The sequence below is a fragment of the Kitasatospora sp. NPDC005748 genome (assembly GCF_040630735.1).
In the GTDB taxonomy this organism is placed as follows: Bacteria; Actinomycetota; Actinomycetes; order Streptomycetales; family Streptomycetaceae; genus Kitasatospora.
The window spans coordinates 57672-111699 of the sequence record NZ_JBEXYD010000021.1; the positions used below are offsets into that span (position 1 = coordinate 57672).

The window sequence follows — 54028 nt, forward strand, 5'->3', positions numbered from 1 at the left end:
GTACGGCCCGTCCGGGACAGCCCTCCTCCGGCGGCGCCGAGCCGGGGTCGCTGCCCGTGATCGGGCAGAGCCGGAGCGCGGGCCGCGCGGACGGCTGCGTGAAGCCCTCCGACAAGGACACCGACCGGATGCCGTGGGCGCAGGCCTTCCTGCGTCCCGAGACCGCCTGGCAGCTCGGCCGCGGCGCCGGGGTGACCGTCGCCGTCGTCGGCTCCGGAGTGGATCCGGCCTCCGGCGTCCTGGGCGGGCGCCTGGTGCCGGGGCCGCGCGAGTACGGCGAGGGCGCCTCCACCCGCGACTGCGTCGGCCACGGCACGTTCCTCGCCGGACTGATCGCGGCCGGCCGGCGCGACGGCGTCGGCTTCGCGGGCATCGCCCCCGAGGCGCGCGTCCTGGCCGTGGCCGTGACCGATGACGCTGGGAACACCACCGCCGCCCTGCTGGCCAAGGGCATCCGCGACGCGGCCGACGGCGGCGCCCGGGTGATCGCGCTGGCCCTGCCCGTCGCGGCGGGCGACGAGGACCTCGCCGGCGCGGTCCGCTACGCAGGCGGCAAGGGGGCTCTGGTGGTCGCCCCGGCCGGGCCCGACCAGGGCAGCGGGTCCGGGTCCGCCCCGGCCCCCGCGGAGGTCCTGACGGTGTCCGACCTGGCCCCGAACGGCGCCCCGAACGGCGGCGGTACGGACTCCGGCGGGTCGGGCGGGGTCGGCTCGGGCACCTCCGGCACTTCCGGCACTTCCGGTGCCCCGGGCGGCGGGGCCGGGCGGATCGACCTGGTGGCGCCGGGGGGCGCCATGATGAGCGTCGGGCCCGGCGGCAAGGGCTACTTCACCGGCTCGGGGCCCAGCTTCGCCGCCGCCGTGGTGGCCGGCACCGCCGCCCTGGTCCTCGGCTACCGGCCCGACCTCGGGCCGGCCGGGCTGAAGGACCGTCTGACGTCCACCGCCTACCACCCGGGCACCGCCCTGCCGGACCCCCGCGTGGGCTACGGCACAGTCGACCCGGCGGCCGCCGTCGGCGCCCCGGCGCCGGCCGCCGTCCCGCCGTCGCCCCGCCCGGCCCTGACCGTCGCCGCACTCCGGCCGCCGTCGCCGGACACCGCCGGGCACCGGGCGGTGGTGACGGCGGGCGCCGTCCTCGCCGGCGTCGCCCTGGTCACCGGCACCGCACTGGTCTGCGCGGCCGGCCGCCGCCGCGCCTGGCGCCCCGGGCGCTGGCAGGCCTGACGGGCCCTCCCAGGCCCTAGCCGGCGGGAAGGGCGGCGCCCGGGTGGCTCATCCCCTCGGCGACCGCGGCGGCGAGTTCGAGGTGGGCGCGGCGGGTCCGGTGGCGGAGCTTCGCGGGCTCGAACGTCCCGCCGAGGGCCAGGTGCTCGTCGAAGGGCAGGACGACGGCGGCCCGGCAGAGGCTCTCGAAATGCGCCACCAGGTGCTCCGCCTTCACCACCCGGCCCGTGCCGCGGACGCCGGAGACCACGGTCACGCTGCGCCGCGCCAGCGGCCCGTAACCGTTCGCGTGCAGCCACTCCAGGGTGGCGTCGGCGCCGCTCGCGCCGTCGAGGCTGGCGGTGGCGGCGATGACCAACTGGTCGGCGAGGTCGAGCACGGCGCGCGTGGCGCCGTGCAGCAGGCCGGTGCCGCAGTCACTGAGGACGATCGGGTACTGGCGGGCGAGCAGGTCGACCAGCCGTTGGTAGTCCTCGCCGCCGAAGGCGGTGGCGACCGCCGGGTCCGGGTCGTTGCCCAGCACCTCCAGACCGCTGGGGGTCAGCGAGGTGAAGCGGCGGATGTCCATGTAGCCGGTGATCGAGGGAGCGGCGACCAGCAGGTCCTGGACGGTGGCCGTGGTCTCCCGGTGAACCCGCCCGCTCAGGGTGCCGGTATCCGGATTGGCGTCGACGGCGATCACCTTGTCGGACCGCGTCTCGGCGAGCACGGAGCCGAGCGCCAGCGTCACGGAGGTCTTGCCCACACCGCCCTTGAGGCCGACGACCGCGATCCGGTAGGAGCGGTGCAGCGGGGTGCGGACGACGGCCTCCAGCCGTTCCCGATCGACCCGGCCCAGGCCGAGCCCGGCGCCGAGGCCGATCCCGCGCAGGCTCCGCCGGGCGACGGGCGCGGCGACCCCCGGCACGGCTTGGGCCGGCTGTGCCGCCGGCTGGGGCGGGGCGGCGAGGGGAGCGGCCTCCGGGAGCACGGGCACCGTGCCCGTGGCGTCCAGCGGCCGGTGCCGCTCGGGCTCCTGTGGCGGCGGGACGGGCCCGTACACCGGGGCGAGGTCCCAGTCCGCCTCCCGTTCCAGCCGCCGCACCCGTTCGATGACCGTGTGGTCGCCCGTCACGCCATTGCCTCCTGTCACCGCATCGCCCCCGCCGTCCGCGTCGACTCAACGGCCCGGGGCGGCGCGCCGGTTCAACGCCGCCTCCCGCCCCGGATCGACGGGGCGAACACCCGACGGTGCGCGTCGGATCAGTTGCGGCAGCGGCCGGACGCCGAGCAGCCGTCCCCGGGCAGCCCCCGCGTCCCGGGCCTTCGCGACCAGGACGCTCGACCACCGCCGGACCGCACCGCCGGCACTCGGGCGCACCGGGCCGCCGTTTCGACAGCTGTCCCGTCGCCTGCCATGAGTAGGGTGGCGGCGTGAATCGTCTCGCCGGTGCGACCTCGCCCTATCTGCTGCAGCACGCCGACAACCCGGTCGACTGGTGGCCCTGGGGCCCCGAGGCGTTCGCGGAGGCGGAGCGGCGCGGCGTGCCGGTGCTGCTGTCGGTCGGGTACGCGGCCTGCCACTGGTGCCAATGACTTAACACAACCAGGTAGTCCTGACCTGGGGCGTTGTCAGGGGGTAATCGCATGGACACGTACGATGAGGAACTGGGTGAAGCCATAGACGCTTGGGTGGAGTCCGAACTGGACGCCTCGCCCGAGTGGGGGCCCGAGAAGTACGCCAGCATCCGCCGGCGCTTGGAGGACAGCCCGCCCGCTGTCGCCGTTTGAGGAGCAAGGAGCGCGGGGCCGCAAACCGCGGCCCACTCCGGCGCTCATCGGCAGCACCGTCAAGGTGATGACACCCTGCGGGGCGGTGGCGGTGTGCAGGGAGCTCTCGGCCTCGGTGAACCGGAACGACCCGCCGAGGCTCAGGCCGGCCAGCCACAGGACCAGGTTGGCCACCAGGGCCATGGCGACCGCCCCGGCGATGACCGCCGCCGGGTGCCGGGCCGCGGCCCGGCGGAGAAGGAGGCCCATCCTGGGCACGCGCACGGACAACTGGGAGCTCCGGTCCGGGAAGGTGTCGACGCGGTCGCCGGGCCTGCTCAGCTCGCCGACACGCGAAGGGGAAGGGACGGGGACGAGCGAGGGTGCCTACCGGTCCCGCTTCGCGCCCGGGGCGCCGATCGTCAGCAGGTCGCCGGACTTCCCGCAGCCGCACCCGGCTTGCCCGTCGGCCTTCGGCCCGCAGGAGCAGGAGGCGCGGCGCCTGCCCAGCCACCAGGCGCCTACCGCGAGGACGGCCAAGACAAGCGCGATGGCGGGCAGCCACTCGACCACCGCGCCGACGCCTGCGCCGACGACCCCGGCGGTGATCAGGACGGGCAGTGCGCAGCAGGCCACGCAGGCCAGGGCGGCGAGTGCGCCCAGGGTCTTGGGGGTGCGGTGGGTGGGCTGGTCAGCAGCAGGGTCCGGCATGGCGTGTCTCCTGGGCGAGGTCGGTGAAGGGGATGGGGCAGCACGCGCTTCCGGCGCACCGGGTGAGGTCGTCGCAGCCGGCGTCGAGGGCGGTGGTGAGGGCTTCGCGGATGGTGGTGAGGTCGGCGATCTTCTGCTCGACCTCGGCGAGCTTGGCGCGGGCGCGTTCCCGGAGTCCGGGGACGGGGCGGCCGTGGCGGTGGCGGCCGGTCTCCAGTAGCTCGGCGACCTCCTCCAGGGTGAAGCCCAGGCGTTGGGCGGCTTTGATCACCCGCAGCACGGTGACGGCCTGCTCGTCGTAGAGGCGGTGGCCGCCCGGGGAGCGGTCCGGCTCCGCCAGCAGGCCGCGCCGCTCGTAGTAGCGCAGGGTCTGGACGTTCACCCCGGCCGCGTCGGCGACCTGCCCCGAGCGCAGGCCCTCACCGGTCACGGCCGGCCGCCGGTGGCGGTGATCCGCTCGTGCAGGGCGGCCAGCACCTTCTCGTGTGCCGGGTCGACCTCGACCTCCAAGTGCACCTCGCCGTCGGTGGCCGGGGTGACGGTGAAGGTGAAGAACGAGCAGCATCCGCTCTCGCGGTCGGCCAGGTCTCGTACCTTCTCGTCGGTGCCCTCGGCGGCGTCGAGCAGCAGGTGCAACCGGAGCCGGTCCGGCCGGGTCACGGCCGTCAGGTGGTCGGTGAACAGCCCGTCCCATTCGGCCACCCGCAGCGGCTGCTGCTCGGTGGGCAGAGTGCACGACGTCGGCACCCAGCTCAGCTCCGTCATGGTCTGCTCCTCGCATCCACCCCGCGTGCGGTATGGCGGGGATGTCTACGACGGTAAACCTGTACTTAGATACCGGTTGCAAGTCTCAGTCATGCCGTCCTGCCTCGGTGTGTTTGGCGCATCGGTCCCCGCGACGGGGCAGGCGGCTGGGATACTGCCGGGCATGGTGAATCGACTGGTCCATGCCCAGTCGCCCTGTCTCCAGCAGCACGCCATCAATCCTGTGGACTGGTGGGAGTGGGGGAGAGGAGGCGATGTCAGAAGCAGCAAGGCGGGACGTACCCATCCTCTCTCGGTGGGGTACGCATCCTGCCATTGGTTAGTTTCTGACGTATCGTCAACTAGTGCCAGTGAACTTACGCAACCAGGTAGTCCACCCCTGGGGTGTTGCCAGAAGGTAGCCGCATGGACACATACGATGAGCAGCTGGACGCAAGCATCGACGCTTGGGTGGAGGCCGAGCTGGCCGCCTCACCAGAGTGGGGGCCCGAGAGGTATGCCACCATCCGCCAGTGCCTCGAGGGCAGCGGACTCGCAGACATCGCTGAGGAGTAGGGGCACGGAGCCATAAGAGCTCGTAACACGATCACGGCATTGGCTTGTTGAGTCTTCGCCAGCAGACGAGGGCGGACGCGAGTGAGTCGTGGAGGTCGAGGCGATGTCCCCAGCGGGTGCAGGTGCTTGAACTGGTGTAGCAGGGCGAAGGTCTGCTAGACCACGTAGCGGAGCTCGCCGAGGCCGCGGATGTCCGGCTCGCCACGTCGGGAGATGACCGGCAGGATCCGACGCCGGGTCAGCTGCCGCCTCACGTGCCGGCTGTCGTAACCCTTGTCGCCGAGCAGGGACTTGGGCCTCTTCCTGGGCCAACCCGGTCGCCCGGCGATCGGTGGGACGCCGTCGACCAGGGCGAGGGCCTGGGTGATGTCGGGGACGTTCCCGCCGGTGGTGATGACCTTGAGAGGGGTGCCGTTGCCGTCGCAGGTCAGGTGGTGCTTGCTGCCCGACTTGCCGCGGTCGACCGGCGACGGGCCAACCCCGGCACCCCCTTTTTGGCCCGCGCGTGGAAGGCGTCCACACAAGCCCTCGTCCAGTCGATCCGCCGGGCCGCGTTCAACTCGGCGAGCCGTATCCGGTGGACCTGGTCGAAGACCCCGGCCTCGGTCCACCGGCACAGCCGGCGCCAGCACGTCTGCCCCGAGCCGAAGCTCAACTCCGGCGGCAACTGCTGCCAGGGGATGCCCGTGAACAGCACCAACAGGATTCCCTGCAGGCACAGCCGGTCGTCCACTGGCCGAGGCCCCGGCGACCGCCCCGGCCGGACCGGCTCGATCAGCGCCCACAACTCGTCGTCGATCATCCACGGTGCACTCACACCTCAGCCAACGGACGAATCGTCACACCGGACACGGCCCACCAGCTCGCATCCACAAGATCCTGTTACGGGCTATTGCGGCAACTGGCCTTCATGTAACTGAGATTGGCGATCACCTCGGTGTTGCAGTGAACACCGTCCACGTCCATCTCCACCGCACCCGCGCCCGCCTGCAGAAGGTGCTTGATGCTGAGGGCGGGTGACTTGATTTTCGTTCGCCCGAAATGAACTTGCCTGTCGGAGACGGCGGAGATTCCCTCAATCAGTCGTAGCTCCCAACGGCTTAACACCTCCCTTTCCAGGGTGCTTTACTGAGCTAATTGTTGGCTTCGCGTAGCTGAAGGCGATCTCGGCATACTCCTTTCGGTATGCCGTTGGCAGAGCGTGGTCGGCAACGATTATCTGAACTCGTCCGGAGTTTTCCTCGGCCAGGGTCACCAACCTCCGATAGAGACCGAAAGTGAGATCCTGTTCCTCGTTCAGGGCAAGGCGAGGGCTGTCGAGAAGCAGGAAAGTCGGGTAAGGGACGCCCCTCTCCCGAAGGGCGACCGCGAGCAGGGCAGTCCAATAGGCAACCTGTGTGGCAGTTACGATGCCGCCACCCCGGGAGAACTGCTTGAAGGGTTTCCCGTTAAGCAGTGGCAGGTAGTTGGTTTCGTGAATGCTTGCTTCTTTAACTCCAGGAATTTGCAGGTCTGATACAACGCGATTGAACTCCTTGGAGATCTCGCCAACGATGTACCTTCGCCGCTCCTGGAGTTGCGAATCTTTCTGCTCGATTTCCCGGACGGTTTGCTCGTACTTTTTCCGGAGTTCGTCTTCCGCGTTTGCCAGATCTGCAACCCGGTCCCATTGTTGCAGGACATTCTCGAAGTGCTTCTGTGCGACCCGCGAGGCTGCGATTTTCTCGGAGATGTCGCTGTACGCTTGAAGCCGCGGGCTTACGCGGTTGGCTGTTCGTGTGTCGATCGCGGCCTCAAGGTGTCGAACAAGCTTTTGGCGATCCAGGATCAACTGCCGCGCATTCTCTGTCTGCTGGCCAACGAAGGCCAGCTGCTTTTCCATTTCTTCCATCTGATCCATGAGTTGCGCGGTTTCGTACTGATCTAGCTCATCCGTCGATGCTGCTTCATCCGGAAGCAAGCACAGTCGGCAGTGCCCATGGGGCACCTCACGGGTTTTCAGTGCCTGCATACAGCGGGGACAGGTGGTGAACTCGATCTGTGCCAACCTCTCGCCCGCGTCGCGCATTCGGTTCAGGCGAGCCAGGTCAGCATTTACCCGACGGCGTTCGCCGGAGAGTTCCTCTGCTTGTCGGCCGAGGAAAACCGCCGTGCTATGTGCATCAGCGAGACTTCGCTCGGCCTCGCTGAGCAGGTCTCGGAGCGCCTGCGTTTCGCGATCGGTGACGGGATCGATATCGTCCCTGAGCTGTGTCCTCTGCTCCTCTGCCTCTCGCTGAGAATCGAGGGCTTTCTCGCGTTCCTGCTCCGCCTCTTCCTTGGTTTGCGTGTTGCTATCCCGCAAGAATTGGAGAATCTTCTTGTGGTGATCTGAGGCTTCTTCGACCATCCCCTTGAGGGTGTTCGCCTCCGAGCGCTTGTCGAAGAGCTCCGGATCGGCGAGCGCAAAAATCAGCTCAAATACCGCCTTGCGTTTCGGCTCGAGATACGAGTCTTGGCTTCTCGCGATGTCTCGGTTTATTTCCGATTGGGGGACGTACATGTACGTGAAGATGTCTGCGAATGTAATCCGCGACCCAGCCTTCGTGCTGCGGCCAGTCTGTGCAGCGGCACGCATGTCAGTCGGAAGCCCTAGGCTCGTCATGAGAAGAGCGTTAAGGCTGCCATCCTCGCCCGACTTAACCTGATGATCTCGAAGTCGCTCGCCGGTCACGAGATCTGTGACGCGAACGGTTTTCCTTTTTTGCGGGTCAAGACTTCGAGAGAGACGGAACCTGTTTTCACCGACCGAGACTTGAAGCGAGAGGTCTAGAACGTTTTCCGTTACGACGGGGGCTAGCTGGCCGTCGCCTCCTAGACCCCACTTGATCAGTTCGAGAAGCGTGGTCTTGCCAACACCCGTGGGGCCGGCCAGGACTGTCAGATCTGACGGGAACTGATACTGCACAGGCCCCTCAGTAGACTGGATCTCTACCTTCTCGAGGCGAAACTTAGTAGTCACTGAATGGCCTCCCTGTGTGGGCGGTTCATGAGATCGGCCAGCCGCTCATAGATGAGGTCCTTCAAGGTGTTTCCGGTCATGTCTGCAGAGGCTTCCGCGACGGCGTCGCTGCGTTCCTTAATAACCGCCCAAGCTTCTGTGGCAGCCAAATCTGCCACAAGTCGCTTACCCGACGGCGTCGGAACCAACGCCACGCTCCCTCTGCGGCCCTTTGTGTAGCGAAGAAGGCCGCGTCCTACCAGTGCGCCAATGACTGCGTAGTAGCGGTCATCCCAAGGGCCGTACTTGTATCGAGTCATCGGTGCCTCAACCTCGGTTGGTGCCGCTAGTTCCTCAGGGGCCAGAGCCAGACGTCGATCTCGCGGATCAAGCAGGTCGAGCACCGTGGAGGCCAAGGCGGGGTAGCGCAACAGGAAGTCGAGCTTCGCCAGTTTTGTTAGGCCATCGAGCTTGCCGCTGTGGCCAGTGGTGCCGGCCACGGAGGTCACGAGGATAAGGACCCGTGTTTGGTGATAGGCGAGGTCCTCGCGCAGCAGGGCGCGGTCCAGGGCATCGTTCATGAGATCTGCCCCTGTCCGCGCTGGATGGCCTCGATGGCTTGGTCTACGTCGAAACGGTCACTGAACCACACCTTGCACTGGCTGCTCAGATCGCAGATTCCCCCGAGCAGCAGCTCGCTGTCTATCCCGTTTGGCAGCTCGGCTGGCGATGAGGCCGCGAGAAGGTGTTGTACGGCCTTCCAGAACGCTGGCCCTCGAGGTACTTCTGAGAGTGTGGTTTGGGTTGCTTCGTCGCTGATGCGCAAGAGGTAGCGATCGAGGCGTGCTTGAGCCACTCGGGCGGTGGGGTTGCCGCTGCGCTCATCACGCCAGAAGTCCCTGTACTCCTGAGCTAGGTGCTCAGCTCGTTCGATGCTGTTGTCCGGACACTGGCCTGCCTGCATCTTCACGGCGAGCTTGGTGGTTCGCTGAAGACGGGGAAGTGGCCGATAGCCGTGAGGCTGGGAGATGGCAGTCCTGACCGCCAGGTCGATGTCGTCAAGTGTGACGATTCGGTTTAGGAGGGAGCGCTCCAACTGGGCCGTGTTCGGTGATGTGGCGCCAATCCGGTAGGCGAGTACGGCGGGCAGCTTGCCTGTCGGGATGGGTCCTGCCTTGCGCATGCGTGCGTAGAAGATGTCATGCACAGCTGCCCAAATCGACTCAGGGTCGATCGGCAGTCCCAAGCGGTTACATAGCGGGCGTGCATACATGTTTGCGGCGGCGAACTCGAGCTGGCTGCGGAGAGGCTTCTCGGCCTCGACATCAAGCACAGCCATAAATCGGATAACCTGCGCGATCTCCGCATCGGTAGGAGGCGGCATAGGTTTTGCGGCTGGTGCCCAACTTGAAGGCAATTCCTTGCAGTACGACCGCAGGGCTTGGCAGAGGTCCGCAACGGATGTGCGGTGATCGTCGGGCACGTCCAGGGGCTGACGCGCCATGCGAAGCTCTCTCAGCTTCACCCAGGCCTTTTCGAGCTTCTGCGCGTCGGACGACAAGCCAAATGTCGTCACGAGTCGACAAGTGACGGTCTCGTGCAGTGCGTTCCAACGGCCGAAGAGGTGAGCCACGCCGCCGGCGTCGGCAAGGGCGTTGACCGTCGTGAAGGGACCTGTGGTTACGTCTCGGTGCTTGGCCGAGACCAGTTCAACTGCGTCACCGTCGACCGCTGCCCAGTCTTCCTGCAACTCGCAGACGATGCGACTGTCGATGTCCTTGGGCGGGCGTCCATCGCCGTCGAGCGAGTCCAAGTACAGACGAAGGCCATCGGCTGCTGCCATCGATGCCTGCCAGTTGTACCGGTCGAAGGTGTCTGCACCCGAGTCATCGAGCTGAGGCTCGGAGAACAAGCGCTGCCGCGCACTCGGCACCCCCACCAGCGACTCCACTGTCACCCCCCACGCGTGCGCTAACTCTGCGTACTCGTGGCGGATCAGTCAAGACCGCTGAATGTGCACAGATGTACCCATGCGGCGACGCTGCTGGTCAGGCAGCAAACCGACGCAGAAAACGAGTTTAGCTAACTGAAGAGAGATGCCACCAAAGCGACATGGCCTGTACGGGACACGCGGAATGCCGTAGCAACACCGGTCCAGGCCGAGCTGGGGCCGATGCCCAGAGGCCCCCGGTTGCGGACATGTCTCAGCCCACAGGGCGTCGGAGGTGCCGAGGACGGGGACGATTCCTCGTCGCTCACAGGGCCCCAAGGTCGACCGTGACAGGGAACGGCGCGGTGGCCTTCACGGTACCGGTGAACACCTCGCCGTCCCGGTAGGCCCTGTTGGCCGGGTCGAGGACGTAGGTGTAGACGACCGGACCGCCGATGGGGGACTGCTCGATGCGCCAGTAGAAGGGGATGCCGGCCTTGGCGTATTGGTCCACCTTCACGATCCGGTCGGTGGTCTCTGACCCCGGGGATACGACCTCGACGACCAGCAGCACGTGCTCGGGGCGGGTGGGTGTGAAGTCGATGGTCTCCGCCCGGTACACGGTGATATCCGGGCGGCGGTTGGTGAGCGGCACGTCCTGCAAGCGGACGTCGAAGTCCGTGTCGGCGTTCCAGTCTGGGCCCGCGGCGGTGTCCAGGGCATTGGCCAGGACCCGAGCCAGCCGGTTGTGCCGCTTGGAGGCGCTCGGGCTCACGACGACCATCCCGTCCACGATCTCGATGCCGGCGCATTGCTCCTCGGTCCAGGAGTCGTACTGCTCCGCGCTGATCTGCGTGTGCATCCACGCGGGCGCCACCATCTCGGCGGTCATGAAGTACCTCCTTCGAGGATGCGGTGCTGCTCGACTCAGCGTACTGCCCGCTTCCAGTCGGGCACCGGCTCTGAGTCGGGGCAGAACCTCCAGCGTCCGCAGGGCGACCTGGGTGCAAAAGGGGCGATCCGCCTTCACCACGTGATGGCGCATGAGTGTAAATCGGCCAAGTAGGACGGGGGCTTGCGGGCCGAACCGGCAGGGCCGTGGCGGCGTGAGAGGCTGGGTCTCATGAACCGGTTGGCTGGTGTGACCTCGCCTTATCTGCTTCAGCACGCGGACAATCCGGTCGACTGGTGGCCGTGGGGATCCGAGGCGTTCGAGGAAGCGAAACGGCGCAATGTACCCGTTCTGCTATCGGTTGGTTACGCTGCGTGCCACTGGTGCCACGTGATGGCCCACGAATCCTTCGAGGACGAGGCGCTGGCCGCGTACGCCAACGAGCGGTTCGTCGCGGTGAAGGTCGACCGCGAGGAGCGGCCGGACGTCGACGCGGTCTACATGGAGGCGGTGCAGGCGGCCACCGGGCAGGGCGGCTGGCCGATGACGGTCTTCCTCACGCCCGACAAGGACCCGTTCTACTTCGGGACGTACTTCCCGCCGGAGCCCCGGCACGGGATGCCGTCCTTCCGGCAGGTCCTGGAGGGCGTCGACGCGGCCTGGCGGGACCGGCGCGAGGAGGTCGGCGAGGTCGCCGCCCGGATCCGGTCCGACCTGGCCGAGCGGGCCTCGGTGTACGGGGTCGGCAGCGGGGTCCACCGGCCGCCGGGGGAGGCCGAGCTGCACGAGGCGCTGGTCGCGCTCGGCCGGGACTTCGACGCCCGGCGCGGCGGCTTCGGCGGGGCGCCCAAGTTCCCGCCGGCCATGGTGATCGAGTTCCTGCTGCGCCACCACGCCCGGACCGGCTCGGCGGCCGCGCTGGAGATGGCCGTCCGGACCGCCGCGGTGATGGCCCGCGGCGGCATCCACGACCAGCTCGGCGGCGGCTTCGCCCGGTACGCGGTGGACGCCGACTGGGTCGTCCCGCACTTCGAGAAGATGCTGTACGACAACGCGCTGCTGCTCCGCGCGTACCTGCACCTGTGGCGGGCCACCGGCTCCCCGCTCGCCCGCCGGGTGGCGCTCTCCACGGCCGACTTCCTGCTGCGTGAACTGCGCACCCCCGAAGGGGCGTTCGCCTCGGCGCTGGACGCCGACAGCCTGGACGGGAGCGGCGCCTCGGTCGAGGGCGCGTACTACGCCTGGACGCCGGGGCAGCTCGCCGAGGTGCTGGGGGAGGCGGACGCGGCCCTCGCGGCGGAGCTCTACGAGGTGACCGCGACGGGGACGTTCGAGCACGGCTCCTCGGTGCTGCAGCTGCCGGCCGACCCGCCGGACGCCGAGGCGGCCGAGCGGATCCGGGCGAGGCTCTTCGCGGCGCGGGCCGAGCGGCCGGCGCCCGCCCGGGACGACAAGGTGGTCGCCGCCTGGAACGGGCTGGCCGTCGCCGCGCTCGCCGAGACCGGCGCGCTGCTGGAGCGGCCCGACCTGGTCGAGGCCGCCGAACGCGCCGCCGACCTGCTGCTGGCGGTCCACCTCACGCCGGACGGCCGGCTGCTGCGCACCTCCCGGGACGGCCGGGCCGGTGCCCACGCGGGCGTCCTGGAGGACTACGCGGACACCGCCGAGGGCTTCCTCGCGCTGTACGCCGTCACCGGCGAGGCCGAGTGGCTGGAGCTGGCCGGCGGGCTGCTGGACACCGTGCTCAAGCACTTCGCCGACGAGGCGTCCGGCGCGCTGTACGACACCGCCGACGACGCCGAGGAGCTGATCCGGCGGCCCCAGGACCCGACGGACAACGCCACCCCGTCCGGCTGGACGGCCGCGGCCGGCGCGCTGCTGACCTACGCCGCCTACACCGGGTCGGCGCGCCACCGCACGGCCGCCGAGCGGGCGCTCGGCATCGTCGGGGCACTGGCCGGCCGGGCGCCCCGGTTCATCGGCTGGGGCCTGGCGGTGGCCGAAGCGCTGGTGGACGGCCCGCGCGAGGTGGCCGTGGTCGGATCGGCCGGGGATCCGGCGACGGCCGCGCTGCACCGGGCGGCGCTGCTGGGCACCGCGCCCGGCGCGGTGGTCGCGGTCGGCGCGCCGGACGCCGACGAGGTGCCGCTGCTGGCGGACCGGCCGCTGGTGGGTGGCGCACCCGCCGCGTACATCTGCCGGCACTTCGCCTGCGACGCACCGACCACCGACCCGGCGGTGCTGGCCGAACGATTGGGCGTCCTGGTGGAGTTGGACGACCCGGCGAGCTGAATCCAGCTGTGCCCGGCCGCGCGGCCGGGCGAGAATCGCCCATGACCTGGACCCTGACCACGTCCCTGGACGACTTCCTCGCGCGGGCGGGCGGCTTCCTCCGCGCCCGCCCGGCCGAGAACACCGTCCTGCTCACCGTGAGCGACCGGCTGGTCGGGCGCGGGCCGCACGCCTTCGGCCCGCAGACGCCGGTCTTCGGGTGGTGGAGCCGTGAGCCGCGCGGCCCGGTCGAGGGCGCGTTCCTGCGGACCCCGCCGTTCGAGCCGCGCCTCGGCGTGATGCCGGACCGGGCGGCGGCCGAGCTCGCCGTCGAACTGGCCGCGGCGGGGCCGGACTTCACCGAGGTCACGGCGGTCTCCGGTGGCGAGTCGGCGGTCCACGCGTTCGCCGCCGCCTGGCAGGCCGCGACCGGCGCCACCGCGTGCGCGCGCTCCCGTCAGCGGCTCTACCGGCTCGACGGGCTGACCGGCCCGCCGCGCCCGCCGGCCGCCCCCGGGTCTGCGCTCCGGCCGACCGCGAGCTGCTGGTCGACTGGTACGGGGCCTTCGGGGCCGAGGTCGCCATCGAACTCCCCAACGCCCGGGACACGGTGGACGACCGGATCGCCGCCGGGCTGCTCCACGTCTGGGAGGACGGCGGCGCCCCGGTCGCGATGGCCGGGAACAGCCCGGTGATCGCCGGCATGTCGCGGATCGGGCCGGTCTACACCCCGCCCGAGCGGCGCGGCCGCGGCTACGCGAGCGGCGTCACCGCGGCGGCCTCGGCGCACGCGCTCGCGCAGGGGGCGGCCGAGGTGCTGCTGTTCACCGATCTGGCCAACCCGACCAGCAACTCGATCTACCGGCAGCTCGGTTACCGCCCCGTGGAGGACTGCCTGACGGTCGGCTTCCGCGGTTGAGCGGCGGGCGTCCCCGTCCGACGCTTCGGCGTCCGGGCGTGACCGGCGGGCGGCCCGTCCACGGCGCGGGGGCGGGCTACTCCCAGTCCCACCGGACGCCGAGCAGGCAGGGCTGGAGAGCCGTCGCCACCAGGTGCACGCAGTGGTGGCCGTCGAGGGTCAACTCCTCCGTATCGTAAGGCTTCTCGCCGGGGGAGCGGAGGGCGAAGCGGTGGCAGCGGACGGGCAGGGCGGCGGGGTGGAAGGTGACCTGAAGGACGTACTGGCCGGCGCCGGAGTTGAAGCCTCGGACGTACTCGCAGCCGGGCGTGGGTGACGGGCTGGCGTCGAAGCCGTAGCCCAGCAGGTGGGTGTCGCCGGCCCGGAGGCGGCGGTCGAGGAGGAGCTCGGCGACCAGCAGGTGATGGGCCTGGTCGCGGCGGATCCGGCCGGGGCGGCAGTTCTCCTCGGCGCGCACGCCGACCCGGGCGATGTCGCAGCCCGGGTCCCCCTGGTAGATGGCCAGGTAGCGGTCGATGCCTTCGCGGTGGGCGCGCAGCGCGTGCTGGGAGTCCCGGCGCAGCAGTTGGCGGTCGGCGCCGATCCGGATCCGCTCGATGTGGGTGATGGTGTGCAGCCCGGTGTCGCGCGGGCCGGAGAGCTCGGCGAGCAGGTCGTCGACGGCGGCGGCCGGGGAGATGAGGTCCCGGTAGGGGCGCACGGGCGGGCCGGCCTGCTCGGCGGGGGTGGCCCGGCGGGGGCCGAGCAGCCGGGTGAGGGAGTGCTCGGGGAGTTCCAGCACCTCCTCCAGGGCCCGGACCGCGCGCAGCGATTCGGGCCGGTCGGGCCGGCGGCGGCCCTGCTGCCAGTAGCTGAGGCTGGTGACCCCGATGTCGATGCCGCGCAGGGCGAGGTGCCGGCGGATCCGGTGCAGGGCGAGGCCCCGGGCGGCGATGGCGGTGCGCAGGGCCACGTGGAACGGGCCGGTGCGCAGCGCGGTGGCGAGGTCGGCCTGGTCGCTCCGCTGCATGGCGGCCTCCTCGGTGGGCGGGCAGGACAGACACCGGCTGGTCGTGAATATTCACATGTGGAAGGCCGTTTGTCACCGGTCCGGGCCTGCCGCGCGGGCGTTTGCGGGGCGGCGTTCACACCTGGGCCGGGCCGTTCACACCGCGTTCCGCGTGCTGTGAAGGCCGTTGACCTGCTTCTGTCAACGGGGCGATGCTCGGTGGCGCGATCCGGACCGCACCCAGACGGAACCCCCACTCCTCTGTCGTGCAAGGAGAAACTCCCCCATGCCAGTTCCACGGATACGTCCGCGCCGCGCCGTCGCGGCGCTCGCGCTGGGCGTGCTCGGCCCGGCGCTCAGCGTCGCGGCGACCAGCCCCGCCTCGGCCGCGCCGGCCCCCACCGGTGCGTCCGCCCACGTTCGTCCGGCCGCGGCGCCGGGCAGTACGGCCGATCTGGCCGGCACGTTCAAGAAGCTCAACATCACCATGCAGCAGCAACAGCAGACCAACTGGTGCTGGGCGGCGAGCGGCAACACCATCGCCACCTGGTTCGGGTACGACTACAGCCAGAACCAGTTCTGCAACGCCGCGTTCGGCCGCTCGTCCAACTCCAGCTGCCCCAACAGCCAGGCCACGCTGGGCGACGTGCAGAACGGTCTCAGCCGAATCGGCATCAACCCCGGCTCGTACGTCACCGGGTACCTGCGCTACAGCACGGTGCAGACCGAGGTGAACGCCAACCGGCCGATCGAGACCCGGATCCAGTGGAGCTCCGGCGGTGGCCACATGCACGTGGTCTACGGCTACGACACCGGCAGCAACTGGGTGTACTGGGGCGACCCGTGGCCCTCCAACACCCGCTACAACTGGGCGGACTTCACCTACTACGTGTCCAACGGCACGTTCTCCTGGACCCATTCCCTGTACCGGATCGGCGCGTGAGGGCGGCCATGACCAGCATCCGTAACGCGGCCGTCGCCGTCCTGCTCGCCGCCGGCCTCGGTCTGGCCGTCACCCCGGCCGCCCAGGCGGACACCGCCGCGGACAGCCCCGCGGGCACCCCCGCCCCGGTCACCGCCGCCGACCTCGCGCAGGCCCGGGGCGCGGTCCAGGACCCGGCCGTCCTGGACCGGTTGGGTCACTTCTTCGCCCGCAAGGGCGTCCCGCCGACCCAGCAGCTCACCATCGGCGCGGCCGAGGAGGCGCGGGCGGCGAGCGCGGCCGCGCCGAGCCTCTCGGGCGACACCGTGCCGGTCTACACCCTGGACGCCGGCTTCGTGGCCGGCGCCCCGGGCGCACCGGTCGCGACGGCCGAGTACACCGCCAGCAAGGCCGTCTCGGCGGACGGCCAGGTGGCCTCGGTCTGGACGGTCAAACAGGGCGACGGCTGGCGGGTGGTCAACATCGCCTCGGGCGGCGACGAGACCGACTACGCGGCGCGGGCGGCGGCCGGCGGTGGCGGGACGCCGTTCCGCGAACCGCAGCTCAACGCCTGGTACGTGCTGCGGGACGGCCGGGTGCTGCCGCTGGACGACGAGGCGCGGCGTTCGGTGGGCGGGTCCGGGGTGAGTCTGGCGGCCTACCAGCGGCTGGTCCACCAGCGGTACGGGGACAAGCTGCCCGGCTCGGCGTACGACCGGGCCGGCAAGGGCGGCGGCTACCAGCCGGACGCCACCGGGCAGGGGGCGGCCGCGGCGGACGGCGGCACGCTGCCGGCCGTCACGGCGGCGGCGGCCCTGGGGGCCACCGTGCTGGTGGGCGCGGGCCTGGCCCTGCGGCGACGGGCGGGCGCCCGGCGCGGCTAGCGCGTCCATCGGGTAGCGGGTCCACCGGATGGCGGGTCCGTCTGGTAGCGGGTCCGCCGGACGACGAGTCCGTCGGAGAGCGCGTCCCTCGGGTGAGCGGCGGGGTCCGGCTCGGCGGCCGGGCCCCGTCGCGGCTTCGCGGGTGCGACCCTAGAGGTCGGTGAAGCCGCGCTCCAGCACGGCGAAGGTGTGGTCGACCAGGTCGGCGATGTCCAGCTCGCCGTTGCTCTCGGCCCACCGCAGGACGGTCTCGCCGGTCGCCGCCCCCAGGGCGGCCGCGGTGACCCGCATCTCGAAGGTCGGCTCCTCGACGCCCCGGCGCCGGGTCAGGACGGCGAGGTAGAGGCGCTGCGGGTCGTTGGCGTTCTCGCGCATCCTGGCGCGCAGCGCGGGGACGCCGTGGATCAGCCGCAGGCGGGTGAGCAGCTCGTCGCGTTCGTCCTGGATCAGTTCGCGGATCAGGCCGACGATGGCTTCGCGGCAGGAGCGGAGAAACGGTTCGTCAGCGGGGCGGGCGAGCAGCGCGCTGACGATCGCCGGGTCGTACTCGTCGGTGAGGACGAGGTCCTCCTTGGTGGCGAAGTACCGGAAGAAGGTGGACTGCGAGACCTCGGCCGCGGCCGCGATCTGCTCCACGGTGGTGTTCTCGTAGCCCTGCGCGGCCATCAGCCGGTACGCCTCGCGGCGGATCGTCCGGCGGGTCCTCAGCTTCTTCCGTTCGCGCAGCGACAGCGGCGCCTCCAGCATCGCCCGGACCGAGTGGGCCGGGTCTGCCGGGGGCGCCGTGGTCGGCCGCGTTGCGCTCATACCTTCGATTATCCGTGATCGGCGGCGGGGACGGCGGTGGTCTCCGGGGCGGGACCGGCGCCGGTGCCCGGGCGCGGTTCGGCGGTCGGCATCCGCAGGGCGACCAGCACCGCCGAGAGCAGGGCGATCACCCCGGAGACGAGCAGGACGAGCGTCATCCCGTGCACGTAGGCGGCGTGGGCGGAGACGGTCAGGGCGCCGTCCCCGGAGGCGGCGGCTACCGCGTCGGCGGCGACCACCGACTGCCCGGCCCGGTGCGCGGCCTCGGCCGGGAGCGCGGCGGTGTCCAGCGCACCGCGGTAGGAGTCGGCCAGCATGCTGCCGAAGACGGCGACCCCGATCGCGCCGCCGACCTGGCGCAGCGTCTGCATCAGGCCGGAGCCGACCCCGGCCCGGGCCGGCGGCAGGGTGAGCAGGGCGGAGGCCTGGGCGGTGATCAGCGAGAGGCCCATGCCCAGGCCGAGCAGGGTGAGCCAGACGGCCGCCAGGCCGTAGCCGTCCAAGACGGAGGTGCGGCTGCCGAGCAGCAGGGCGGCGGCCAGCGAGGTGAGCCCGAGGGCGATCACCGACCGGGGGCCGATCCGGGCGACCAGCCCCTCGCTGAGCTTGGCGGCCACCATCAGCCCGACCATCATCGGCATCAGCCGCAGACCGGTGCCGAAGGCGTCCGCGCCCAGCACGCTCTGGAAGTACAGCGGCAGGACGAAGAAGGCGCCGAAGAGCACCAGGGAGACCAGCGTCGCGGCCCCCGCGGCCCAGCGGAAGGTCGGGTCCGCGAGCAGGGTGAGGTCGAGCATCGGGGCGTGCTGGTGGCGGCTGCGCAGCACCAGGACGGTGAGGGCGACCAGCGAGCCGCCGATCATGCCGATCACCAGCGGGTCGGCCCAGCCGCGTTCGGGGCCCTCGATGATGCCGTAGGTCAGTGCGGCCAGACCGCCCGCGCCGAGGACGGTGGCGAGCACGTCGATCCGGGGCGCGGCGGGGTTGCGGGTCTCCGGCAGCAGCAGGACGCAGGCGACGATGCCGATCACCGTCAGCGGGACGTTGATCACGAAGATCGCGCCCCACCAGAAGTGCTGCAGCAGGAAGCCGCCGATCAGCGGGCCGAGCGGGGTGCCGGCGGCGAGCGCGGCGGAGAGGATCGCGGTGGCGCGGCGCTGCTCGCCGGCCGGGAACAGACCGGGGATCACCGCCAGGGACATCGGCATCACCAGGGCGCCGGCCAGACCCATCGCCGCACGGGCGGCGACCAGGGTGCCGGGGCTGTCGGCGAGCATGCCGACCGCGGAGGCGAGGCCGAACAGTGCGAGGCCGGTGGTGAGGGTGCGGCGGCGGCCGAAGCGGTCCCCGAGCAGGCCGGCCGGGAGCATCGCGGCGGCGAAGACCACCGTGTAGGCGTCGACGATCCACTGCTGCTGGCCGGTGGTGGCCCGCAGCTGGGAGGCCAGGGTCGGCAGGGCCACGTTGAGGATCGTCATGTCGAAGCTGATGACCAGGACGCTCAGCGCGACGGCGACCAGCGCCAGCCAGCGCCGCGGATCGGGGCCGGGCGGAGCGGGCGGGGCGGGTACGGCGGGAGGGGTCACGGCGGCCTCCGGAGCCTTCGGGGAAGTGACTGTCAAATGACAGTAACTTCCAAAAGAGGATGGCCGTCAATGTAGCGCGCCACCGCGAGTAGTCGTGACCCAGCGTGACGTGTCCTGGAAGTGTGCTTCCCGCACAAGGAATTGACGCAACGTTGATCTGGCGTTCGCCGCCCCGGGGCGGCTTCGGGTGACTGACGGTAGATAGGATGTGGCAATCGGTCAGTGCTGGCCGAAGCGTGCCGAGAGCGAGAAGGGGTGGGGCGGCAGGAGCCGACCACGTGCCCGGCGCAGGAAGGGGAGTCGAATGGCCGGCAGGGAGTCGAGCGCCCAGATCTGGGGTGCGGCGGTGGTGGTGGGGTCCGCGCTGGCCGTGGTCGCGGCCTACCTGATCAACGGTGCCGTCCTGGTGCTGGGGGTCGCCGGGGTCGAGGTGCTGCTGCTCATGGTGTACGTCGGCCGGCGCTGGCAGCAGCTGCACCAGCAGGCCGGGCCGCGTGAGCGCCGTCCGGCGCGCCGGCACCGCCCGGGGCGCGGCCGGCCGGACCCGGCGCACTGCGAGCGCTGCCGCCGGGCGCGTGAGGCGCTGGACGCGCGGCAGGCCGGCTCCCGTCCGTACGGGGTGCGTGAGCAGCTGATCCCCGAGCACCCCGGCCGCGAGTACCCGGTGCGCGAGTACCCGGTGCGCGGGTTCCCGGCGCCGGAGCGTCGGACCTCGGAGCTTCCGGGCCACGACCACTCGGCCGCCGAGCTTCCGGGTCACGACCGTGCGGCCCGCGAGCGCGCCGCACGGGAGCGTCCGGGGGGCGAGCGCCCGGCGTACGAGCGCCCGGGGCACGACGGCGCGGCGCACGAGCGCGGGGACCGCCGGCCGGGCCGGCCGGGTCCGGAGTGGACAGCGGAACGGGCGGCCGCCCGGTCACTGGACCGGCCGACCGCCCGTCGTGGGGCGCCGGGTTCAGCGGGTCGCGCTGTACGCCACCAGTGAGACCCCGACGTACTGCACGATGAAGGCTCCGAGGGTGAAGGCGTGGAACACCTCGTGGAAGCCGAACCAGCGCGGTGAGGGGTTGGGCCGCTTGAGCCCGTACACCACGCCGCCGACGCTGTAGAGCACCCCGCCGACGATCATCAGCACCAGCACCGCGACCCCGCCGGTGCGCAGGAAGTCCGGCAGGAAGAAGGCGGCGGCCCAGCCCAGCGCGATGTACACCGGCGTGTACAGCCAGCGCGGCGCGCCGACCCAGAACACCCGGAACGCTATCCCCGCCAGCGCACCGCCCCAGACCGCCCAGAGCAGCACCTGCTGCGCGGCGCCGTCCAGCAGCAGGATGGTGAACGGGGTGTAGGTGCCCGCGATGATCAAGAAGATGTTCGCGTGGTCGAGGCGGCGCAGCACGGCGTCGCCGCGCGGCCCCCAGGTGAAGCGGTGGTAGACCGCGCTGACCCCGAACAGCAGCCAGGCGCTGACCGAGTAGATCGCGCAGGCGATCTTGGCGGGCGTGGAGTCGGCCAGGCAGATCAGCACGATCCCGGCGGCCACCGTGGCGGGGAACATCCCGGCGTGCAGCCAGCCGCGCCAACGCGGCTTGATCTCCACGCGCTCCGTGCTCTCCAGGAGCTCAGCAGTCATGGGCAGCATGCTACCTGCTACCTACGGATCCGTAGGTTACTGACGCGTAGGAAGTGGTCCTCATCACTACTGGACGTTTTGGAGTGTTCGGGGGTCGGTCGGGTCGGGCTCGGGTCGGCCGAAGGAGCCGGATTACCAACAAGTAACCAGACTGAATGTAGTAAAAGATGAGTCAATTTCACCGTTGCGCCGTGTTCTGGGCTTGAGGCCGGAGCTACGCTGCAAGCACCCTCAAACCCCCGCTACGCCGTCTCCGTGCCGAGATGGCGTGAAACGGAGCGATCGTGTCGTACGAGAACCTCGCTCTCAGCGCATCCGCGCCCACCCGTCACAAGCGCCTGCTGGCCTGGGTGAGCGAGATCGCCGAGCTCACCCAGCCGGCCCGCATCGAGTGGTGTGACGGGTCCGAGGAGGAGTACCAGCGCCTCGCGGACCTGCTGGTCGCTCAGGGCACCTTCAGGAAGCTCGACGAGAAGAAGCGCCCCAACTCCTACTACGCCGCCTCGGACCCCACGGACGTGGCGCGCGTCGAGGACCGCACCTACATCTGCTCCGAGCAGGAGAAGGACGCCGGTCCGACCAACAACTGGAAGGCCCCCGCCGAGATGCGGGAGGTCTTCCAGGGCGAGAACGGTCTCTTCCGCGGCTCGATGAAGGGGCGCACGATGTACGTCGTGCCCTTCTCGATGGGCCCGGTCGGCTCCCCGCTGGCCGCGTACGGCGTCGAGATCACCGACTCCGCCTACGTCGCCGTGTCGATGCGCGTGATGACCCGCATGGGCCAGGCCGTGATCGACCAGCTGGGCGAGGACGGCGAGTTCGTCAAGGCCGTGCACACCGTCGGCGCGCCGCTCGCCGAGGGCGAGGCGGACGTCGCCTGGCCGTGCAACAGCACCAAGTACATCTCGCACTTCCCGGAGACCCGCGAGATCTGGTCCTTCGGCTCCGGCTACGGCGGCAACGCCCTGCTCGGCAAGAAGTGCTACGCGCTGCGGATCGCCTCCACGATGGCGCGTGACGAGGGCTGGCTGGCCGAGCACATGCTCGTCCTCAAGCTCACCCCGCCGACCGGCGAGGCCACGTACGTCGCGGCGGCCTTCCCCTCCGCCTGCGGCAAGACCAACCTCGCCATGCTCCAGCCCACCATCCCGGGCTGGAAGGTCGAGACGATCGGCGACGACATCGCCTGGATGCGCTTCGGCGCCGACGGCCGGCTCTACGCCATCAACCCCGAGGCCGGCTTCTTCGGCGTCGCGCCCGGCACCGGCGTCGACACCAACGCCAACGCCATCGAGACCCTCTGGGGCAACACCGTCTACACCAACGTCGCGCTGACCGACGACGGCGACGTCTGGTGGGAGGGCCTGACCGAGGAGCCCCCGGCGCACCTCACCGACTGGCGCGGCAACGACTGGACGCCGGAGTCCGGCACCCCGGCCGCCCACCCCAACGCCCGGTTCGCCGTCCCGGCCGCGCAGTGCCCGACCATCGCCCCCGAGTGGGAGGACCCGGCGGGCGTGCCGATCTCGGCGATCCTGTTCGGCGGCCGCCGCGCCACCGCCGTCCCGCTGGTGACGGAGTCCTTCGACTGGCAGCACGGCGTCTTCCTGGGCGCGAACATCGCCTCCGAGAAGACCGCCGCTGCCGAGGGCACCGTCGGCGAGCTGCGCCGCGACCCGTTCGCGATGCTGCCGTTCTGCGGCTACAACATGGGCGACTACTTCGCCCACTGGCTGAAGGTCGGCGCCCAGGCGGACGCCGCCAAGCTGCCGAAGATCTACTACGTGAACTGGTTCCGCAAGAACAGCGAGGGCTCGTTCGTCTGGCCCGGCTACGGCGAGAACAGCCGCGTGCTGAAGTGGATCGTCGAGCGCCTGCAGGGCACCGGCGAGGGCGTCGAGACCCCGATCGGCGTGCTGCCGACCGTCGAGGGCTTCGACCTGGACGGCCTGGACCTCTCCGAGGCCGACCGGGAGCTGCTGTTCACCGTGGACGCCGACATCTGGCGTCAGGAGGCCGCGCTCGTCCCGGCCCACCTGGAGCTCTTCGGCTCCCACACGCCCACCGAGCTGTGGGACGAGTACCGAGACCTGGTCGCCCGCCTCGGCTGAGCCTGAGCCTCAGCCCGGCGAGTAGTGGTGGGTGCGTGGCACGAATCGCGCACCCACCGAGCGACAGGACGGCCGGAGTCCCGCGGACGATCTTTCCCCGACCAAGGAGATCGTCCGGACCGGGACTCCGGCCGTAGCTTTTCCGGACCGGACCGGACCGGACCGGACCTGACCGCGACGGCCAGACGGACCGCGACGGCCAGCCGGACCGCGACGGCCAGCCGGACCGGACCTGACCGCGACGGCCTGACCGTCCGGGCCCGCTACGGCTGGGTGTAGCCGCCGAGGAAGTCGCCGATCCGGGTGACGGCGTCGGTGATCTCCTCCGCCCGGGGCAGCGTGACCAGGCGGAAGTGGTCCGGCTCGGGCCAGTTGAAGCCGGTCCCCTGGACCAGCAGGATGCGTTCGGCGCGCAGCAGGTCCAGCACCATCTGGGCGTCGTCCTTGATCTTGTAGACCTTCGGGTCCAGCCGGGGGAACGCGTAGAGCGCGCCCTTCGGCTTGACGCAGCTGACCCCCGGGATCTCGTTGAGCAGCCGGTACGCGGCGTCCCGGGACTCCAGCAGCCGGCCGCCGGGCAGCACCAGGTCCTTGATCGACTGTCGGCCGCCGAGCGCCGCGGCCACCGCGTGCTGGGCCGGCATGTTGGCGCACAGGCGCATCGAGGCGAGCACGGTCAGGCCCTCGATGTAGCTGCGGGCGCGTTGCCGGTCGCCGGAGAGCACCATCCAGCCGGAGCGGAAGCCCGCCACCCGGTACGCCTTGGAGAGCCCGTTGAAGGTGACGCAGAACAGGTCGGGGGCCAGCGTGGCCAGCGGGACGTGCTCGGCGTCGTCGTAGAGGATCTTGTCGTAGATCTCGTCCGCGTAGACCACCAGCTTGTGCCGGCGGGCGATCTCGACCAGGCTCTCCAGGACCTCGCGCGGGTAGACCGCGCCGGTCGGGTTGTTCGGGTTGATCACCACGATCGCCCTGGTCCGGTCGGTGACCTTGGCCTCGATGTCGGCGAGGTCCGGGTACCACTCGGACTGCTCGTCGCAGCGGTAGTGCACGGCGGTGCCGCCGGCCAGCGAGACGGAGGCCGTCCAGAGCGGGTAGTCCGGCGCCGGGACGAGCACCTCGTCGCCGTCGTCGAGCAGGGCGGTCATCGCCAGCTGGATCAGCTCGGAGACGCCGTTGCCGAGGAAGACGTCCTCGACGGTGAGGCCGTGCAGCCCGCGCTCCTCGTAGTGCATCACCACGGCCCGGCGGGCGGCGAGCAGGCCCTTGGAGTCGCCGTACCCGTGCGCGGAGGAGAGGTTGCGCAGGATGTCCTGGAGGATCTCCGGGGGCGCGTCGAAGCCGAACACGGCGGGGTTGCCGGTGTTGAGCTTCAGGATGCGGTGGCCCTGCTCCTCCAGCCGCATCGCCTCGTCGAGCACCGGGCCGCGGATGTCGTAGCAGACGTTGGCGAGCTTGCTGGACTGGATGACCTGCATGCCTGCCTACTTTAGGGGTATCCCGGGCCGGTCCGGCGCGTGTGCGGGGACACGCGCCGGACCGCCCTCAAGGGCCCCCTTCGAACGGCAGGCGGAGCTGTCAGCCGGCCTTCCAGATCAGGGGCTCGGTGTCCAGAACGCTGCCGAAGACGAGGAACTTCGGCGGGGTGTTGGTCGGAACGAGATAGACCGCACACTGCTGCTGGGTCTGGCCGTCCGCCAGGGTGCCGGGCTTCTTGCCGGAGTCGCACTGCGGGATCGACTTCAGGACGGTCGGCGCGGGCAGCACCCCGCCGGTGGCGGCGGTGTCCGACTTCACCTTGAACCGCATCATGAAGTACTCGTCGGTGAGCGGGCCACCGGTGCGGTTGGTGAACGAGACGGTCACGTAGTACGGCGTCTTGCCGTCGAGCTCGGCCGGCTTGAAGTTGTACGGCGCGACCTCGGCCGCGGTGCCCTTGACCACCGAGACCGGGGTGACGTCGGCCTTGGTCTTGCCCAGGTAGCTGCCGGTGGCGGTGGTCGCCAGCGGGTTGTCGTAGCCGATCTTCCCGCTGCCGGCGCCGCCGCCGGCGCCGCCGATCGGGTTCCCGCTGGTGGCGGCGGACGGGACGGCGTTCGGCGTGTTGCCGCCGGCGCCCGCCGTGCCGGCCGTACCGCCGGTGCCCGCGGTGCCGGCGGAGCCGCCGGTGGCCGCCGGGGCCCCGGTGGCGCCCGGCGCGGTGGTGGCGGCGGCGCTCGCGCCCGCGGCGCCCGCCGCGCCCGCGGCCGGGTCCTCGTTCTCCGGCCCGCAGGCGGTCAGCAGCAGCGCCAGCGCGGCGAGCGGGACGGCGGCGCGCAGCGCCTTCTGAGTGTTGGTCACAGTGGTTCCCCGTGGATGATGTGGTCGGTGCGGCGCCGGGATGCGGATGTGGCGCCGCGAGGTCGGACGCCGGCGAGTGCCGGGCGGTTCCCGGGGAACCGTACCGGTGCCCGGGGACAGTGACCGACGGTGGACGAGAGGGGGCGCCGTGATCGCGGCCGTGCTCGGGGCGGTGCTGGGCGGCCTGCTGGTGGCGCCCGCGCTGCGGGGTCTGGTGGTGCGTTACGCCGTGCCGGAGGGCGGGCCGTGGTGCACCCGGTGCCCGGCGTGCGAGCGGCGGTTGCGCGGTCTGCCGCCCGGCGGGCGCTGCCCGGGCTGTCGGGAGCGGCTGGGGCCGGGGGCCTGGCAGGTGGAGGCGGTGACCGTCGCGGTGGCGGCGGCCGCGCTGTCGGCGGCGCACCCGGCCGACGCGGTGCTGCTGCTCTGGGCGGCCGGCCCGGGCGTGGTGCTCGGCTTCACCGACGCCCGGGTGCGGCGGCTGCCGTACCCGCTGAGCTGGGCGCTGGCGGCCGGCCTGGCCGCGCTGCTGGTGGTGGTGGAGCTGGCGGCCGGCAGTCCGGGTGTGCTGCTGCGCTGTCTGCTGGTGGCGCTCGCCGCCGCCGCGCTGTTCGAACTGCCCGGCTGGATCGGTCTGATGGGCCCGGGGGACACCGTGCTGGCGCTCGGCCTGGGCGCGCTGCTCGGCCGGTACGGCTGGTCGGCCGCGTTCACCGGGCTCTTCGCGGCCTCGGTGCTGGCCGGGCTCTGGGCGGTGGTCCGGGCGGTGGCGGCCCTGGCGCGGCGGCGGCCGGTGCGCGGGCTGGAGCTGCCGATGGGCCCGTTCCTGCTGCTCGGCACCCTGGCCGCGGTCCTGCTGCAGTAGGAGGAGGGGGGACGAGCGGGGCCCGCCGTACCGGTCCGGTACGACGGGCCCCGCCGTCGGCGCGCGAGCCCCACCCTCAAGGAGCGGCGCGCCGGGGGGAGTTACGGCATCTGGTGGACGAACGGGCCGACCGCGTTGGAGAAGGCGTTCCCGTTGTTGGCGTCCCAGTTGGTGGACCAGGTCATCGCGCCGCGGATGGTGGGCCACTTGGCCGGCGGGACGAAGCTGCCGCAGTTCTTGCCGGTGGCCAGGCAGTCCAGCGCGTTGTTCACCACGGTCGGCGAGACGTAGCCGCCGCCGGCCGCCTTGCTGGAGGCCGGGACGCCGATGCCGACCTGGTCGGGCCGCAGGCCGCCCTGGATCTGGGTGCAGACCTGCGCGGTGATGAAGTCGATGGTGCCCTGGTTGTAGACCTTGCCGTCGCAGCCGTTCATGCCGCCCGAGTTGTAGAACTGGGTGTTGACGACGGTCAGGATGTCCTTGGTGTTCAGCGCCAGCTGGAAGTAGGCACCGGCGGTGCTGTACATCCCGATGGTCTCCGGGGCCATCGTCAGGATGAAGTTCGAGCCGACCTTGGCCTGCAGGCTGTGCAGCGCGTTCCCGAGGTAGGTCGGGTTGACGCCGTTCTCCAGGTCGACGTCGATGCCGTCGAAGCCGTAGTCCTTGATGATCGCGTAGGCGCTGTCGGTGAACGCGGCCGCCGCGGCGGCGTCACCCACGCTGATCGCGCCGTTCTGGCCGCCGATCGAGAGGACGACCTTCTTGCCGGCCGCCTGCTTGGCCTTCAGGTCGGCGCGGAACTGCGCGTCGGTGTAGCCGCCGAGGGCCTTGGCGAGCCCCGGGTCGAGGGTGAAGCTGATCGCCCCGCCCCTGGTCGGCACGGCGTCGGCGAAGGAGACCGCGATGATGTCGTAGGCGCTCTGGACGTCGCTCAGCTTCTGGACGGTCGCGCCGTTGTCGAAGTTGTGCCAGTAGCCGGTGACCGCGTGCTTCGGCAGGCCGGTGACCGGCGGGGCGGTGGTGGTCGCGGTCGCCGTGGGCGTCGGCGTGGCGGTCTGGGTCGGGGTGGCGGTCGCCGTCGGGGTGGCGGTCGCCGTCGGGGTGGCGGTCGCGGTCGGCGTCGCGGTGGCCGTGGGCGACGCGGTGGCGGTCGGCGTGACGGTGGGCGTCGCGGTCGGGCTCGGCGTGGAGGTGCCGCCGGGGCCGCTCAGCGTGATGTCGTCCGCGAGGTAGGCGCTCTGGCCGTACCAGCCGTGCACGAACAGCGTGACGTTCTTGACGTTCGCGCCGGTGGTGAAGGTGGAGGAGAGCTGGTTCCAGCTGTTCTGGTTGGACCAGCTGCTCGGGTCGGTGCCGCCGGTGCCGCGCGCGCCGAGGTAGACGTACGGGCCCTGGACCCAGGCGCTCAGGGTGTAGCTGGTGTTGGGCAGCACGCTGATGGTCTGGGTGCACTCGGCGGTGTCCGCGGCGCCCGGCGTGGCCTGCAGCGCGCCGGTGCCGGAGTGGACCGGAGCGGAGACGGTGCCCGCGGCGCCGGTACAGACCCAGCCGGCGGTCGAACCGGAGTCGAAGCCGCCGTTGGAGACCAGGTTGCCGGCGGCCGCGCTGGCGCCGCCGGCGAAGAGGGCGAGGCCGCTGCCGGCGAGGGCGAGGGCGGTGGCACCGGCGGCGAGGGCCGGAAGGGTGCTGCGCCGGCGCTTGTGCGCGGGCTGGTTCAGCGTACGGGCCATGGAGGTGCGCTCCTGGGGGAGGAGCGGCCGCCGCGGTGGGGGGCGCGGCGGCCGCGTGTGGGGGAGGGCTCCCGCCGGGCCGACGAGCGTGCCCGGGCCGAGGACGACGGACGGTCGGCGGTGTGGGAGCACCGGAGCGAGGAGCGTCGTGTTCGGTTCGGGAACGCCCGGGGGCGAGGAGGGAATTGCGTCCGCAGTACTGCCTCGGATGGGGCGGCGGTGGTGCGTGTTCCGCCCTGGGTCACAAGCTGGACTAGACCATTGGTGGTCGTCAAGCATTGAACCGTCGGCTTACGGATTCTTTAAGGAACCGGATACCGTTCCGTATCCGTATCCGGAGCCCCGGGAGCCACCGGGCGTTCGCGCGGGTGTGTTCCGGCCACTCCCGCCACGCGGCCCCCGACGCGCTCCGCACAGGACTGTGACCGGACTGCTACCTGCGGCTTTACCCACTGCCTCCGGGCCGGAGTAGGCTGCGCCGGGGGTTGTGACGTCCCCCGGTGAATGAGTACGGAGGGGCCGAAAACCATGGGTCTGCGCGATGTCGTCGAACGCACGCCGGGTCTGCGCACCCTGCTGGACGGTATGTACGGCCTCTACGGTCGCCGGGTCGAGGTGCACCTCGCCCGGACCCCCCATCACATCGGCGTGATCCTCGACGGCAACCGCCGCTGGGCCAAGGCGACCGGCGGCTCCACCGCCTACGGCCACCAGCGCGGCGCCGACAAGATCAGCGAGTTCCTCGGCTGGTGCGACGAGACCCACGTCAAGGTCGTCACGCTCTGGATGCTCTCCACCGACAACCTCTCCCGGCCGGCCGACGAGCTCGTCCCGCTGCTCGGGATCATCGAGGACGCCGTCACCGGCCTGGCCGCCGCCCGCCGCTGGCGGGTCAACCCGGTCGGCGCGCTGGACCTGCTCCCGCAGCACACCGCGGACGTGCTCAAGCGGGCCGCCGACGAGACCGCCGGGATCGACGGGATCACCGTGAACGTCGCCGTCGGGTACGGCGGCCGGCACGAGATCGCCGACGCCGTCCGCTCGCTGCTCCAGGAGCACGCCGGGCGCGGCACCTCGATCGAGGAACTGGCCGAAATCCTCGACGTCGAGCACATCGCCGAGCACCTCTACACCAAGGGCCAGCCCGACCCGGACCTGGTCATCCGCACCTCGGGCGAGCAGCGGCTGTCCGGCTTCCTGCTCTGGCAGAGCGCGCACAGCGAGTTCTACTTCTGCGAGGCCTACTGGCCCGCCTTCCGGAAGGTCGACTTCCTCCGGGCACTGCGCGCGTACGAGGAGCGCCACCGGCGGATGGGGCTCTGACGCCCACCGGCCCCCACCCGCCCCCGCCGACCCCCCAGTAGGGCTGGAGTACCCGGCGGCGGCGCGAGGCCAAACGTTCACCGGCAATGATCCGTCAGTTCGCCGAGTGCGTGAATGCACCGCCCCTCGCCTGGGAATACTCCGAGCAGACCGGCCCCGAGGCCACCGGGGCAGCGGGGGCCGGCTTGCCGCGGATGACGCAGGGTCATCCGCTCTGGAGGCCTAGTGGTCAGTTCCAAGAGCCGCCGGACACCAGACCGGCGGACCTACGTTCTCGACACCAGCGTGCTTCTGGCGGACCCGCTCGCCATGACCCGCTTCGAGGAGCACGAGGTCGTCCTGCCGGTGGTCGTGGTCACCGAGCTGGAAGCCAAGCGGCACCACCCGGAGCTGGGCTACTTCGCCCGCCAGGCGCTGCGGCTGCTCGACGACTACCGCATCCGTTTCGGCCGGCTCGACGAGCCGATCCCGGTCGGGGAGCTCGGCGGCACCATCCGGGTCGAGCTGAACCACTCCGACCTGTCGATACTGCCGGTCGGCTACCGGTCCGCGGGCGGCGAGGCGGACAGCCGGATCCTTGCGGTGGCCCGCAACCTGCAGGCCGAGGGGTACGACGTCACCGTCGTCTCCAAGGACCTGCCGCTGCGGATCAAGGCCAGTTCGGTCGGCCTGCTCGCCGAGGAGTACCGGGCCGAGTTGGCGATCACCTCCGGGTGGACCGGCATGGCCGAGCTGCACGTCCCCGCCGACCAGGTGGACGCGCTGTTCGCGGCCGGCCACGACGCGGCGGTGGACGTCGAGGGCGCGGCCGAGCTGCCCGTCCACACCGGACTGGTGCTCGGCTCCGAGCGCGGCCGGGCGCTGGGCCGGGTCACCGGCGACGGCCGGGTGCGGCTGGTGCGCGGCGAGCGCGAGGCCTTCGGGCTGCGCGGGCGCAGTGCCGAGCAGCGGGTGGCGCTGGACCTGCTGCTCGATCCGGAGGTGGGCATCGTCTCGATGGGCGGGCGGGCCGGTACCGGCAAGTCGGCGCTGGCGCTGTGCGCGGGGCTGGAGGCGGTGCTGGAGCGGGGGCAGCACCGCAAGGTGATGGTGTTCCGGCCGCTGTACGCGGTCGGCGGCCAGGAGCTCGGCTACCTGCCCGGGTCCGAGACGGAGAAGATGAGCCCCTGGGCGCAGGCGGTCTTCGACACCCTCTCGGCCGTGACCACCCCGGACGTCATCGAGGAGGTGATCTCCCGGGGCATGCTGGAGGTCCTGCCGCTGACCCACATCCGGGGGCGTTCGCTGCACGACGCCTTCGTGATCGTGGACGAGGCGCAGTCGCTGGAGCGGAACGTCCTGCTGACGGTGCTCTCCCGGATCGGCCAGGGCTCCCGGGTGGTGCTGACCCACGACGTGGCCCAGCGCGACAACCTGCGGGTCGGCCGCTACGACGGCGTCGTCGCGGTGGTCGAGAAGCTGAAGGGCCATCCGTTGTTCGCCCACATCACCCTCACCCGCTCCGAGCGCTCCCCGATCGCGGCGCTGGTCACGGAGATGCTGGAGGACATCAACCCGTGATTCGCCCGCACTAGGGCATAGTCGGACAATACGGTCAACTCCGGCTGCGGGGGCCGCTCCTGACGGGAGCGGCCCCCGTCCCTTTCATCACATCGAGTGCTTTCTGTCCGGAGAACTCCAGTGCGGTGAATGTGAGATGCGCCACGCAACAGGGAATTGCGTCGACAGTGCCCGGTGCGGCATGGTGAGGGTTCTGTCAGGCCCCGCGTACGGCATGACAGGGCCCCCGGGAGACCGTGGGCCCGGTCCGGACGGTCCGCCAACTCCGGTAGGTGGACGCACAATTGAACACCGATGAGCCGTACGCCGCCCGATCGCAACGCCCGGTCGCCCACCGCTTCCGGACGCCGGGTCAGTACCTCCCGTGACCAGCACCGTACGGAGGGCAGCGCAAAGGGGCATCTTGCGCCCGTACGGTCACGCGTGGGCGATGCTGGAAGGAAACCATGTGACTCGGATCTCGGTCCGGGGAGTCGCTGTGGCCTCCGCCACCGCCGTCACCGCAGTCGGTGCCGTCGTGGGTATGGCCTCGGGCAGCGAGGGCAAGACGACGCAGACGGTCGATGTCGCCGGCGCGACCCTGCTTGCCGAAGTCCCCTCTGGCGCCCAGGCGCAGACCATCAGTGACAACATCGGCACGCAGGCCTCCGCCCAGCAGGCCGCCGCCGATGCGGCCGCGAAGGCCGCCGCGGAGCAGAAGGCCGCCGAGGAGGCAGCGCGCCAGCAGGCCGCCGCCGACGCGCAGGCCAAGGCTGACGCGCAGGCCAAGGCCGACGCGGAGAAGGCCGCCAAGGCGGCCGAGGAGAAGCGGAAGGCCGACGAGGCCGCCGCCAACCGCTCCAAGGCGCGCTCGGCGATGGCTGCCACCGACACGTCGGCCCCCCCGGTTTCGGTCAGCCCCGGTTCGGTCCAGGAGATCGCCCAGCAGATCGTCGGCAGCGACGCTCAGTTCCAGTGCTTCAGCCAGATCGTGAAGCGCGAGAGCGGCTGGGACTACACCGCGACCAACAAGAGCTCCGGTGCGTACGGCCTGGTCCAGGCGCTGCCCGGCACCAAGATGGCCTCGGCCGGTGCCGACTGGCGCACCAACCCGGCCACCCAGATCAAGTGGGGCCTCAGCTACATGAACAGCCGCTACGGCAGCCCCTGTGGCGCCTGGTCGTTCTGGCAGTCGCACCACTGGTACTAGGAACTACCGGTACCCGCGGCACGCCGTACCACCTCGGCCCCCGACCGCTCTCCTGCGGTCGGGGGCCGAGGTGTGTGGTGGGCCGCCCCGCCGCCATGGCCGTGCGCCGGGCGGGGCTGCCGTGCTGGACGGGCCGCGCCGCCCGGGCCGCGCTGACCAGTGCGCTCGCGGGCGGAGCGGGCCCGGGTGCGGACGCGGGGCGCGGGGAGGGGTCCTGGTTGCTCCCCGCACCGGCCGGTCCGCCGACAGATGGCTCCTGTACTCGTTCGGAGTCCTCCCCGTTGCCCGGTGCCTGAAACCACCCGGTCACCACCGGTTTGTCCGGATACGGACCGGCCGCCCGACCGGCCCGCGGGCGGCCGCGCGGTCGCCCGGCGCCCGTCGGTCTCCGCCGGCCGACCGGTCAACCGCCCCGCCCGGCGGACTCGTGCCGGGCCGGGCGGGTAGTTTCATCCCTGACGGCCGTGGCGCGACCCACGGCGTACCGCCGGCACGGCGGCCCAACGGGGGAGCGGTGGTAGCGAGGATGGCGCGGGGCGGGAAGGCCTTCAAGGCCGTGGCCAAGGGCATGGCCGTGGTGGCGAGCGCGGCCGCCGTGATCGAGCGGCGCCGGCGGGCCGCGATCGCGGCCGAGTACCACGAACCCCCGGACCCGCTGCCGGTACCGGAGCAGGTGCCGGCTTCGGCGCCCGCCGCCGTGGCCGCGGCACCGGCCCCGCTGCCGGCGCCGCGCGGGGAGCACGCCGAGGCGGGCCGGGGCCAGGCCCCGGCCGTGCCGGCGCCCACCCACGGCGCCTTCGGGCGCGAACTCCACCCCGGCCGGCCCGCCACGCCGGCCGAGGCGGTGCCCTGGGGCCTGCGGGTGGCGGCCGAGTCGACCTGGCGGCTGCTGCTGCTCGGCGCCGCGCTCTACGTCGTCTTCATGGTCGTCGACATGCTGCGGCTGGTGGCCTTCGCGGTGCTGGCCTCGCTGCTGATCTCCGCGCTGCTGGAGCCCACCGTCTCCTGGCTGCGCCGGCACGGCGTACCGCGGTCGCTGGCGGCCGGTGGGGTGTTCATGAGCGGTCTGGCCGGGATCGGCCTGGTCGGCTGGTTCGTGGTCTGGCAGGTGACCACCAACCTGTCGACCGTGACCACCAAGGTCCAGGACGGTGTGGCCACCCTCCGGGACTGGCTGATCACCGGGCCGCTGCACCTGACCCAGCAGCAGATCACCGACTTCGCGAACCAGATCACCAAGGCGATCAGCACCAACACCGAGCAGCTCACCTCGGTCGGCCTCACCGGTGCGCAGATCGCCGTCGAGGTGCTGACCGCCGTCCTGCTCGCCTTCTTCACCACCTTCTTCTTCCTCTACGACGGCGAGCGGATCTGGAACTGGGCGCTGCGCGGCCTGCCCCGGCACTCCCGCTACGCGATGGCCGGGGCCGGTCCGAAGGCCTGGGCCACGCTCACCGCGTACGTGCGCGGGACGGTCTGCGTGGCCTTCATCGACGCGGTCTGCATCGGCGTAGGCATCCAGATGCTCGGGGTGCCGATGGCGCTGCCGCTGGCGGTGATCATCTTCCTGGGGGCCTTCGTCCCGCTGGTCGGGGCGCTCGTCACCGGCACCGTCGCCGTGCTGATCGCGCTGGTCACCGAGGGTCCGTTCACCGCGCTGATGGTGCTGGTGGTGCTGGTCGCCGTCCAGCAGATCGAGGGGCACGTGCTGCAGCCGCTGATCCTCGGCCGGGCCGTCCGGGTGCATCCGCTGGGCGTGGTGCTCGGGGTGGCCGCCGGCTCGATCATCGGCGGCATCGGCGGCGCCATCGTCGCGGTGCCGCTGATCGCGGTCACCAACACGGTGGTCGCCCACCTGCGCCGCCGCAACGAGGCCGGGCAGGCCGTCTTCACCGCGATGGAGGCCGCCCGTGAGGCGGCCGTCGCCCGGACGGCGGCCGCCACGTCCGCGGGTGCCGCGGCGCCCGGTGGGACGGGTGCGCCGGTGAGCGCCGAGTAGGTCCGGCCGGGCCCCGGCCCACCCGAACGCGCGAGGGCCCGCCGGACGGAAGTCCGGCGGGCCCTCGTGGTGTGGCGTGGGATCAGGCGTCGACGCCGGCCAGGGCGGCCTCGGAGTCGAGGACGCCGGCCACGGCCTGCAGCACGGCGGCGATCTTCACGGAGGCCTGGATGACCTCGCGCGCGACACCGGCCTTGCTCAGCACGCCCTCGTGGGAGTCGAGGCACTGGCCGCAGCCGTTGATGGCCGAGACCGCGAAGCACCAGAGCTCGAAGTCGATCTTCTCGACGCCCGGAGTGCCGATGATGTTCATCCGCAGACCGGCCCGCATGCCGCTGTACTCCTTGTCGGAGAGCAGGTGCGTGGTCCGGTAGTAGACGTTGTTCATCCCCATGATCGCGGCCGCGCCCTTGGCGGCGTTGTACGCCTCCGGGGAGAGGTTGGCCTTGGCCTCGGGCTCCAGCGCACGCAGCACGGCGGGGCTGCGGGTGGCCATCGCGCAGGAGAGCACGGTGCCCCAGAGCTGCTGGGCGGGGAGGTCGGAGTTGCCGATGACCGCGCTCAGGTTGAGCTTGAGGTCCTTGGCGTAGTCCGGGAGGGCGGACTTCAGGTCGTCGAGAGCCATGTCGGTCAGCCCGCCAGCAGGGCCTGGGCGTCGAGGGTGTCCTCGCCCTTGGTCCAGTTGCACGGGCACAGCTCGTCGGTCTGCAGGGCGTCCAGCACCCGCAGGACCTCCTTGGGGTTACGGCCGACGGAGCCGGCGGTCACCATGACGAACTGGATCTCGTTGTTCGGGTCGACGATGAAGACCGCGCGCTGGGCGGTGCCGTCAGCGCCCTCGACGCCACAGGCGCGCATCAGCTCGTGCTTGACGTCGGCCAGCATCGGGAAGGGCAGGTCGCGCAGGTCCTTGTGGTCCTTGCGCCAGGCGTGGTGCACGAACTCGGAGTCGCCGGAGACGCCGAGGATCTGGGCGTCGCGGTCCGCGAACTCCTCGTTCAGCTTGCCGAACGCGGCGATCTCGGTCGGGCAGACGAACGTGAAGTCCATCGGCCAGAAGAAAACGATCTTCCACTTGCCCTCGTAGGACTTGTGGTTGATCTCGGCGAAGGCGTTCGCGGCGTCCAGGTCGACGCAGGCGTTGAGTTCGAACTCGGGGAACTTGTCACCGATCGTGAGCACGTTCGCTTCTCCTGAAGTGATGAGGGGAGTTTGTCCGGATTGCGGAACGGCTTCCACGATTCCACATCGTGGACTGATCAGGGAAATAGCTACACTCGATGTGTCTGATCGGAGAGAGTTATCAATACCCCCACGCCCCCCTCCCGCCCCAGGCCCCGCAGGGGCACCACGCGCAAACCCGAGGCCGCTGTGGGGAGTGCCACACCCCGCGGCCCCCGCGCACCCACCGTCGCCCAGCTCAAGGCCTTCGTGGCGGTGGCCGAGCACCGGCACTTCCGCGACGCGGCGGCCGCCACCGGGACCAGTCAGCCCGCCCTGTCGGGAGCGGTCGCGGCGCTGGAGGAGTCGCTGGGCGCGCAGCTGGTCGAGCGTACGACACGCAAAGTGATCGTCACTCCCCTGGGGGAGCGCGTGCTCGAACACTCGCGCCGGGTGCTCGCCTCCTTGCAGGCCCTGACCGAGGAGGTGGAGGCCGCCCGCCGGCCGTTCACCGGTCCGCTGCACCTCGGCGTCATCCCGACCGTCGCCCCCTACCTGCTGCCCACCGTGCTGCGGCTGGTCCGCGACCGCTATCCGGAGCTGGAGCTGCACGTCCACGAGGAGCGCACGCCCTCGCTGCTGGAGGGGCTGGCCGCCGGCCGGCTGGACGTGCTGCTGCTCGCGCTCCCGGCCGGCGGGGCCTCGCCCACCCGGGACATCCCGCTGTTCGACGAGGACTTCGTGCTGGTCACCCCGCCCGGGCATCCGCTCGCCGGGCGGATCGACGTCCCGCGCGACGTGCTGCTCGACCTGGAGGTGCTGCTGCTGGAGGAGGGCCACTGCCTGCGTGACCAGGCCCTCGACATCTGCCGCGAGGTCGGCGCCGACCCCGGCGGCTCCACCACCCGGGCGGCCGGGCTCTCCACCCTGGTCCAGCTGGTGGCCGGCGGCCTCGGTGTCACCCTGCTGCCCACCACGGCGCTGGACGTCGAGGCGGGCCGGACCGACCGGCTGGCCGCCGTCCGCTTCGCGGCCCCCGCGCCCGGGCGCCGGATCGGGCTCGCCACCCGGCCGGGCTCGGCCCGCAGTGCGGAGTACGACCGGTTCGCGGCCTCGCTGCGCGAGGTGCTGGCGGAGCTGCCGGTCCGGATCGTCGAGTAGTCGGGCCGGGTCGCCGGGCCGGGCCGGGCGTTTGTCGGTCCGGCCCCGGGCGGCGCCCGCCCCGCACCCGCCCCGCGCCCGCCCCGCGTCAGCCGGTCCGGGCCGCCGAGCCCAGGCAGAGCCCGACCGTGGTGGCGACCAGCAGGTCCAGCGCCCGCAGCGCCTCGGCGTCCGGCTGCTCGCCGGTGCTGCGCAGCACCAGGTAGCGGTCGGTCAGCCCGTCGAAGCCGGTCAGGAAGTGCGTGGCGATGTCGCGCGCCGGTAGGGGCAGCTCCAGGCCGTGGGCGGCCGCGAGGGCGTCGAGCATCTGCGAGGCGGTGTCCTCGATCTCGTGCTGCAGCCCGCGCATGATCTCCTGGAGGTCGGGGTCGCGCAGCGCCAGCGCCGCGAACTCGTCCAGCAGGACGCAGCGCCCCTCCTCGCCGGTGGCACCCGCCCAGAGCGCGTGCACCATGGCCCGGATCTGCTCGCCGAAGGGGCCGTCGCCCGGTGCGGCGTCGCGCACCTGGCCCACGAACTCGGCCGTCAGCTGTTCGACCACGGCGCGGTAGAGGTCCTTCTTGGTGCCGAAGGTGTAGTGCACCGTCGCCTGTGCCACCCCCAGCTCGGCCGCGATCGCCCGGGTACTGCCGGCGGCGACGCCCTCGCGGGTCATCAGGTCGATGGCGGCCCGGACCAGTTGCGGGCGCCTTTCGGAGGCGGGGACATGTGCCATTGGGCCAGGGTAGCGCCACGGTCAAATAACTCGGTCGAGTGAATCTGTCGGTCGATTATGTCGACCAACTTTGTCAGGTGACAAAGTTGGCCGTACGGTGGAGACCGACCTGTTCGGGCACCCGCTCGCCGACCGACGTGATCGAGGGTTCACTCATGGCCACGTACCTGTACCGCCTCGGCCGCTACTGCTTCCGTCGCAGGCGCGCCGTGCTCGCCGTCTGGCTCGCCGTGCTGATCGCGGTCGGCGGGGTTGCCGGGGCCTTCGCCGGCAAGACCAGCGACGAGTTCAAGGTGCCCGGCACCGAGGCGCAGAGCACCCTGGACCGCATCAAGGGCACCTTCCCGGAGCAGGGCCACGGCGCGGCCCAGGTGGTCTTCGGCGCCCCGGCGGCCGGCGGCATCACCACCGCGGAGGCGGCCGGGGCCGTCAGCGCGGCGGTCGGCCGGATCGCCGCCGTCCCCGGGGTCGCGGCGGTCCCCGACCCGTACGCCACCGGCGCGCTCTCCCCGGACGGCAGGGTCGCGCTGGCCCTGGTCTCCTTCGACCGCCCGCTCGCGGACGTCACCGACCAGCAGCGCGACGCGGTCCGGGCGGCCGCCGGCCCGGCCGGCGACGCCGGGCTGACCGTTGCCTTCGGCGGCGACGCCTACAACCGGATGGCGCAGGTCGACGGCGGTGAGGCCGTCGGCCTGATGGTGGCCGGCGTGGTCCTGGTGATCACTCTGGGCTCGCTGGTCGCCGCCGGGCTGCCGCTGCTGACCGCCCTGCTCGGGGTCGGGGTGGCGATGGCCGCGCTGCTGGCCCTCTCCCGCTCGTTCGAGATCATCACCACCGCGCCGGTGCTGGCCCTGATGGTCGGCCTCGCGGTCGGCATCGACTACGCCCTGTTCATCCTCTCCCGGCACCGCCGGCACCTCGCCGAGGGCCTGGAGCCGGAGGAGGCGGCGGCCCGCGCCAACGCCACGGCCGGCAGCGCGGTGGTCTTCGCGGGTCTGACCGTGGTGGTCGCGCTCGCCGGGCTCGCCGTCGCCGGGGTGCCGTTCCTGACCGTGATGGGCCTGTCCGCCTCCGGCGCCGTGGTGGTGGCGGTGCTCGTCGCGATCACCCTGCTGCCCGCGCTGCTCGGTTTCGCCGGCCGGGCCATCGACCGGCTGCCGGTCTGGCGGCGGGCGCTGAAGGCCCCCGGCCGGACGACCCTGGGCGAGCGCTGGGCGACCTTCGTGGTGCGCCGCCCGCTGGTCGTGCTGTTCACCGGGCTGGCCGCGCTGGGCGTCCTCGCGGTGCCGGCCGCGAGCCTCAGCCTCGGCCTGCCCGGCGGCGGCTCACAGGCCGCCGGCACCGACGCCCGTACCGCGTACGACCGGATCGGCGAGAGCTTCGGCCCCGGGTTCAACGCACCGCTGGTGGTCGTCGTCGACGCCGGGAGCGCGGCGCGGCCGGAGCAGGCCGTCCAGGGCGTGGCCGCGAAGCTGGGCACCCTGGAGGGGGTGCGGACGCTGCTGCCCCCGACCGTCGACGGGCCGAGCGGCACGGCCCTGCTCACCGTCATCCCGACCACCGGCCCGGACCACGCCGACACCAGGAAGCTGGTCGGGGAGATCCGCGACCAGCGCGACGACCTGCGGGCCTCGACCGGCGCGCGGATCGACGTCACCGGCACCACGGCCGCCAACATCGACGTCTCCGCCAAGCTCGGCGACGCCCTACCGCCCTTCGTGGCGGTGATCGGCGGCATCGCGCTGGTGCTGCTGGCGCTGGCCTTCCGTTCGGTCCTGGTGCCGCTGAAGGCGGTGGCCGGCTTCCTGCTCAGCATCTCGGCCTCGCTCGGCGCGGTGGTCGCGGTCTACCAGTGGGGCTGGCTGGACGGGCTGATCGACGTGCCGAAGGTGGGCCCGGTGGTGAGCTTCGTGCCGATCCTGCTGATCGCGGTGCTGTTCGGGCTGGCGATGGACTACGAGCTGTTCCTGGTCTCCGGGATGAAGGAGCACCACGTGCACGGCATGGCGCCCCGGGAGGCCGTGGTCGCCGGGGTGAAGAACGGCGCGCGGGTGGTCACGGCGGCCGCCCTGATCATGGTCGCGGTCTTCGGCAGCTTCGTCTTCGGCCACGACCCGATCGTCCAGCCGATCGGCTTCGCGCTGGCGGTGGGCGTGCTGGTGGACGCCTTCGTGGTGCGGATGGCCCTGGTGCCGGCCGCGATGACGCTGTTCGGCAGGGCGGCCTGGTGGTTCCCGAAGAGCCTGGAGAGGGTGGTGCCGCGGGTGGACATGGAGGGCGAGCAGCTGATGGCCCGGCTGGAGTCGGAGCGGGTCGCGCCCGAGGGCACGACCGGGGCCGGGGGCGCCGAGGAGAGCGGCGCGGCGAAGGAGCCGCAGCGGGTCTGACGGGCCCGTCCCGGAGGGCGTCCGGCCACGACGGCCGGGCGCCCTCCGGCGTACCCGGCGGGCCTACGGCAGCCGCTGTTCGAACCAGACGACCTTGCCGGTGCCCAGGCGGGTGGCGCCCCAGCGCTCGGCGCACCTGGCCACTATCTGCAGCCCGCGCCCGCGTTCGTCCTCCGGTCCGGTGCGCCGCGGGCGGGGCAGCAGCGGGCTGTCGTCGCCGACCTCGCAGCGCAGCCGGGAGGTGCGGACCAGGCTCAGGGTGACCGGGCGGGTGGCGTGCTGGACGGCGTTGGTGACCAGCTCGCTGACCATCAACTCGGTTGCCTCGCTGAGCTCTTCGAGCCCCCAGCGGCGCAGTGTGTGGGCGGCCAGCCGGCGGGCCCGGCCGGGCGTCTCGTTGCGCGGCTGGAGGTACCAGTGCGCGACGTCCCCGGCCGGGATGCCGTCGAAGCAGGCGGCCAGCAGCGCGATGTCGTCACCGCGGTCGCCCGGCGGCAGGATCCGCAGCGCCTCCTGGCAGAGCTGTTCGGGGGTGTGCCGCTGGGTGGCGGCCAGCCGGGCCCGGAGCAGCTCCAGTCCGTCGCTGAGCGGGCGGGTGCGGGTCTCCACCAGGCCGTCGGTGAAGAGCAGCAGGGAGGAGCCGGGCGGGGCGGGCAGCTCGACGGAGTTGAAGTCGACCCCGCCGACGCCGATCGGCGCGCCCGAGTCCAGCTCCAGCAGCTCGGCCGTGCCGTCCGGCCCGACGAGCACCGGCGGGACGTGCCCCGCGTTGGCGAGCACCACGCGGTTGGCGATCGGGTCGTAGACCGCGTACACGCAGGTGGCCAGGTGCTGTTCGCGGCCGAGCCGCTGGGCCTGTTCGTCCAGGTGGTAGAGCACCTCGTGCGGGGGCAGGTCGAGCGCGGCCAGGGTCTGGGCGCTGGTGCGGAGCTGGCCCATGATGGCGGCCGAGGTCAGCGAGTGGCCCATCACGTCGCCGACGATCAGCGCCACCCGGTTCCCGGGCAGCGGGACGGCGTCGTACCAGTCCCCGCCGACCTGCGCGCCGCGCTCGCCGGGCAGGTAGCGCTGGGCGAGCCGGACGCCGTGCGGCTGGGGCAGGCGCAGCGGCAGCATGCTGCGCTGGAGCTCGTTGGCTATCTCCCACTCGCGGGCGTACCGCAGGGCGGTGTCCACGGCGAGCCCGGCCTGGGTGGCGAGGTGGGCGGCGGTGGCGGTGTCGGTGGCGTCGAAACTGGGGCGGCCGGTCTTCTCGGGCGGCCGGCGGATCAGCACCAGCAGGCCGAGGACGGCCTTGCGCCCGCGCAGCGGCAGGGCGAGCACCGAGGAGCCCGGGCCGAGCCGGGCCAGCCCGCGCGGGCCGTACAGCTCGCGCAGCAGCTCGGTGGTCCGGTCGGGGCCGGCGGCCGGGGAGCCGGCCGCCCCGAGGACGGCGGCCTCGGCGGGGCGGCGGCTCAGCAGGGTGTGCGCGAGCGCACCGCCCCGGGTGACCGGGGTGGCGGGCCCGGTGTCGGCGGTCGAGCGTGAGCCGTACCGGGTGCCGTAGCGGGAGCCGCGGTGGTCGGAGCCGGTGGTCGGCCGGCCGCGGCGGCCGAGCCGGGTGCCGAGGCTGTGGTGGATCCGCAGGTCGTCGGGGAAGCCGGGTTCGCGCTCGACGTTGGGCAGCGGGTCGCGCAGGTGCACGACGGCGGCGTCGGCGAGGGTCGGTACGAGGACGCGGCAGATGTTGCGCAGCGTCGCGGCCAGGTCCAGGGCGCTGTTGATCCGCCGGGTCGCGGAGTCCAGGTAGGCGAGCCGCTCGGCGACCTGTCCGGTGGCGCTCGGCGCGCTCCCCTCCGGGGCCGGTGGCGTGCGGCGCGGGCCCGGGAGGGCAGGCGGCTGTCCGGCCTCGGGTTTGAGCTGGTCGCGCACGGCTGCCTGTCCTGGGATTGATGGGGAGTGGTGGCTCTGCTGGTCCGGCGGTCGGTCGGTGGGGCGGTGTGGCGAACGGTCAGCCGACGCGTCGGCAGCAGAGGAACAGCTGCTCCTCCGGCGGCAGCGAGGTGCTGGCCGGCGCGTACGGATGCCCCGACCGCTCCTCGACCGCGAACCCGGACTCCACCAGGACCCGTTCCAGATCCTCCCGCAGATACCCGCTGATCCGCAGCTCCCGTCCGAGGAACGGCAGTGGAACGTGATCCAGGTCCGCCTCGACCATACCGAGCGCCAGCAGACCGCCGGGCCGCAGGAGCGCGCGCAGCCGGGTCAGCACGGTGGGGATCTCCTCCTGGGGGAGGAGGATGAGGGAGAAGAAGGCGGTGACGGCGTCGAAGGTGCCGCGGCCCCGCGGGCCCAGGTCCGGGAGGTTCCAGGCCCGGTCGGCGCGCCGGGTGGCCAGGTCGTACATGTCGATGCGGTGGAAGGCGGGGGCGAACGGCCCGTTCGGCGCCGCCGCGCGGGCCAGGGTGAGCATGACGTCCGAAAGGTCTATACCGGTGACGCGCATCCCGGCGGCGGTCAGCTGTCGGACGGTCGGGTCGCCGGTGCCACAGCCGATGTCCAGCACGGCGGCGCCCGGTTCGAGCCGGGCCAGCAGCCGGCGGCCGCAGGCGAGCTGGCCGCGCTTGGCGGGGAAGGCCTCTCCGTAGCCGGCGCCGATGGTGTCGAAGGCGACGGCCTGCAGGGCCCGCTCGGCACGGCGGCGCAGGGCGTCGGGACCGTCGTCGCCGTCCGCGTCCTCGTCGAGGGGGGACGGGTCGGATATCTGTCCGGTCGTCACGATTGAGAGGCACCTTTCCACCCGGGCCTCCGGTCGGCCGGACGAGGCCGGCCCGCCGTCCTGCCGGCGCCCGCGTTGCCCCGCCGGCCCGCTGCCGGTGGCGGTACGTCACGCTCCCCGCGTCACACTGACTGCACGCTGACACTTTGCACAGGGACACTCTGCACCGCGGGAGCGCCGCCGCGCTGCCGTTTCCGGACGATCCGCCGGACGGGTGCCGTCATGTCTGTACTGGCATCTGAGAATATGCGTGATCACTGCGCCGTGGGGTCCCTTTCCGGCCAACTCGTGACGGTTGGGGTGCTGTGGCCCGGCTTGCGGAAGCACGGGGGGTGCGGGCCGGGGTGGTGCGGTCGGCCGCCGCACGCCGCGGGGCCCGTCGGAGCACGCCCCCGGCCTGCGGATCCGTCCGCGTCCGGGGCCGGCAAGGCGACGTTTATCGAACGTCAATCGGCCCGGTGCACAGTGGAGTCCAGCGCCGGGGAAGCGTTGAGGGTGCTCCCGCAGCCGGGGGGCTGCGGGAGCACCGAACGCACGGGGGTCGGCCCCCACGGGGGAAGCACGGGGGTGTGCGGGGCCTACGGCGCGGGGGGAGAGAGGGGCTCGGTGTGCTGCTGGGAGATGAGGTCCGCCACGGGGGAGGCCTCGGGCACACCGAGCCGTGTGAAGATCACGTGCGCCTCGCGCAGACAGGCCAGCCCGCGGGCCGGCTGGGCCAGGCCGAGCAGCGCCTCGCCGAGGGCGGCGTTGGCGAGGCCCTGGCAGTAGGCGGAGTCCATCTCCTGCCCGATCGCCAGCGACTCCTCGGCCGCCTCGGCCGCGTCCGCGTGCTGGCCGGCGGCGAGCAGGCTCACCCCGAGACGGGCCAGCGTGTAGCCCTCGCGGAGGCGGTTCTGCTGGGAGCGGTAGAGCCGGTGGGCTTCATGGAGGTGGGCGACGGCGGTGCCGGGCGCGCCGCCGGAGGAGAGCACGACGCCCAGCTGGTACAGCGTGTCGGCCAGGCAGGGGCCGTTCTTCGAGGCCCGGGCGCTGGCCACCGCGTCGGTGGCGGAGCGGACGGCTGACCGCGCGTCCCCGACGTCGAGCTGCGCCCGGGCGATGTTGCCCAGCAGCCGGGCCTCGCCGATGGGGGCGCCCACCACCCGGCTGATGGCGAGGGACTGCTCGAAGAAGGGCAACGCCTCGGCGGAGCGGTCGGCGACGCTGAGGATGATGCCCAGGGTGTTGGTGGCCATCGACCGCAGGATGGTCAGGTCGTCGCTGTCCTGGAGGCTCAGGCTCTTCAGCAGCGAACGCTCGGCGCTCTGGAAGTCGTTGGTGACCGACTGCAGGGTGCCGCGGGCGAAGTGCACCCGGGCCAGCACGGCGGAGTCCTGGTACGACTCGGCGTTGTCGTCGGCGACCTCCAGCATCCGCCGGACCCGTGGACCGTGGGTCGGGTCCTCCACCAGGCTGTCCAGGACGATCAGCAGGTCGACGGCGGGTCGCAGCAATTCGCCGGGACCGCTCACGGCGGCCTCGACCAGGCTGAGCAGCACCGCGATCTCGCTGCGCAGCCACGCCTGGGCCGATTCGCCGTCCGACAGGCTGAGACCGGGGGAGTTCAGAGCGTTGAGCGGCTCCGGCAGCTGGTCGTCCGGCTCGATCGCCTGGGCGGCGTTGCGGACGGTCGGCAGCATCAGGTCGAGCAGCCGCCGCACCGCGGCGTGCTGCTCCTCGACGTCACCGATCCGCTCGTTCTTGCGCTGCGCGTAGAGCCGCAGGAGGTCGTGGTACCGGTAGCGGCCCGGAGCGAAGCACTCCAGCATGTTCGCCTCGACGAGCGCCTCGGCGAGGTCCTCGGCAGTGTGTTCCTCGACGCCCAGCAGGGCGGTCACGGACGACAGCGGGAGGTCCGGGGAGTCGATCAGGGAGAGCAGTCGAAAGGCCCGCGCCTCGGGGGCGGAGAGCTGCGCGTAACCCAGTCCGATGGTGGTCTCCACCGCCAGGTTGCCGAGCTGGAGCTCGTCCAGCCTGCGCCGTTGATCGGCTAACCGCCGGGCGAGGTCGGAGACGCTCCAGCGCGGCCGGCTGGCCAGCCGGGCGGCGGCGATCCGGACGGCGAGGGGCAGGAAGCCGCAGGCGGTGACCACGGCCATGGAGGCCTCGGGCTCGGCCGTCACGCGCTGCTCGCCGACGATGGCCGAGAAGAGCGTGAGCGCCTCCTCGGGCGTCAGCTCCTCGACGTCGACCAGGTGGGCGCCGGGGATTCCGGCGAGCCGGGACCTGCTGGTGGCCAGCACCGAGCAGCCGGACACCCCGGGGATGAGCGGCTGGATCTGCTGGGCGTCCTGCGCGTTGTCCAGCAGGATCAGCATCCGCCGGCTGGCGAGCAGCGAGCGGTAGAGCGCCGCGCGCTGGTCGAGCGAGTCGGGGGTCTCGGTGACGCCGAGCGCGTGCAGGAAGTCACCGAGCACCACGGCCGGGTCGGCGGGTGAGGCGCCCGCGCCCCGGAGGTCGACGTACAGCTGTCCGTCCGGGAACTCGGCGCGCACCCGGTGCGCCACGTGGACGGCGAGGGTGGTCTTCCCGACGCCGCCGATGCCGGCCAGCGAGGTGACGACCACGGCCTGGCCGGTGGCGTTCATCAGGACGGCGGAGAGGTCGGCGACCAGGTCGGTGCGTCCGCTGAAGTCCGATACGTCGGCGGGCAGCTGGGCCGGCGGGGTCACCGGGAGCGGCGCGTCCTCCCGGGCGGCGGCGCCGATCGGGGCGACGGCGGGGAGGGTCAGGGCCGGGTCGGCGGCCAGGATGCGGGAGTGCATGGTGGAGAGCCCGGCGCCGGGTTCGACGCCGAGCTCGTCGATCAGCAGCTTCCGGGTGTCCGTGTAGACCCCGAGCGCCTCCGCCTGGCGGCCGCACCGGTAGAGCGCGAGCATCAGCAGCTCGCGCAGCCGCTCCCGGAGCGGGTGTTCGGCGGTCAGGGAGCTCAACTCGCCGACCATGTCGGCGTGCAGGCCGATGTCGAGGGCCACCGCACACCGTTCCTCGGAGACGGTGACGTGCCGTTCGGCCAGCCGCAGCCGCTGGGACTCCGCGTACGGGCCGGGAACGCCGGTCAGCGCCCGGCCGGTCCAGAGGCCGAGCGCGCCCACCAGGAGGCGGTGCGCCTCGTGCAGGTCTCCGGCCACCCGGGCCGCGGTGGCCTCGGACGCCCGGCTCTCGAAGACCGTGACGTCCAGGGCATCGGGCGGAATACGCAGTGCGTACCCGTCACTGACCGATATGAGCAGTTCGGCGGGGCGGCGAATTTCGCGCTTCGGCTCGATGACGGCGCGAAGGCGCGAGATATATGTCCGCAATGCGGCAATGGCCTGCGTCGGGGGCCGATCTCCCCACAGTCCGTCGACGAGATCCTGGGTGGTGACGGGACGGCCGCCGTGCAGAAGCAGCGCGGTGAGGACGGCCTGTTGCTGCGGTGAGCCGAGGGACACCGGGGCGCCGTCGAGCCAGGCCTGTACGGGACCGAGTACCTGGAAGCGCAGCGCCGACGCGGGCGGCGTCTCCCGAAACTCCATGAAATCCCCCGATGGCCTGTGCTGTCGATTCCGTGAAGGGCGCTCGGCGGTCCGCCGCGTGGTGGCTTCAGCTTAGGCGGAGGGCCGACTCTGCCGGACGAACCGGCAAGCCGCACGATGTTTATCGGACATTTAATCAGCCCTACGATACTGACGGCGTGCCCGCACCAAACCGGTGGGGCGGAAGACATTTGATGACCGAAAGGCGGCCGCCCATGGCCAACGACCAGCGCGACACCCCCGCGTCGACCACGGAGGCCGCTGCGGAGGCGGGCGCGGCCGTCGAGGGCGCGGTGGCCGCGTCCCCGGACCAGGCCGAGTACACCGAGCCGACCGCCGACCGGAAGGCGGACCTGGAGGACGACCTCTTCGGGGGCGAGGCCGACCGGATCGTCGAGCCGGTCGCGCCGAAGACCGAGAAGGACGGGCCATACGAGCCCCAGGGCGTCATCGCCAGCCGCCCGTAGTCGTTCGGAAGCCGGTGCCCCGTACCCCGCGCTCGGTGGGGCGCGGGGCGCTCGTCGTTCTGCCCGGCGCCGTGTCCCCTCCCGCCGGGGCCACCGCCGGCTCCGGCGGCCGGGCCCGTCAGGCGACCCGGCTCTCGTTGAGGCGCGAGTCCTGGTTGCGGGCGGCGAGCCGGGCGCTCGGCCGGGCCCGGCTCTCCGGCGCGGTCCGGGGGCGGGGCGGCCCGGGGGCCGGGCCGGGGTCGTCGGGGGACGGGTCGGGTGCCGGGCCGACGTGGTCGGGTGGGGCGGTCCACTCGCGGCCGCCGCCCGGGGGCCGCAGGTAGTGCTCTCCGCCGAGGGTGTCCATGTAGATGCCGGTGCGTCCGGTCCTGGTGTCGAGGACGAGTTCACCCACACGCGGTCGGTAGGCCGCGGCGTTGCGCTTACGGGTGCTCACCGCAGTGCTCCTTGCTCTGGTGCGGACGCGGCGGTGGATGCGCCGGTCCTGGTCGCTGTCGGTGCCTGTGTTCTGCTCGACGACTACCCAGCATCTCTAGAGAAGCTAATATCTCTAGAGATGTCAACGGGCCCGACCGGTCATACCGACCTACCGGCGGCCGGCGGTGGGCCTACGATTTCCGCGAGGACGAGGGAGCAGGCGATGGTCGGCAGCAGCGGCGGGAAACAGCCCAAGTACCAGCGGATCGCCGACGCGCTCAAGGCGGCCATCGACACCGGGGAGTACCGCGCCGGCGACCGGCTGCCCGGCGAGAACGACCTCATGGAGACCTACGGCGTGGCCCGGATGACGGCCCGCCAGGCGCTCGGCGTCCTGCAGAGCGAGGGCATCGCCGAGGCGCGCAAGGGCGCCGGGGTCTTCGTCCGGGACTTCCGGCCGCTGCGCCGGCGCGGCATCCAGCGGCTCGCGCAGGGGCAGTGGGGGTCGGGACGGTCCATATGGTCGGCGGACATCGACAACCGGACGCTGGTGGTGGACCAGGTGTCGGTCACCGAGCAGGGCGCGCCGGAGCACGTGGCGCGGGTGCTCGGGGTCGATCCGGGGGCGCCGATGTGCGTGCGGCACAGACGGTTCGTGCTGGACGGCAAGCCGGTGCTGCTCTCCACGTCCTACCTGCCGGCGGAGCTGGTCGCCGGGACGGCGATCACCCGGGAGGACACCGGGCCGGGCGGTACCTACGCGCGGCTGGCCGAGATCGGCGCCAAGCCGGTGCACTTCCGCGAGGAGGTCCGGTCGCGGATGCCCAGCGCGGAGGAGGGCGTCCGGCTGGAGCTGTCGGCGGGCACGCCGGTCATCCTGATATGCCGCACCGCCTTCGCCGACGAGGGCCAGGTCGTCGAACTCAACGAGATGACGCTCGACGCGGCGTCCTACGTGCTGGAGTACGACTTCGACGCCTGAGCGCCCCGCGCGCGCCCGCCCCGGTCGCGGAGTTCGCGGCCGGGGCGGGCGGGCGGTCGGAGTGGTGGGGGCGGGCGGCGGAGCGCCCGGCCGCTACTCCTTGGAGCGCACCCGCAGGCTGGTGATCAGCGGGCCCTCGGTGGTCTCGCGGAAGAAGTCGTTGCCCTTGTCGTCCACCACGATGAAGGCCGGGAAGTCCACGACCTCGATGCGCCAGACGGCCTCCATCCCCAGCTCCGCGTACTCCAGCACCTCGACCTTCTTGATGCAGTCCTGGGCCAGCCGGGCCGCCGGGCCGCCGATGGAGCCGAGGTAGAAGCCGCCGTGCGCGGCGCAGGCGTCGGTGACCTGCTTGCTGCGGTTGCCCTTGGCGAGCATCACCATCGAGCCGCCGGCCGCCTGGAACTGGTCGACGTAGGAGTCCATCCGGCCGGCCGTGGTGGGGCCGAAGGAGCCGGAGGCGAAGCCCTCGGGGGTCTTGGCCGGGCCGGCGTAGTAGACCGGGTGGTCCTGGAGGTACTTGGGCATGCCCTCGCCGGCGTCCAGCCGCTCCTTGATCTTGGCGTGCGCGATGTCGCGCGCGACCACGAGCGTGCCGGTGAGCGAGAGCCGGGTCTTGACCGGGTACTTGGACAGCTCGCTCCGGATCGCGGCCATCGGCTGGTCGAGGTCGATGCGCACCACGTCGTCGTCGAGGTGCTCGTCGGTGGTGTCCGGCAGGTACTTCGCCGGGTCGGTCTCCAGCTGCTCCAGGAAGACGCCCTCGGCGTTGATCTTGCCCAGCGCCTGGCGGTCGGCCGAGCAGGAGACGGCCATCGCGACCGGCAGCGAGGCGCCGTGCCGCGGCAGCCGGACGACGCGCACGTCGTGGCAGAAGTACTTGCCGCCGAACTGCGCGCCGATGCCGATCCGCTGGGTGAGCTCGGTGACCTTGGCCTCCAGGTCCAGGTCCCGGAACCCGTGCCCGGTACGGGCGTTGCCCTCGGTCGGCAGGTTGTCCAGGTAGTGCGCGGAGGCGTACTTGGCGGTCTTCAGCGCGAACTCCGCGCTGGTGCCGCCGATCACGATGGCCAGGTGGTACGGGGGGCAGGCGGCGGTGCCGAGCGAGCGGATCTTCTGCTCCAGGAACGAGAGCATGCTGGCCTCGTTCAGGATCGCCTTGGTCTCCTGGTACAGGTACGACTTGTTGGCCGAGCCGCCGCCCTTGGCCATGAACAGGAACTTGTAGGCGTCGCCGTCGGTCGCGTACAGCTCGATCTGGGCCGGCAGGTTGTTGCCGGTGTTCTTCTCGTCCCACATGGTCACGGGGGCCATCTGCGAGTACCGCAGGTTGAGCTTGGTGTACGCGTCGTAGACGCCGTGCGCGATCGCGCTCTCGTCGCCGCCCCGGGTCAGCACGGACTGGCCGCGCTTGCCCATGACGATCGCGGTACCGGTGTCCTGGCACATCGGCAGGATGCCGCCGGCCGAGATGTTGACGTTCTTCAGCAGGTCCAGCGCGACGAAGCGGTCGTTCGGGCTGGCCTCCGGGTCGTCCAGGATGCGCCGCAGCTGGGCGAGGTGGGCGGGGCGCAGGTAGTGCGAGATGTCGTGCATCGCCTCGGCGGTGAGCAGCCGCAGGGCCTCGGGCTCGACCTGGAGGAAGGTGCGACCGCCGGCCTCGAAGGTGGAGACACCCTCGGAGGTCAGCTTGCGGTACGGGGTCGGGTCAGCGCCCAGGGGGAGCAGGTCGCTGTACTCGAAATCCGGCGTGGGAGCCATGGGGGCGGTCCTTAGTGTTCCAGTGATGCGGCTGCGTCGGCGAAGCACCCTCAAGGGTAGGACCCGCCGGAACGTCGCACGCGGACAGGTCGGCCTGCGTGACCGGGGTCACTCGTACACGCGTACGGGACTTGCCCGGTTGACTAGGCTTGGGCCGTGGACAACTCGCCGTCGCAGGACGACCAGGGGCAGTCGCCCGTAGCCATCACCAAGCCGGGGGGCGAGCCGCCCGCCCGGGTCGACCGGACCCCGGTCGCCGAGGCCGAGATGCGGGCCTCGGACGCCGACCGCGAGCGGGTCGCGGAGCTGTTGCGCGACGCCTATGCCGAGGGCCGCCTGAACGTGGACGAGCACGCCGAGCGGATCGAGGCCGCCTACGGGGCCAAGACGCTGGGCGACCTCGTGCCGCTCACCCGGGACCTCCCCGCGCACCGGTCGATCTCCTTCGAGAAGGCCCCGCTGGGCGCGCCGGAGGCCCGGCCGTCCGGCCCGGTGCGGCTGCCGGCGCGGCACGAGGCGCCGACCATGGTGGCGATCTTCGGCGGGGCCTCCCGCCGGGGCCGCTGGCGGGTCGGCTCGCACCTGCGGGCGGTCGCGGCGTTCGGCGGGGTCGAGATCGACCTGACGGATGCCGTCTTCGAGTCGCCCGAGGTGGAGATCGAGGTGATCGCCATCTTCGGCGGCGTCGAGATCAAGGTGCCGGAGAACGTCAGCCTGCACGGCAGCGGGGTCGGCATCTTCGGTGGCTTCGACGTCAAGGAGCAGACCGCGGCCGACCCGTACGCGCCGGTCGTCCGGGTCAAGGGCGCCGCGGTGTTCGGGGGTTGCGAGGCGAAGCCGCGCAAGGGCAAGAAGCTCAAGGAGTGGGTGCGCAAGCAGCTCGGCACCGACTAGGGGCCCGCTGCGGGCCGCTGACCTGCGCAGGGCCGGACCGAGTGCCCGGGCGGGAACAACTCCCGCCCGGGCACTCGGTGTTGCGGCGAGTGCAGGCTGTAGTCGATTGCGTGCAGTGTGCATGAATCGCGGTGCGGCAGGGTAGTTCCTCTCGCACATCGCTTCTTGTACGGCTGCGCACCGGAGGCGGCCTGAGGCCGGCTCGGGGGGTGAAGAGCGGGGGCTCGCAGCCGGACAGGGGAGCGAGCTTCCCCGTGTCCGAGAGCCTCGTCAGGAGTACGGCCGTGCTGCATCCGATCGAGTCCCGCACCACTTCGCCCGTCGCCGCCGCCCGGGTGCTGGAGCGCCCGCCGGTTGCCCAGTCGCAGGGCGACGACAATCCCTGGCACACCGGCGCGGCCTGCCGGCGGGACGAGGTGGGCCTGTTCTTCGCCCCTTCCAAGGAGCCGACGGCGGCCCGGCTCTCGCGCGAGGAGCAGGCGAAGCAGGTCTGCGCGCGCTGCCCGGTGCTGCTGGAGTGCCGCGAGCACGCGCTGGCGCAGCCGGAGCCGTACGGGGTGTGGGGCGGGCTGACGGCCGCCGAGCGCCGGGTGGTGCTGGCCCGCCGGCGGCGCCGGGAGACGGACCTGCACGAGGCCGCCCGGATCCCGGCCGCCCGCAGCCGCATCGCGGGCTGACCGGGCTGACCGGGCTGACCGGGCGACGGGCGGTACGCGAGACGCCCGGTGGTACCCGAGCAGCGCCCCGCGGTACGCGAACGCCCCGCGGCTTCGGCGAAGGGGGATTTCGCCGAAGCCGCGGGGCGGTGGAACGCGGCCGGGAGCCGGTTCAGTTGGCGCGGTCGAAGTCGATCGCGCTGTACGCCCGCAGCTTGGACAGCTTGTGGGTCGAGTGGATCTCCCGGATCGTGCCGCTCTTGGAGCGCATCACCAGCGAGCTGGTGGTGGCGGTCTCCTGGCGGTAGTGCACGCCGCGCAGCAGCTCGCCGTCGGTGATGCCGGTGGCGACGAAGAACACGTTCTCGCCGCTGACCAGGTCGTCGGTGGTGAGCACCCGGTCCAGGTCGTGGCCCGCGTCGAGGGCCTTCTGGCGCTCGGCCTCGTCCTTGGGCCAGAGCCGGCCCTGGATGACGCCGCCCATGCACTTCATCGCGCACGCCGCGATGATGCCCTCGGGGGTGCCGCCGATGCCCATCAGGAGGTCGACGCCGGTGCCCTCGCGGGCCGCCATGATGGCGCCGGCCACGTCGCCGTCGGAGATGAACTTGATCCGGGCACCCGCCTCGCGGATCTCCTGGACCAGGCCCTCGTGGCGCGGCCGGTCGAGGATGACCACGGTGACGTCCTCGACGGCGCTGCCCTTGGCCTTGGCGACCCGGCGGATGTTGACGGCCGCCGGGGCGGTGATGTCGACGAACTCGGCGGCCTCCGGGCCCGCCACGAGCTTGTCCATGTAGAACACGGCGCTCGGGTCGAACATGGTGCCGCGGTCGGCCACGGCCAGGACGGCCACGGCGTTGTTCATGCCCTTGGCGGTCAGGGTGGTCCCGTCGACCGGGTCCACCGCGACGTCGCACTCGGCGCCGGTGCCGTCGCCGACCCGCTCGCCGTTGTAGAGCATCGGTGCTTCGTCCTTCTCGCCCTCGCCGATGACGACGACACCGTTCATGGAGACGGTGGAGACGAGGGTGCGCATGGCCTTGACGGCGGCGCCGTCGGCGCCGTTCTTGTCGCCACGGCCGACCCAGCGGCCGGCGGCCATCGCGGCCGCCTCGGTGACCCGGACGAGCTCGAGCGCGAGGTTCCGGTCCGGAGCCTCGGGAGCGACCTCAAGGGCGCTGGGGAGATTGTGCGGGTACTGCGTGGTCATCGTCGTTACCTCTCTGTACGCGACGGCCAGTAAGCGCCCGACTACTGCCAGGTCGAACGCCGTGGTGAGGGTCCTGCGATCGTATCTGCCCAAGAGATGACTGTCTGTGGCGCGGGTCGCCACCCCCGGTCGGAATCGGCCCGTTCGTCCCGGATCACCCGTACGTGGGCACCCCCGGGTGCCGGTGTCCCGTAAGGGATGAGTCACCATGTGGGGGTGGCTGGAGAGAGCAAGGGCATGAGGAGCCGGCAGTCGGTACGGGACATGGTCCTGTCGATGCTGGCCGTCGGTTTGGTGGTCTGGGTCGGGTACCTGTTCCTGCCGCACGACGCCGGCGGCGACGGGGTGCGCACGGTCGAGTACAAGGTGGCCGCGGCCTCGGCGAAGCGCGCCGCACCGTACCCGCTGCTCGCCCCGGAGGGCCTCTCCGACAAGTGGCGGGCCACCTCGGTCAAGTACGACCCGGCGTCGCTGGGCGGCGGCCGGGGCAACGCCTGGCACCTGGGCTTCGTCACCCCCGCCGGTCAGTACGCGGCGGTCGAGCAGAGCGACATCGCCCCGGGCTCGCTGGTCGGCTCGCTGGTGGCCGACGGCAAGCCGGACGGCAGCTCCGAGGTGGCCGGGCGGGTCTGGGAGCGGATCCAGGGCGGCAAGTCCCGCGCGCTCACCTTCCAGAGCGGCGGCGGCACCACCGTGCTCACCGGCACCGCCTCGTACGAGGAGCTGGCCGAGCTGGCGCAGGCGCTCAAGTAGCCAAGCGGCGGCCGGAGCCGGCCGCCCGGCGGCGGCGGAACACGCGGAAGGGCCCGCACCGGTCGAACGGTGCGGGCCCTTCCTGCGTGCCACCGGTCAGACGGTGGTGACGACCTCGTCGTAGGCCAGGCGCGGCGAACGCGGGAACCAGGCGTCCTCGCCCGGCTTGCCGATGTTCACCACGGCCAGCACCGAGTGCTCGCCGTCGGCGAAGAACTCCTTGTTGATGCCCTCGGCGTTGAAGCCGGTCATCGGGCCGGCGGCCAGGCCCGCGGCGCGCACGCCGATGATGAAGTAGCCGGCCTGCAGGGCGCCGTTCAGCACCGCGGAGGACTCGCGCACCGGACGCTCGGTGAAGAAGAGGTCCTTGGCCTGCGGGAAGTGCGGCAGCTGGGTCGGCAGCTCCTCGTGGAACTCGTTGTCCACGGCCAGGATGGCGACCAGCGGCGCGGCGGCGGTCTTCGCCTTGTTGCCGTCCGCCAGGTGCTGGACGAGGCGCTCGCGGCCCTCCGCCGATCGGACCAGGACGACGCGCAGCGGCTGCTGGTTGAACGCGGTCGGGCCGAACTTCACCAGCTCGTAGATGGCCTGGATCTGCTCCTCGGAGACCGGCTCGTCGGTGAAGGTGTTCGCCGTGCGGGCGTCACGGAACAGCAGGTCCTGAGCGGCGGCGTCGAGTACCAGGGCGTCGGTGGTCATGCTTGTCTGCACCTCATGCGGGACGGGGTTCGTCGGTCGACCGGCGGCGCCGATCACTGGATCCCAACATGAGTGAAGATTCAACTGTTCCCCGGGGGTGTGTGACACGTGTCACTCCGGGGCGGCCCCGCCCTCCTCGGCGGCCAGCGCGGCGTCCAGCCGGGCCCGGGCGCCGTCCAGCCAGCGCTGGCAGACCTTCGCCAGCTGCTCGCCGCGCTCCCAGAGGGCCAGCGACTCCTCCAGCGACGTGCCGCCGTTCTCCAGCTGCCGGACGACCTCCAGCAGCGCGTCCCGGGCGTGCTCGTACCCCAGCGCGTCGTCGGGGGTCCGCGGCGCCGCCTCCACCTGCTCCTGCTCAGCCATGGAGCCAGCGTAGGGCGTGACGCCGACAGCGCCGTCCCACCGCCGCCCGCGCGGCTAGGGCTAGGTGTACTGACCACGGAGGTTGGTGACGGGGCTCACGGCGTGGTGATCTTGAAATGAGTGAGGGCCTTCTGGCTCGGTGTGGATTGCGACAT

General features: G+C 71.9%; 46 protein-coding genes and 2 pseudogenes (1 of these 48 running past the window's edge). 21 read left to right on the forward strand and 27 right to left on the reverse strand.

Annotation, left to right across the window (positions count from 1 at the left end):
* Positions 1-1226, forward strand: partial view of a S8 family serine peptidase gene (locus ABZ495_RS17855; protein WP_359836731.1) — the 3' portion only. 127 nt of this gene lie to the left of the window's left edge; the window shows 1226 of its 1353 coding nt (coding positions 128-1353); the start codon falls outside the window, past its left edge; its stop codon occupies positions 1224-1226.
* Positions 1227-1242: 16 nt separating this feature from the next.
* Here ABZ495_RS17855 and ABZ495_RS17860 read toward each other — a convergent pair whose 3' ends face one another.
* Complete coding sequence (locus ABZ495_RS17860) at positions 1243-2340, reverse strand: MinD/ParA family protein (protein WP_359836733.1); 1098 nt, start codon at positions 2338-2340, stop codon at positions 1243-1245.
* 299 nt (positions 2341-2639) lie between these two features.
* Here ABZ495_RS17860 and ABZ495_RS17865 point away from each other — a divergent pair.
* Positions 2640-2795 (forward strand): annotated as a pseudogene (locus ABZ495_RS17865) (DUF255 domain-containing protein); the annotation flags it as partial.
* A 567-nt stretch (positions 2796-3362) separates the two neighbouring features.
* On the opposite strand, the gene ABZ495_RS17870 reads toward ABZ495_RS17865, so the two are convergent.
* Genes ABZ495_RS17870 through ABZ495_RS17880 form a run of 3 tightly spaced genes read right to left on the reverse strand, consistent with a single transcriptional unit; the run spans position 3363 to position 4451 of the window.
* Positions 3363-3686 (reverse strand): hypothetical protein, encoded by a 324-nt coding sequence (locus ABZ495_RS17870; protein ID WP_359836735.1) that lies wholly within the window; start codon positions 3684-3686, stop codon positions 3363-3365.
* On the reverse strand, positions 3667-4116 hold the full coding sequence (locus tag ABZ495_RS17875) for a MerR family transcriptional regulator (RefSeq protein ID WP_359836737.1): 450 nt from the start codon (positions 4114-4116) through the stop codon (positions 3667-3669). Before ABZ495_RS17875 ends, ABZ495_RS17870 begins: the two co-directional genes overlap by 20 nt.
* Entirely contained in the window at positions 4113-4451 is a 339-nt protein-coding gene (locus ABZ495_RS17880; protein WP_359836739.1) for a hypothetical protein, read from the reverse strand. Before ABZ495_RS17880 ends, ABZ495_RS17875 begins: the two co-directional genes overlap by 4 nt.
* A 163-nt stretch (positions 4452-4614) precedes the next feature.
* Between ABZ495_RS17880 and ABZ495_RS17885 the strand changes: the two genes are divergently transcribed.
* Positions 4615-5022, forward strand: coding sequence for a DUF255 domain-containing protein (locus ABZ495_RS17885; RefSeq protein WP_359836741.1), 408 nt, complete (start codon positions 4615-4617; stop codon positions 5020-5022).
* 15 nt (positions 5023-5037) lie between these two features.
* Here ABZ495_RS17885 and ABZ495_RS17890 read toward each other — a convergent pair.
* From ABZ495_RS17890 to ABZ495_RS17910, 5 genes and pseudogenes are all read right to left on the reverse strand, one after another.
* Positions 5038-5808, reverse strand: a pseudogene (locus ABZ495_RS17890) (IS5 family transposase).
* A 273-nt stretch (positions 5809-6081) separates the two neighbouring features.
* Complete coding sequence (locus tag ABZ495_RS17895; protein ID WP_359836743.1) at positions 6082-8007, reverse strand: AAA family ATPase; 1926 nt, start codon at positions 8005-8007, stop codon at positions 6082-6084.
* Positions 8004-8567 carry a hypothetical protein gene (locus tag ABZ495_RS17900; protein WP_359836745.1) on the reverse strand — a complete coding sequence of 188 codons (564 nt, stop codon included), beginning with the start codon at positions 8565-8567 and terminating at the stop codon, positions 8004-8006. The genes ABZ495_RS17895 and ABZ495_RS17900 overlap by 4 nt, the downstream gene beginning before the upstream one ends.
* Positions 8564-9937: a hypothetical protein gene (locus tag ABZ495_RS17905; protein ID WP_359836746.1), complete on the reverse strand. Its 1374-nt coding sequence runs from the start codon at positions 9935-9937 to the stop codon at positions 8564-8566. Before ABZ495_RS17905 ends, ABZ495_RS17900 begins: the two co-directional genes overlap by 4 nt.
* 304 nt (positions 9938-10241) lie before the next feature.
* On the reverse strand, positions 10242-10808 hold the full coding sequence (locus ABZ495_RS17910) for a Uma2 family endonuclease (RefSeq protein WP_359836748.1): 567 nt from the start codon (positions 10806-10808) through the stop codon (positions 10242-10244).
* Between the two features lie 231 nt (positions 10809-11039).
* Here ABZ495_RS17910 and ABZ495_RS17915 point away from each other — a divergent pair, with 231 nt between their 5' ends.
* Positions 11040-13100 (forward strand): thioredoxin domain-containing protein, encoded by a 2061-nt coding sequence (locus tag ABZ495_RS17915; protein WP_359836750.1) that lies wholly within the window; start codon positions 11040-11042, stop codon positions 13098-13100.
* Between the two features lie 421 nt (positions 13101-13521).
* On the forward strand, positions 13522-13998 hold the full coding sequence (locus ABZ495_RS17920; protein ID WP_359836751.1) for a GNAT family N-acetyltransferase: 477 nt from the start codon (positions 13522-13524) through the stop codon (positions 13996-13998).
* A gap of 76 nt (positions 13999-14074) precedes the next feature.
* Here the strand turns inward: ABZ495_RS17920 and ABZ495_RS17925 are convergent, their stop codons facing one another.
* Entirely contained in the window at positions 14075-15007 is a 933-nt protein-coding gene (locus tag ABZ495_RS17925; RefSeq protein WP_359836754.1) for a hypothetical protein, read from the reverse strand.
* Between the two features lie 265 nt (positions 15008-15272).
* Here ABZ495_RS17925 and ABZ495_RS17930 point away from each other — a divergent pair, with 265 nt between their 5' ends.
* Both ABZ495_RS17930 and ABZ495_RS17935 read left to right on the forward strand, forming a co-directional pair.
* A complete protein-coding gene (locus ABZ495_RS17930) occupies positions 15273-15929 on the forward strand; it encodes a papain-like cysteine protease family protein (RefSeq protein WP_359836756.1) in 657 nt (218 codons plus the stop codon).
* A gap of 8 nt (positions 15930-15937) precedes the next feature.
* Entirely contained in the window at positions 15938-16792 is an 855-nt protein-coding gene (locus ABZ495_RS17935) for a hypothetical protein (RefSeq protein WP_359836757.1), read from the forward strand.
* Positions 16793-16942: 150 nt separating this feature from the next.
* Here the strand turns inward: ABZ495_RS17935 and ABZ495_RS17940 are convergent, their stop codons facing one another.
* Together ABZ495_RS17940 and ABZ495_RS17945 are read right to left on the reverse strand one after the other, a co-directional pair.
* On the reverse strand, positions 16943-17599 hold the full coding sequence (locus tag ABZ495_RS17940) for a TetR family transcriptional regulator (RefSeq protein ID WP_359836759.1): 657 nt from the start codon (positions 17597-17599) through the stop codon (positions 16943-16945).
* A gap of 8 nt (positions 17600-17607) precedes the next feature.
* Positions 17608-19185, reverse strand: coding sequence for an MFS transporter (locus ABZ495_RS17945; protein WP_359836761.1), 1578 nt, complete (start codon positions 19183-19185; stop codon positions 17608-17610).
* A 304-nt stretch (positions 19186-19489) separates the two neighbouring features.
* On the opposite strand from ABZ495_RS17945, the gene ABZ495_RS17950 reads away from it, so the two are divergent.
* Positions 19490-20170, forward strand: a complete 681-nt coding sequence (locus ABZ495_RS17950; RefSeq protein WP_359836763.1) for a hypothetical protein — start codon at positions 19490-19492, stop codon at positions 20168-20170.
* Here ABZ495_RS17950 and ABZ495_RS17955 read toward each other — a convergent pair.
* Positions 20141-20824 carry a hemolysin III family protein gene (locus ABZ495_RS17955; RefSeq protein WP_359836765.1) on the reverse strand — a complete coding sequence of 228 codons (684 nt, stop codon included), beginning with the start codon at positions 20822-20824 and terminating at the stop codon, positions 20141-20143. The genes ABZ495_RS17950 and ABZ495_RS17955 overlap by 30 nt on opposite strands.
* Before the next feature lie 275 nt (positions 20825-21099).
* Here ABZ495_RS17955 and ABZ495_RS17960 point away from each other — a divergent pair, with 275 nt between their 5' ends.
* A complete protein-coding gene (locus ABZ495_RS17960) occupies positions 21100-22926 on the forward strand; it encodes a phosphoenolpyruvate carboxykinase (GTP) (RefSeq protein WP_329489393.1) in 1827 nt (608 codons plus the stop codon).
* Positions 22927-23189: 263 nt separating this feature from the next.
* On the opposite strand, the gene ABZ495_RS17965 is transcribed toward ABZ495_RS17960, so the two are convergent.
* Complete coding sequence (locus tag ABZ495_RS17965) at positions 23190-24404, reverse strand: pyridoxal phosphate-dependent aminotransferase (RefSeq protein ID WP_359836766.1); 1215 nt, start codon at positions 24402-24404, stop codon at positions 23190-23192.
* A gap of 100 nt (positions 24405-24504) precedes the next feature.
* On the reverse strand, positions 24505-25266 hold the full coding sequence (locus tag ABZ495_RS17970) for a hypothetical protein (protein WP_359836768.1): 762 nt from the start codon (positions 25264-25266) through the stop codon (positions 24505-24507).
* A 148-nt stretch (positions 25267-25414) separates the two neighbouring features.
* Between ABZ495_RS17970 and ABZ495_RS17975 the strand changes: the two genes are divergently transcribed.
* A complete protein-coding gene (locus tag ABZ495_RS17975) occupies positions 25415-26128 on the forward strand; it encodes a prepilin peptidase (RefSeq protein WP_359836770.1) in 714 nt (237 codons plus the stop codon).
* Positions 26129-26229: 101 nt separating this feature from the next.
* On the opposite strand, the gene ABZ495_RS17980 is transcribed toward ABZ495_RS17975, so the two are convergent.
* Complete coding sequence (locus tag ABZ495_RS17980; RefSeq protein ID WP_359836772.1) at positions 26230-27858, reverse strand: glycosyl hydrolase family 18 protein; 1629 nt, start codon at positions 27856-27858, stop codon at positions 26230-26232.
* Between the two features lie 528 nt (positions 27859-28386).
* Here ABZ495_RS17980 and ABZ495_RS17985 point away from each other — a divergent pair.
* The 4 genes from ABZ495_RS17985 (at position 28387) to ABZ495_RS18000 (ending at position 33929) form a co-directional block, all read left to right on the forward strand.
* Positions 28387-29181 carry an isoprenyl transferase gene (locus ABZ495_RS17985; RefSeq protein WP_329489398.1) on the forward strand — a complete coding sequence of 265 codons (795 nt, stop codon included), beginning with the start codon at positions 28387-28389 and terminating at the stop codon, positions 29179-29181.
* Between the two features lie 225 nt (positions 29182-29406).
* Positions 29407-30741 (forward strand): PhoH family protein, encoded by a 1335-nt coding sequence (locus tag ABZ495_RS17990; protein ID WP_329489399.1) that lies wholly within the window; start codon positions 29407-29409, stop codon positions 30739-30741.
* A 430-nt stretch (positions 30742-31171) separates the two neighbouring features.
* Complete coding sequence (locus tag ABZ495_RS17995) at positions 31172-31930, forward strand: transglycosylase SLT domain-containing protein (protein ID WP_329489400.1); 759 nt, start codon at positions 31172-31174, stop codon at positions 31928-31930.
* 526 nt (positions 31931-32456) lie between these two features.
* A complete protein-coding gene (locus ABZ495_RS18000) occupies positions 32457-33929 on the forward strand; it encodes an AI-2E family transporter (RefSeq protein WP_359806046.1) in 1473 nt (490 codons plus the stop codon).
* A gap of 82 nt (positions 33930-34011) precedes the next feature.
* On the opposite strand, the gene ABZ495_RS18005 is transcribed toward ABZ495_RS18000, so the two are convergent.
* Together ABZ495_RS18005 and ABZ495_RS18010 are read right to left on the reverse strand one after the other, a co-directional pair.
* Positions 34012-34554, reverse strand: coding sequence for an alkyl hydroperoxide reductase (locus ABZ495_RS18005; protein WP_329489402.1), 543 nt, complete (start codon positions 34552-34554; stop codon positions 34012-34014).
* Between the two features lie 5 nt (positions 34555-34559).
* Positions 34560-35111 (reverse strand): peroxiredoxin, encoded by a 552-nt coding sequence (locus ABZ495_RS18010; protein WP_329489403.1) that lies wholly within the window; start codon positions 35109-35111, stop codon positions 34560-34562.
* 189 nt (positions 35112-35300) lie between these two features.
* Between ABZ495_RS18010 and ABZ495_RS18015 the strand changes: the two genes are divergently transcribed.
* On the forward strand, positions 35301-36251 hold the full coding sequence (locus ABZ495_RS18015) for a LysR substrate-binding domain-containing protein (RefSeq protein WP_329489404.1): 951 nt from the start codon (positions 35301-35303) through the stop codon (positions 36249-36251).
* An 88-nt stretch (positions 36252-36339) separates the two neighbouring features.
* Here the strand turns inward: ABZ495_RS18015 and ABZ495_RS18020 are convergent, their stop codons facing one another.
* A complete protein-coding gene (locus ABZ495_RS18020; RefSeq protein ID WP_329489405.1) occupies positions 36340-36966 on the reverse strand; it encodes a TetR/AcrR family transcriptional regulator in 627 nt (208 codons plus the stop codon).
* Between the two features lie 155 nt (positions 36967-37121).
* On the opposite strand from ABZ495_RS18020, the gene ABZ495_RS18025 reads away from it, so the two are divergent.
* Positions 37122-39353 (forward strand): MMPL family transporter, encoded by a 2232-nt coding sequence (locus tag ABZ495_RS18025; protein WP_359836774.1) that lies wholly within the window; start codon positions 37122-37124, stop codon positions 39351-39353.
* 63 nt (positions 39354-39416) lie between these two features.
* On the opposite strand, the gene ABZ495_RS18030 is transcribed toward ABZ495_RS18025, so the two are convergent.
* The 3 genes from ABZ495_RS18030 to ABZ495_RS18040 form a co-directional block, all read right to left on the reverse strand.
* Positions 39417-41264, reverse strand: a complete 1848-nt coding sequence (locus tag ABZ495_RS18030; RefSeq protein ID WP_359806035.1) for a SpoIIE family protein phosphatase — start codon at positions 41262-41264, stop codon at positions 39417-39419.
* 79 nt (positions 41265-41343) lie between these two features.
* The gene (locus ABZ495_RS18035; RefSeq protein WP_359806155.1) at positions 41344-42039 is read right to left on the reverse strand and encodes a methyltransferase domain-containing protein; all 696 of its coding nucleotides are present in this window, start codon (positions 42037-42039) and stop codon (positions 41344-41346) included.
* Between the two features lie 650 nt (positions 42040-42689).
* Entirely contained in the window at positions 42690-45668 is a 2979-nt protein-coding gene (locus ABZ495_RS18040) for a BTAD domain-containing putative transcriptional regulator (protein ID WP_359806032.1), read from the reverse strand.
* Between the two features lie 215 nt (positions 45669-45883).
* Between ABZ495_RS18040 and ABZ495_RS18045 the strand changes: the two genes are divergently transcribed.
* Positions 45884-46135, forward strand: coding sequence for a hypothetical protein (locus ABZ495_RS18045; protein WP_329489410.1), 252 nt, complete (start codon positions 45884-45886; stop codon positions 46133-46135).
* 118 nt (positions 46136-46253) lie between these two features.
* On the opposite strand, the gene ABZ495_RS18050 is transcribed toward ABZ495_RS18045, so the two are convergent.
* On the reverse strand, positions 46254-46571 hold the full coding sequence (locus ABZ495_RS18050) for a hypothetical protein (RefSeq protein ID WP_359836776.1): 318 nt from the start codon (positions 46569-46571) through the stop codon (positions 46254-46256).
* A 204-nt stretch (positions 46572-46775) separates the two neighbouring features.
* On the opposite strand from ABZ495_RS18050, the gene ABZ495_RS18055 reads away from it, so the two are divergent.
* Complete coding sequence (locus ABZ495_RS18055) at positions 46776-47534, forward strand: GntR family transcriptional regulator (protein WP_359806024.1); 759 nt, start codon at positions 46776-46778, stop codon at positions 47532-47534.
* Positions 47535-47627: 93 nt separating this feature from the next.
* On the opposite strand, the gene ABZ495_RS18060 is transcribed toward ABZ495_RS18055, so the two are convergent.
* A complete protein-coding gene (locus ABZ495_RS18060; RefSeq protein WP_359806021.1) occupies positions 47628-49295 on the reverse strand; it encodes a fumarate hydratase in 1668 nt (555 codons plus the stop codon).
* Between the two features lie 156 nt (positions 49296-49451).
* Between ABZ495_RS18060 and ABZ495_RS18065 the strand changes: the two genes are divergently transcribed.
* Together ABZ495_RS18065 and ABZ495_RS18070 are read left to right on the forward strand one after the other, a co-directional pair.
* Positions 49452-50189, forward strand: coding sequence for a DUF1707 domain-containing protein (locus ABZ495_RS18065; protein ID WP_329489414.1), 738 nt, complete (start codon positions 49452-49454; stop codon positions 50187-50189).
* A gap of 284 nt (positions 50190-50473) precedes the next feature.
* Positions 50474-50866, forward strand: a complete 393-nt coding sequence (locus ABZ495_RS18070; protein ID WP_352289979.1) for a WhiB family transcriptional regulator — start codon at positions 50474-50476, stop codon at positions 50864-50866.
* A 151-nt stretch (positions 50867-51017) separates the two neighbouring features.
* On the opposite strand, the gene glpX is transcribed toward ABZ495_RS18070, so the two are convergent.
* On the reverse strand, positions 51018-52058 hold the full coding sequence (gene glpX, locus ABZ495_RS18075) for a class II fructose-bisphosphatase (RefSeq protein WP_352289981.1): 1041 nt from the start codon (positions 52056-52058) through the stop codon (positions 51018-51020).
* A gap of 237 nt (positions 52059-52295) precedes the next feature.
* Here glpX and ABZ495_RS18080 point away from each other — a divergent pair, with 237 nt between their 5' ends.
* Positions 52296-52811 carry a DUF4245 domain-containing protein gene (locus ABZ495_RS18080; RefSeq protein WP_329489418.1) on the forward strand — a complete coding sequence of 172 codons (516 nt, stop codon included), beginning with the start codon at positions 52296-52298 and terminating at the stop codon, positions 52809-52811.
* A 96-nt stretch (positions 52812-52907) separates the two neighbouring features.
* Here the strand turns inward: ABZ495_RS18080 and ABZ495_RS18085 are convergent, their stop codons facing one another.
* Together ABZ495_RS18085 and ABZ495_RS18090 are read right to left on the reverse strand one after the other, a co-directional pair.
* Positions 52908-53510 carry a malonic semialdehyde reductase gene (locus ABZ495_RS18085; RefSeq protein WP_329489419.1) on the reverse strand — a complete coding sequence of 201 codons (603 nt, stop codon included), beginning with the start codon at positions 53508-53510 and terminating at the stop codon, positions 52908-52910.
* 111 nt (positions 53511-53621) lie between these two features.
* Positions 53622-53873, reverse strand: coding sequence for an exodeoxyribonuclease VII small subunit (locus tag ABZ495_RS18090; RefSeq protein ID WP_329489420.1), 252 nt, complete (start codon positions 53871-53873; stop codon positions 53622-53624).
* Positions 53874-54028: the final 155 nt, after the last annotated feature.

Coding starts and splice junctions, on each gene's coding strand:
- ABZ495_RS17870 (WP_359836735.1), bottom strand. CDS start 3,686: ATGCCGGACCCTGCTGCTGACCAGCCCACCCACCGCACCCCCAAGACC.
- ABZ495_RS17880 (WP_359836739.1), bottom strand. CDS start 4,451: ATGACGGAGCTGAGCTGGGTGCCGACGTCGTGCACTCTGCCCACCGAG.
- ABZ495_RS17885 (WP_359836741.1), top strand. CDS start 4,615: ATGGTGAATCGACTGGTCCATGCCCAGTCGCCCTGTCTCCAGCAGCAC.
- ABZ495_RS17900 (WP_359836745.1), bottom strand. CDS start 8,567: ATGAACGATGCCCTGGACCGCGCCCTGCTGCGCGAGGACCTCGCCTAT.
- ABZ495_RS17910 (WP_359836748.1), bottom strand. CDS start 10,808: ATGACCGCCGAGATGGTGGCGCCCGCGTGGATGCACACGCAGATCAGC.
- ABZ495_RS17915 (WP_359836750.1), top strand. CDS start 11,040: ATGAACCGGTTGGCTGGTGTGACCTCGCCTTATCTGCTTCAGCACGCG.
- ABZ495_RS17925 (WP_359836754.1), bottom strand. CDS start 15,007: ATGCAGCGGAGCGACCAGGCCGACCTCGCCACCGCGCTGCGCACCGGC.
- ABZ495_RS17930 (WP_359836756.1), top strand. CDS start 15,273: ATGCCAGTTCCACGGATACGTCCGCGCCGCGCCGTCGCGGCGCTCGCG.
- ABZ495_RS17935 (WP_359836757.1), top strand. CDS start 15,938: ATGACCAGCATCCGTAACGCGGCCGTCGCCGTCCTGCTCGCCGCCGGC.
- ABZ495_RS17940 (WP_359836759.1), bottom strand. CDS start 17,599: ATGAGCGCAACGCGGCCGACCACGGCGCCCCCGGCAGACCCGGCCCAC.
- ABZ495_RS17950 (WP_359836763.1), top strand. CDS start 19,490: ATGGCCGGCAGGGAGTCGAGCGCCCAGATCTGGGGTGCGGCGGTGGTG.
- ABZ495_RS17955 (WP_359836765.1), bottom strand. CDS start 20,824: ATGCTGCCCATGACTGCTGAGCTCCTGGAGAGCACGGAGCGCGTGGAG.
- ABZ495_RS17965 (WP_359836766.1), bottom strand. CDS start 24,404: ATGCAGGTCATCCAGTCCAGCAAGCTCGCCAACGTCTGCTACGACATC.
- ABZ495_RS17980 (WP_359836772.1), bottom strand. CDS start 27,858: ATGGCCCGTACGCTGAACCAGCCCGCGCACAAGCGCCGGCGCAGCACC.
- ABZ495_RS17985 (WP_329489398.1), top strand. CDS start 28,387: ATGGGTCTGCGCGATGTCGTCGAACGCACGCCGGGTCTGCGCACCCTG.
- ABZ495_RS17995 (WP_329489400.1), top strand. CDS start 31,172: ATGCTGGAAGGAAACCATGTGACTCGGATCTCGGTCCGGGGAGTCGCT.
- ABZ495_RS18000 (WP_359806046.1), top strand. CDS start 32,457: ATGGCGCGGGGCGGGAAGGCCTTCAAGGCCGTGGCCAAGGGCATGGCC.
- ABZ495_RS18005 (WP_329489402.1), bottom strand. CDS start 34,554: ATGGCTCTCGACGACCTGAAGTCCGCCCTCCCGGACTACGCCAAGGAC.
- ABZ495_RS18020 (WP_329489405.1), bottom strand. CDS start 36,966: ATGGCACATGTCCCCGCCTCCGAAAGGCGCCCGCAACTGGTCCGGGCC.
- ABZ495_RS18025 (WP_359836774.1), top strand. CDS start 37,122: ATGGCCACGTACCTGTACCGCCTCGGCCGCTACTGCTTCCGTCGCAGG.
- ABZ495_RS18040 (WP_359806032.1), bottom strand. CDS start 45,668: ATGGAGTTTCGGGAGACGCCGCCCGCGTCGGCGCTGCGCTTCCAGGTA.
- ABZ495_RS18045 (WP_329489410.1), top strand. CDS start 45,884: ATGGCCAACGACCAGCGCGACACCCCCGCGTCGACCACGGAGGCCGCT.
- ABZ495_RS18055 (WP_359806024.1), top strand. CDS start 46,776: ATGGTCGGCAGCAGCGGCGGGAAACAGCCCAAGTACCAGCGGATCGCC.
- ABZ495_RS18060 (WP_359806021.1), bottom strand. CDS start 49,295: ATGGCTCCCACGCCGGATTTCGAGTACAGCGACCTGCTCCCCCTGGGC.
- glpX (WP_352289981.1), bottom strand. CDS start 52,058: ATGACCACGCAGTACCCGCACAATCTCCCCAGCGCCCTTGAGGTCGCT.
- ABZ495_RS18080 (WP_329489418.1), top strand. CDS start 52,296: ATGAGGAGCCGGCAGTCGGTACGGGACATGGTCCTGTCGATGCTGGCC.
- ABZ495_RS18085 (WP_329489419.1), bottom strand. CDS start 53,510: ATGACCACCGACGCCCTGGTACTCGACGCCGCCGCTCAGGACCTGCTG.
- ABZ495_RS18090 (WP_329489420.1), bottom strand. CDS start 53,873: ATGGCTGAGCAGGAGCAGGTGGAGGCGGCGCCGCGGACCCCCGACGAC.